We start from the raw sequence: 57,671 nt of genomic DNA, 5'->3' as shown, positions 1-57,671 counted from the left end.
CGCTTGCGCACCGGCCGGTACTCGACGACCTTCTCCGGCTCGGCCGCGGCCTCCGCCTCCTTCTTCTTGGCGGACAGCGGCTGACCGACCTTGCTGTTCTCCACATAGACGGCCAGGGCCTTGACGCCGAGCTTCCAGCCCTGGAGATAGATCTCCGCGACGTCGTCCGCGGTGCTGGTGCTGGGCATGTTGACCGTCTTGGAGATGGCGCCGCTGAGGAAGGGCTGCGCCGCGGCCATCATCCGCACGTGGCCCATCGGGGCGATGGACCGCTCCCCCATCGCGCAGTCGAAGACCTCGTAGTGCTCCTGCCGCAGCCCGGGGGCGTCGATGACGTTGCCGTGCTCGGCGATGTGGGCGACGATCGCCTCCACCTGCTCCGGCTGGTACCCCAGTCGCTTGAGGGCCTTGGGCACCGTGTTGTTGACGATCTGCATGGAGCCGCCGCCGACGAGCTTCTTGAACTTGACCAGGGCCAGGTCGGGTTCGATGCCGGTGGTGTCGCAGTCCATCATCAGGCCGATGGTGCCGGTGGGGGCGAGCACGGACGCCTGCGCGTTGCGGAAACCGTTCTTCTTGCCGAGGCGCAGAACGTCCTGCCAGGCCTCGGTGGCCGCGGCCCACACGGGGGTGTCCAGATCGTCCATACGCTTGGCCGCGTCGTTGGCCTCCGCGTGCTGGCGCATCACGCGGTTGTGGGCATCCGCGTTGCGGGCGTAGCCGTCGTAGGGCCCGACGACGGCCGCGAGCTCCGCCGAGCGCCGGTAGGAGGTGCCGGTCATCAGCGAGGTGACGGCCCCGGCCAGGGCCCGCCCGCCGTCGGAGTCGTAGGCGTGCCCGGTCGCCATCAGCAGCGCGCCGAGGTTGGCGTAGCCGATGCCCAGCTGGCGGAAGGCGCGGGTGGTCTCACCGATCTTCCGCGTGGGGAAGTCCGCGAAGGAGATGGAGATGTCCATCGCGGTGATGACCAGTTCCACGACCTTCGTGAACCGCTCGACGTCGAACGACTGGTGCCCCGCGCCGTCGTCGCTGAGGAACTTCATGAGGTTCAGCGAGGCGAGGTTGCAGGAGGAGTTGTCCAGGTGCATGTACTCGCTGCACGGGTTGGACGCGGAGATGCGGCCCGACTCGGGCGAGGTGTGCCAGTGGTTGATGACGTCGTCGTACTGGATGCCCGGGTCGGCGCAGGCGTGTGCGGCCTCCGCCATCTTCCGGAACAGCCCCCGCGCGTCGACCTGTTCGATGATCTCGCCCGTCAGCCGCGCCCGCAGGCCGAAGGAGGAGCCCGCCTCCACGGCGCGCATGAACTCGTCGTTCACCCGGACAGAGTTGTTGGCGTTCTGGTACTGGACGGAGGTGATGTCCTCGCCGCCGAGGTCCATGTCGAAGCCGGCGTCCCGCAGGGCGCGGATCTTCTGCTCCTCCTTGACCTTGGTCTCGATGAACGCCTCGACGTCGGGGTGGTCGACGTCCAGGACGACCATCTTGGCCGCGCGGCGGGTGGCGCCGCCGGACTTGATGGTGCCCGCCGAGGCGTCGGCGCCGCGCATGAAGGACACGGGGCCCGAGGCGTTGCCCCCGGAGGAGAGCAGCTCCTTGGAGGAACGGATGCGGGAGAGGTTCAGGCCGGCGCCGGAGCCGCCCTTGAAGATCATCCCCTCTTCCTTGTACCAGTCGAGGATCGACTCCATGGAGTCGTCGACGGCCAGGATGAAACAGGCGCTGACCTGCTGCGGCTGGGCGGTGCCGACGTTGAACCACACCGGCGAGTTGAAGCTGAAGATCTGGTGCAGCAGCGCGTGGGCCAGCTCGTGCTCGAAGATCTCGGCGTCCTGGGGCCCCGCGAAGTATCCGTGCTCCTCACCCGCGCGGCGGTAGGTCTTCACGACCCGGTCGATGAGCTGCTTCAGCCCCGTCTCCCGCTGCGGGGTGCCCAGGGCGCCGCGGAAGTACTTGCTGGTGACGATGTTGACCGCGTTCACCGACCAGAAGTCGGGGAACTCGACGCCTCGCTGCTCGAAGTTGACCGAGCCGTCGCGCCAGTTGGTCATGACGACGTCACGGCGCTCCCAGGTCACTTCGTCGTAGGGGTGCACGCCGGGCGTAGTGTGGATCCGCTCGATCCGCAGGCCCCGGCTCCCCTTGGCTCCCTTGCCCTCCTTGGCCCGGGAGCCCCGTGCCGGGCCGCTCGTCGTCTCAGTCATTCCGCCTCCCTGTCCAGGCATAACGCCATGTCGTGTCCCGGAATGCGCCGGTTCACGGATTCTGTTCTGATGGCCGGCGCGCGACGGTGCGCGACGGTTGGTCTGTGGGTGGCCCGGCCGGGGCCACGGGCCCCGCCGTCCGGCTCAGCCGGCCGCGGGTGGTCGCGCGGGCGCGGGCGCCGCGGGCAGTCCCGCGCGCAGCTCGGCGATGGCGTCCTCGAAGTCCTCGAGCGAGTCGAAGGCCCGGTAGACGGACGCGAAGCGCAGGTAGGCCACCAGGTCCAGCTCGCGGAGCGGCCCGAGTATGGCCAGGCCGACGTCGTGCGTGGACAGCTCGGCGCTGCCGGTGGCGCGGACCGCCTCCTCGACGCGCTGCCCCAGCTGGGCCAGGGCGTCCTCGGTCACCGGGCGGCCCTGGCAGGCCTTCCGGACGCCGGCGATCACCTTGTCCCGGCTGAACGGCTCGGTGACGCCGCTGCGCTTGATCACCATCAGCGAGGCGGTCTCCACCGTGGTGAAGCGCCGGGAGCAGCTCGGGCACTGGCGGCGCCGGCGGATCACCGTGCCGTCGTCCGCGGTGCGGCTGTCGACGACGCGGCTGTCGGGGTGCCGGCAGAAGGGGCAGTGCATGACCTCTCTCCCCTCTCGGCAACGGCGACCCGCGTCGGTGACGCAGCGTGGCGGCGCCGGGCATGGGAGCACAGCGCCTGGCCTTCCCCGGGCCGGTGAGCGGCCGGTGAAGACGGTGCCCAGCATAGGCGATTTCCGGGGGCCGCGATGGCCCGCGACACAATTTGTGGGGAGCCACCAGACGGGCACCCACTAGATGTAGGGCCGAAGGGCGCGTCGCCCCCAGGGGCGTGTCGTGCCGCGACAACCGGGGGGGCCGGGACGCGAGCGCGCGGCCACGTATGGCAGGCTGGGGCCACGGGGGGTAACCGTGCGGAGGCAGGGGCGGGCCACGGCGGTGCGCCATACACCCGGGTTCTTGATCACGTCAGGGGATCCGGCAGTTTTCACTCGAACGTGTGTTTGGCGCAACCTTTCGATAGCAACTACCGTTGTCTGGCCAGGAGTATCACCTCAGAAGGGGCCGACATGACCACCGCCGCAGACGACGCCATCACCGCCGAGCGCCGCCAGGACCGGATGGGCGCGCCGGCAGCGGCGCCGGGACGGGCGCTGCCCGGTCGTCCGCCGGGCATCCGCGCCGACAGCTCCGGCCTCACGGACCGGCAGCGGCGGGTCATCGAGGTGATCAGGGACTCCGTGCAGCGCCGCGGCTATCCGCCGTCCATGCGTGAGATCGGCCAGGCCGTGGGCCTGTCCAGCACTTCCTCGGTAGCGCACCAGCTGATGGCCCTGGAGCGCAAGGGCTTCCTCCGCCGCGACCCGCACCGCCCCCGCGCGTATGAGGTGCGCGGCGCCGAGACTCCCGCGCCCCCCGCGGCGGAGACCGTGGGCAAGCCCGCGGCCTCCTACGTCCCGCTGGTTGGCCGGATCGCGGCCGGCGGCCCCATCCTGGCGGAGGAGTCGGTCGAGGACGTCTTCCCCCTGCCCCGCCAGCTAGTCGGTGACGGCGAGCTCTTCGTCCTCAAGGTGGTCGGGGACTCGATGATCGAGGCGGCCATCTGCGACGGCGACTGGGTCACCGTCCGCCGCCAGCCCGTCGCGGAGAACGGCGACATCGTGGCGGCGATGCTCGACGGCGAGGCGACCGTGAAGCGCTTCAAGCGCGAGGACGGCCAGGTCTGGCTCCTCCCGCACAACGCCGCCTACCAGCCCATCCCCGGCGACGAGGCCACCATCCTGGGCAAAGTCGTCGCCGTCATGCGGCGCATTTGAGCCGCCGCACCCCCCGCGGCCCGGCCTCACGACGCGGTGGTGGAGCGTGCTGCCGCGTCGATCGCCGCCAGTGAGCGGCGAACCTGATTCCGGTCGGTGGTGTACCAGAAGTCCGGCATCGAGGCCCGGAGAAACGATCCATACCGGGCCCGGGCCAGCCGCGGGTCGAGGACCGCGACCACGCCCCGGTCCCCCGTGGACCGCACCAGCCGCCCCGCCCCCTGGGCCATCAGCAGCGCGGCGTGCGTGGCCGCCACCGCCATGAAGCCGTTCCCCCCGGCCTGCTCCACCGCCCGCTGCCGCGCGGTGACCAGCGGATCGTCCGGCCGCGGGAACGGGATGCGGTCCATCACGACCAACTGACAGCTCGGCCCGGGCACGTCCACCCCCTGCCACAGCGAGAGCGTCCCGAAGAGGCAGGTCCTGGCGTCCTCGGCGAATGTCCGGATCAGCTCGCCCAGGGTCTCCTCGCCCTGGAGCAGGATCGGCAGGTCCAACCGGTCCCGCAGCTCCTCCGCCGCCGCCTGCGCGCCGCGCATGGAGGAGAAGAGCCCCAGCGTCCGGCCGCCCGCAGCCTCCACCAGCTCGGCCAGCTCGTCCAGCATGTCCGCGCGCCCCGCCTCGCGGCCGGGCGGGGAGAGGTGCTGGGCGACGTAGAGGATGCCCTGCTTGCGGTAGTCGAAGGGCGATCCGACGTCCAGCCCCTGCCATGGCGGCAGGTCCTCGCCCTCCTCCCCCTCGGGGCCGAGGCCGAGCGAGGCGGCCACGCCGTTGAAGTCGCCGCCGAGCCTCAGGGTCGCCGAGGTGAGCACAACCGAGCGGTCCTGAAAAAGCTTCTCCCGCAGCAGCCCCGAGACCGACAGCGGCGCCACGCGCAGCGAGGCCCCGTACCGGTCGTGCCGCTCGAACCACACCACGTCGTACGCCGAGTTCCCGGTGATCCGCTCGGCCACCTCCTGCACGGTCTCCAGGGAGGCCAGGGCCTGCTTGCGCACCGCGTCCTCGTCCGCCACGGAAGCGTCCCGGACGGCGCCCAGCGCCGAGATCGCCGCCCGCGCCGCGTCCCGCAGCGCCGCCAGCGCGTGCCCCAGGTCGTCGGGCAGCTTCTCCAGCCGGCCGGGCAGGGCCAGCTCCATCAGCCGCTCGAACTCCTCGGACGCGGTCAGCAGCTGGTCCGCGACCTTCTCGTCGATGAGCTTGGAGGCACGCCGCACCGCCCGCTGCACGGCCCCGGGCGTCAACTCGCCGGTGGCCACGCCGGTGACCCGGGAGACCAGCTCGTGCGCCTCGTCCACGATCAGCACGTCGTGGCCCGGCAGCACCGGCGCGCCCTCGATGGCGTCGATGGCCAGCAGCGCGTGGTTGGTCACGATGACCTCGGCGAGCTTGGCGCGCTCCCGCGCGGCCTCCGCGAAGCACTCGGCGCCGTACGCGCACCGGGAGGCGCCCAGGCACTCCCGGGAGGAGACCGAGACCTGCCCCCAGGCCCGGTCGGAAACGCCCGGGGTCAGCTCGTCGCGGTCGCCGCTCTCCGTCTCCTCCGACCACTCCCGCAGCCGCAGCAGATCCTTCCCCAGCCGGCTGCTCGGCCCCTGCGAGGCCTGGACCGCCTCGAATTGGTCGAACAGGCCCTCCTCGTCGTCGCGCGGCACGCCCTCGTGCAGGCGGTGCAGGCACAGGTAGTTGGACCGGCCCTTGAGGGTGGCGAACTCCGGGCGGCGGCGCAGCAGCGGGTGCAGCGCCTCCACCGTCCGGGGCAGGTCCCGCTCGATCAGCTGCCGCTGGAGCGCGAGCGTGGCCGTGGCGACGATGACCCGCTCGCCCTGGGCGAGGGCGGGCACCAGGTACCCCAGCGACTTGCCGGTGCCGGTGCCCGCCTGGACCAGCAGGTGGGTGCCGTCGCCGATGGCCGCGGCCACGGCCCCGGCCATGGCCGCCTGTCCGGGCCGCTCCGAGCCGCCCACGGCGGCCACCGCGGCGTGCAGCAGGTCGGTGAGGGCGGGCGTGCCGCCGGAGTCAGTCCCGGTGTCAGTCATAGGGCTGTCACCTTACGCGGCCCCTGTGACAACGGGCGCCGGGTTCACGGCAGGTGCAGCGGGTTCGGGACAGTCCCCTCCACGGCGGCGTGGGGGCGTTCGGGGCGGTCGCGGTAGCCGTCCAGATGGAGGCGGTTGCGGTTCAGGCAGAGCCGCTCGATGCGGGGCGTGAGCAGGTCGAAGGCCTCGAACCGGGCCTTCAGCTCGGGGAAACGCCGCTGGTGGGCGAGGATTTCCGCCCGGACGAGTGACCAGAAATCGCTCTCGGGGACGCCCAGTTCCTCCTCGCACAGCGGGGCGAGGTAGCGGAAGACGCCGACGAACAGCCCGGAGTGGATGAACTGGGTGAGGAAGCCCGGCGGCTCGGTCAGCAGCACCTGCCGCACCTCCTCGGGCACGCCGTCGAACTCCGGCAGTGGCTGCGCGCTGAGGTTCACGTCGTCCACGAAGTCCTTGACGGCCAGCCGCACCGGCGTCTCCCGCTCGTCGAAGACGACCAGGGCGTTCTCCCCGTGCGGGGAGAAGACGGTGCCGTACCGGTAGAGGAAGTGCAGCAGCGGCGGCAGCAGGGCGCCGAACAGCCGCTCCAGCCAGGCCCGCGGCTCCAGCCCCGAGCGCCGGACCAGCTCGGCGGTCAGCGAGCGCCCCTCCGGGTCGGTGTAGAGCAGCGCGGCCAGCGTCCGGGCGCGCTCGCCGGGGTCGAGGTACGGCCCGATGGGCTCGCGCCAGATGCAGCCGAGCAGCTCGCGGTACTGGTAGGGAACGGTGGGCAGCCGGTCGTAGAGAGGGTGCTCCACGGTGACGGAGGCGGTCTCCCCCAGCAGGATCACCCGCGTCTCCTCGGCGAGGAAGGGGTCGGCCTCCCGCACCCCCTGCATCCAGCCGGTGACGGCCGGGGCCGCGAGGGTCCGCTCGGTGGGCAGGCCGCGCCAGACCAGGGTGTTGAGGACGGACAGCGGCAGCTTGACGCTGCGCGCGTGCGGGCGGCTGACGTTGAGGAACGTCCGGATGGACTGCTGGGGCAGCCGCAGGTCGCCGTCGGTGGGCAGGGGTATCAGCAGGCTCTCGGCGATCTGCGGGGCGTAGAGCGGGGCGATCGTCTCGTCCCACTGCCAGGGGTGCACCGGCAGCCAGAGGTAGTGCCCCGGGTCACGCCCGGCCTGAACGACGGTGCGGGCGAAGGCCTCCCGCGTGACCGGCGTCAGCTCCTCGGCGTACAGCCGCTCGGGTCCGGCCAGTCCGGGCACGCCGCGGTAGCGGGCGAGGTTGCGGTGCACGGCGAGCCAGGGCAACGGCCGGGGCGTGCGCGCCTCGGGGGCCCAACGGGCGGCGTCCGCGGCGGAGAAGCCCAGCCGCCCCTTGTTGGCGACCAGCCAGGGGTGTCCGGTCTGGTGGCCCTCCAGGTCGGCGTGGCCGAGGTCGGCCAGCCCGGCGGCGCTGAGGGCGTCGGCGGCCAAGGCGACGTCGGCGGCCAGGGTGGCCGTCAGCTCGCGGATGAGGTGCCCGGTGGTGTCGCCGCTCAGGCCGAGGAGGGTGTCGTGGGCCTGGGCGACGAACGCCAGCGGGTCGGCCGCCGGCTCCAGGGAGGCCGGGTCTATCCGCCAGTGGCCGTAGGCGCCGCGGCGGGCGCGGAAGCGGTAGCTCGAACCGCCGGGCACGGGCAGGACGTAGCGGCCGGAGTCCTCGGGGCCGTCGGGGCGGGGGGTCAGGATGCCCTCATAGGCGAACTCGCCCAGCAGCTTGGCGAACATCCGGCGCGCCGCCTCCCGCCAGGCGACCGCCCCGGCGGCGGGGCGGCGGGAATGCGGGGACCGGGGGGCTGGGGCGGCCGGCCGGGGCGTCGTGGTCATCGGGACCTCCTGGGTGCGGGACAGGGAGCGGACGGGACGAGCGGGGGGACGGCGGGGGCGGCGCGGGAACGCCGGGCGGGGCGAGGGGGAAACGGCCGGGGCGGGGCGCAGAGGGAACGTTCCGGCGCGGGCCCGGACGGAGGCGCGCGGCGGCCGGGCGCCACGCGGGACCGGGTGGTTCAGCGGTCGCGGACCATCAGGACGGCCCGCTTATCGGGCAGCACCGCCTCCCCCGCCTCCCGGAATCCGGCGGCCCGGAAGGCGGCCAGGGAGGGTCCGTTGCGCGCGTCGGGCTCGGCGACGACCCGCTCGCAGCGCGGCCGGTGGAGCAGGATCTGCTCGGAGACGGCGCGCAGCAGCGCGCTGCCGACGCCCCGCCCGCGGTCCTCGGCGCTGCCGATGAGCAGGTGGACGCCGGTGTCGTGGAGCCGCGAGGGGTAGTAGCGGGCGAGGGGGTCGAGGTCGGCGCGGTAGATCTCCCAGTAGCTCATCGGCAGGCCGTCGAGCAGGCCGAGGCAGGGCAGGCTGCGGCCGTCGCCGGCGAGCTGGGCGCGGACGTGGGCGGCCGTGCGCTCGGGCGGCCCGGCCAGCAGCCAGAAGTCGTCCACGGCCGGGTCGTTCATCCACCCGGCGATCAGCGAGAGGTCGCGGGGGAGGTGCACGGGGACGAGCTGGAGGACGCCCGCGGGGGTGGGGACCGGCCCCCAGTCGGGGAGGTGGTCCAGCAGGTCGGGCTGCCAGGGCGCGGCGGGCCGGGCGGGGGCGGGCGCGTAGCCGGGCGGGGCGCCCGTGAGGTCGGGCGGCAGGTGCAGGTCGGCGGTGTCCTCGCCGTCGTCGGTCGCGGGGCGGTGCGCTGGCACGGGCTGCTCCTGGTGGTGCGGAGGGCGCGGGGACGGGATCGGGCCGCGGCGGGCGGCCCGGCGGGGGCATTCGGCCGGGGGGCGGAACGGCCCGGGCGGGCGTAGCGGGTCCAACGGGCGCCGCGGGTCCGGCCGGGCGAGGGGCGCGGCGGTCAGGCCGTGGCCAGCGGGTTGGCGACGGTGACGTACACGGACTGGCCGTCCACCGGGCCGACCAGCTCGTCCAGGCCGTGGAGCCGGGTGAGGAGGTTGGCCTTGCAGCGCAGCGTGGGCGCGTCGAGGAGGCGGGGCACGAGCGAGGAGAGCGGGCCGTCGCCCGCCCGCCGGGCCTCGCCCGCGAGGAACCCGCGGAAGGCGGCCAGCAGCACGGCCTCGTCGGCCAGCCCCTCGCTGCCGAGAGCGCCGATCAGACCGAGGACGTTGTTGATGCCCAGGTAATAGGCGAAGCGCTCGTCGGCGACCTCGTCGGTGACGAAGGTGTCGGAACGGTCGCCCAGACCCGGCAGCCTGCGGCGCAGGGCGTCGCGGGCGGAGGCGCGGTAGTAGTAGCCCTGGTTGTCGCGGAAACGGCCGCCGGCGGGCCAGCCCTCGCGGTCGAGGAGGACCAGGGTGTTCTGCGCGTGGGCCTCCAGGGCGATCCCGGCGTGCGCGTCCAGCCAGAGCAACGGCCTCACCGCCGCGCGCAGGTACCGCAGCAGCCACTCGGCGGCGACGGCCGGGACGCCGCGCCCGGTGCGGGCGGCGAGGCCGGTGACCAGCCCGGCCAGGCGGGAGCGCAGCTCGGCGCGCGGGCGCCCGGGCCAGGGCCGGGGGGCGGTCAGGGCCGCCAGGCAGGCGACGTCCTGCTCCGGGCCGAAGGGGCTCTGCCGCAGCAGCGCGTCCAGGCCGGGCACGGGGCGCCCGTCGGGGGCGTTGACGGCCAGCCAGGCGGGGTCGCGCAGGATGTCGAAGTCGCCGCCGGGGCAGGCGGCGCGCCACTCGCGGTCCAGGCCGCTCTCCAGCAGCCGGTGGACCTCCACGCCCCGATGCAGCTCCTTGCGCAGGTGCTCGCGGCGGGAGTTGGTGATGCGCAGGCCCAGCGAGAGCTTGAGCATGGCGGGCGCGCCGGGGCGGTGGACGGTGCGCAGCGAGGAGGTGGGGTGCCAGGGCTCGCCGTGCTCGCCGAGGTCACGCAGCAGGCCGGCGTCCAGCAGGGCGGCGGCCTCGGGGCGGCGCAGCGCCTCGCGGGCCTGCCAGGGGTGCAGCGGCAGGGCCGCGGCGCCGGGGGGCAGGGGCAGGCCCGGCCCCGCGAGGCGGGCGGTGAGCGCGGCGGCGGGCACGGGGCCGGCCTCGCCGCGCTCGTACCAGGCGGAGTCGGCGGCCAGGACGGAGGGGGCGACGGCCAGCCAGTGCAGGCGGAAGGAGCCGCGCAGCTCGGGCGAGGAGCGCCGGGCCTCGCCGTCGGTCAGGCCCTCGCGGCTCTTGGGCGTGGGGTGCAGCGGGTGGCCCAGCAGGAGGGACTGCTCGGCCTCCAGGAACGCGTGGCCGTGGGCGGCGGGGCCGGGGTCGGACCGGCGGGCGGCGAGGAAGGCGGCGGTGCGGCGCGCGGAGTCGGCGACCCGGCCGGCCAGCTCGGTGCCGTACGCGGCCCCGTCGGCGGGGGTGCTCTCGCGGGCCAGGAGGGCGGCCACGGTGACGGCGTCCGCGGGCGGGGCGCCCTGGGGGGTCCCGGCGAGGGCGGGCGGGCCGAGGCGGTGCAGGCCGGTGGGCGACCAGTACCGGACGGGGACGTGGAGGGCGGTGCCGGAGGCCGGCAGCGGAACGAGCAGCAGGCCGTCGGCGGGGCGCGGCAGGCCCGTTTCCCTGACCCAGCAGCGCAGCAGGCTCTCGGTGGCGCAGGCGTCGGCCGCGCGGACGGGGTCGGAGTGCTCCAGGGGGTCGGGGGCCGGGGCCTCACCGAGCGGGGGGGCAGGGGGTCCGGGGAGCAGGCCGGGGCGGGGTGGCGCGTTCATCCGTAGTGCGGCGCGGGTGCGGCCGGGGCGGGCCGCGGCGCCTCCTCCTTGGGTCCAGCGGGGTCGGTCACCGGCAGGTCAACGCTGTGCGAGGGTCCAGCTCTGGGTTCATCCATACGTGGTAACGATCCAGGGGCCCGCGAATCACGGCCTGTGACAAGATCCTTTCCGCGTGCACGTGCGGAACCGGGGACCCGGGTACCGCCGTCCAGTTGGTCACCGGCATAGTTGGGGGGCGCTTCCCCCGGTCGGCGGAGTGCGCGCTCCATCAGAACGACACGCTCACCTCAGGGGGGATGCACCATGTCATCGATACGCACGCGGCGGCGGGGCCGGCGCCGGACGGCGATGGCCGTCACCGCGCTGGCCGCCACGCTCGCCCTCACGGCCACGGCCTGCGGAGGCGAGGACGGCGGAAGCGGGGGCAGCGGCGGGAACGGCTCGTCCGACTCCCCGCTGAGTCAGGAGCAGCTGCAGGGCATCATCGACGACCTGCCCTGGGTGCCCGCCGACTTCGACTTGGAGGCCTGGCTGAACGGCGGCTGGGAGAACTGGGAGGACGAGTCCTGGCTGCGGGAGATCGGCGAGTTCGTCAATCCGATCATCGAGGGTCTGTGGGACCCGGACCGCATGGGCGACGCCGAGGACCCCGACCCGTCCATCGATGAGGACCAGATCGAGGAGGACCCCGCGCCGCCGCCGGCCGACGACCCGGCGGCCGACCGCGGCGTCACCGACCCGGAGCCCGCGCCCGTCCAGGCCGAGGCCGTCGAGACCCCGTACACGGAGAACGGCGCCCCCATCGGCAAGGTCTTCTTCGACTCCCCCGAGGGCCCGATGGTCTGCTCGGGCACCGTGATCGCCGACCCGGCCAACCCCGGCCGTTCCAACCTGGTGGCCACGGCGGGGCACTGCGTGCACGCGGGCGCCGGCGGCGGCTGGTACCGGAACATCGCCTTCGTCCCGGCGTACAACAGCGATGGCCTCAGCGCCGAGGAGGTCGCCGCCGCGGCCCCCGAGCAGATCGCGCCGCTGGGCACCTACTGGGCCAACTACGTCTCCACCACGGAGTACTGGATCAACACCGGCACCGAGTCCGGCGGCGACGGCGCGCACGGCGACTTCGCGGTCCTGTCGGTGACGCCCGAGGACGGCGGGGAGCAGTCCCTGGAGGAGCGCGTCGGCGGCGCGGTCGAGGTCAACTTCGACGCCCCGGCCGTCTCCGGCCTGGGCCCGGTGACCCTCTACGGCTTCCCGGCGGCCGAGCCCTACAACGGCGAGCTGATGTACCGCTGCGTGGACAACCCGCGGCGCCTGTCGCTGGACGCCAGCATGCCCGTCATGTACTGGGCCGGCTGCACCATGACCGGCGGCGCCTCCGGCGGCCCGTGGCTGCGGACCAACGAGGCGGGCGAGGCGGAGCTGATCTCGGTCAACTCCATCGGCCCGCTGGAGAGCACCTGGCTGGCGGGGCCGCGCCTGGAGGACGAGGCGCGCGGCGTCCTGGAGTACGTCAGCGGTCAGGCGGCCGCCGCGGAATAGCCGCCCGGCACTGCCAGGACCGGACACCACAACGGCGAGGGCCCGCCGTCCGCGGGGAGCGGACGGCGGGCCCTCGCCGTGTCTTCGTCGAAGCGTGTCCTCGTCGAGCGGAGTCCGCGCCGGTGCGCCCGGCTCAGACCCGGGCGACGGCCAGCGGGCTGCGGGAGGTGCCGCTGCCGGGCACCGGCTCGGAGGGGTCCTCGCCCAGGCGCACGATGCGGTTGCCGCCGTCCACGTGCACCACGGTGGGGCGCAGGCGGCGGGCCTCGGCGTCCTCGACCTGGGCGTAGCTGATGAGGATGACGAGGTCGCCCGGCTTGACCAGGTGGGCCGCCGCGCCGTTGATCCCGATGACGCCGGAGCCGCGCTCGCCCTCGATGACGTAGGTCTCCAGCCGGTGCCCGTTGTCGATGTCGACTATGTGGACCAGCTCGCCGGGGAGCAGGTCGGCCGCCTCCATCAACTCCGCGTCCACGGTGACCGAGCCCACGTAGTGGAGGTCCGACTCGGTGACGGTGGCGCGGTGGATCTTGCTCTTGAACATGGTCCGCAGCATGAGCACGTTCTCCCTGGTGTCGCCGGTCGCGTTCCCGCCCTCCGGGATACGCGCCGCCCGCCAGCATACCCGCGGGGCCGGGCGGGCCGGCCGGCGGCGGACTGTGGTCTGCGGCATAGCAGCGGCGAAGGCCCCGCCCCGGGAAAAGGGGGGCGGGGCCTGGGATCCGCGGACCGGACCGGCGGGCCGGTCCGGAGGCGTCTCAGCGCCGGACGGCCGGGGCGTACGGCTCCAGCAGCGCGGCCAGCTCCTCGTGCACCCGGGCCTTGAGCACGGTGCCCTCGGCGGTGTGATCCTCGGCCAGGACCTCGCCCTCGGCGTGGACCCGGGAGACCAGCGCCCCCTGCGTGAACGGCACCAGGGCCTCGATCTCCACGGCGGGGCGGGGCAGTTCGGCGTCGATGAGGGCAAGCAGCTCGTCGATGCCCTGACCGGTGCGGGCGGAGACCACCAGCGCGCGGCGCTCGGCGCGCAGCAGCCGCTGGAGGGTCAGCTCGTCGGCGGCGTCGGCCTTGTTGATCACCACGAGCTCGGGGACCTTCGCCGCCCCCACGTCGCGGACGACCTCGCGGACCGCCGCGAGCTGCTCCTCGGGCGCCGGGTGCGAGCCGTCCACCACGTGCAGGATCAGGTCGGCCTCGCCGACCTCCTCCATCGTCGAGCGGAACGCCTCCACCAGGTGGTGCGGCAGGTGCCGCACGAAGCCCACGGTGTCCGCCAGCGTGTACACCCGGCCGCTGGGGGTGGCCGAGCGCCGGACCGTCGGGTCCAGAGTGGCGAACAGGGCGTTCTCCACCAGGACTCCCGCGCCGGTGAGCTGGTTCAGCAACGAGGACTTGCCGGCGTTGGTGTACCCGGCGATGGCCACCGAGGGCACCTTGTGCCGCTGGCGCTCCTGCCGCTTGAGGTCGCGGCCGGTCTTCATGTCCGCGATCTCCCGGCGCAGGCGTGCCATCTTCTCGCGGATGCGCCGCCGGTCTGTCTCGATCTTGGTCTCACCGGGGCCGCGGGTCGCCATCCCGCCGCCGCCGCTGGAACCGCCGCCGCCCATCTGCCGGGAGAGCGACTGACCCCAGCCGCGCAGCCGGGGCAGCATGTACTGCATCTGTGCCAGCGCGACCTGCGCCTTGCCCTCGCGGGACTTGGCGTGCTGGGCGAAGATGTCGAGGATCAGGGCGGTGCGGTCGACCACCTTGACCTTGACGACGTCCTCCAGGTGGATCAGCTGGCCGGGGCTCAGCTCACCGTCGCACACGACGGTGTCGGCGCCGGTCTCCAGCACCAGGTCGCGCAGCTCCTGGGCCTTGCCGGAGCCGATGTAGGTGGCCGGGTCGGGCCGGTCGCGGCGCTGGATCACGCCGTCGAGCACCAGGGCCCCGGCGGTCTCGGCCAGGGCGGCCAGCTCGGCCAGGGAATTTTCCGCGTCGCGCGCCGTGCCGGAGGTCCAGACGCCGACGAGCACCACGCGCTCCAGGCGGAGCTGCCGGTACTCGACCTCGGTGACGTCCTCCAGCTCGGTGGAGAGACCGGCGACGCGGCGGAGCGCGGCGCGGTCCGCGCGGTCGAGCTGCTCGCCGTCGATGTCGTCGAACTCGCCTCGGGCAACGTCCTCATCCATCAGGGCGTCGGCCCGGCGGTCCGCGATGCGGCGCAGGTGGTCCTGAGGAAGGGAAGGAAAGGTCAAGGGAATCCTTAGGGTCTAGGGAACAGGGCGGCGGTGCCGGGTCCAACGTCCCGGCGGGCCGGATCATTCCCGGCGCGGCCCGCCCGCTCCTCCCATGGTGGCACGCCGGATCGGGCGCGTCACCCCGATTTGCCCCCCATACCGGCCCCGGGAGAACCCCGGCCCCGCGGGACCAACGTCCCGGAGGCCATTCCGGGGAAACGCCCGGGGTCGCCCCGGTGCGGGCGCCGCCCGCTCCCCCGGGCCCGCCCCAGGCCCTCAGGACTGGAGCCGCACCGCCCGCGTCACGTCGTACACGCCCGGCACCCGGCGCATCGCCCGCATCAGCCGCGGCAACCCGGCGGAGTCGGGCAGGCGCAGCGTGTAGGTGTGCCGCACGCGGTGCTCGCGCGGCGGCTCCACCTCGGCGTGCAGCACGGCCGCACCGTGCTGGGCCAGGGCCTCGGTGAGGTCGGCCAGCAGCTCCGGCCGGCCCAGCGCCTCGGCCTGGAGGGTGACGCGGCAGCCGATGGAGCCGGAGCGCCAGCTTGCGGACAGCGCGGGGCGTCCGGCGGCGGCCATGCCCAGGGCGTCGGGACAGCTCTCGCGGTGCACCGCCACGGCGCCGCCGCGCACCGTGAAGCCGACGACCGGGTCCGGCGGCACGGGCGTGCAGCAGCGGGCCAGCCGCACGGGCGCGCTCTCCGCGCCCGCCACGCTGACGGCGGCCTCGCCGGGGGTGGGCGCCGGGGCGGCCGGCGCGTCGGGCGCGAAGGCAGCCGCCTGCCCGTGGCCGCTCTCCTCGCCCGGCTCGGCACCCCCGGCCCCCTCGCCCTCCAGCCAGGTGCGGATGGGAATCCGCGCCGCCGGAGTGGTGGCGTAGTCCAGCCACTCGGGGGACGGGCCCGAGCTGCCGTCGGGGGCGAGCAAAAGCTGCACGGTGTCGCCGTCGCGCAGGACCGCGCCCAGCGTGGCGAGCCGGCCGTTGACCCGCACGCCGATGCAGGCGTGCGCGGCCTGGCCGTGCCGGGCGTAGGCGGCGTCCACGCAGGTGGCGCCCACGGGGAGCTGGAGCGGGCCGTCCGCGGCGCCCTCGCCGAAGACCGTGATCTCGCGGTCCTTGGCCAGCTCGTCGCGGAGCGCGGTCCAGAAGGTGTCCGGGTCGGTCGCCTGCCGCTGCCAGTCCAGCAGCCGGGAGAGCCAGCCGGGGCGGGTGGGGTCGGCGCGCTCGGGCTCCTCGCCGCCGGGGGCAGCCTGCTCGCCCCCGTCCGCGCGGTGCGGGTCGCCGAGGGCGACCACGCCGGTCTCGGCCACCCGGTGCATGGTGTGTGTGCGGACCAGGACCTCCGCGAACTGGCCGGAGCCGGCGGCGAAGGCCGTGTGCAGAGACTGGTAGAGGTTGAACTTCGGGGCGGCGATGAAGTCCTTGAACTCCGAGACGACCGGCGTGAAGCAGGTGTGCAGCTCGCCCAGCACGGCGTAGCAGTCGGCGTCCTCCGTCACCAGGATCAGCAGGCGGCCGTAGTCGTAGGGGCCCAGCCCGCCGCGTTTGTGCCGCACGCGGTGCACGGAGAGCACGTGCCGGGGGCGGATGTGCACCTCGGCGGCGATCCCGGCGTCGCGCAGCACCTGGCGTACCGACTCCGCGACCTCGGCCAGGGGGTCGGCCTCGCGGCGGTGGGCGCGGATCAGCTCCTCGGCCCGCGCGTGCTCCTCGGGGTGCAGGACGGCGAAGACCAGGTCCTCCAGCTCCGTCTTCAACGTCTGAACGCCCAGGCGCTCCGCGAGCGGGATCAGCACGTCCCGGGTGACCCGGGCGATCCTGGCCTGCTTCTCGGGTCGCATCACGCCGAGGGTGCGCATGTTGTGCAGCCGGTCGGCCAGCTTGATGGACATCACCCGCACGTCGCTGCCGGTGGCGACCAGCATCTTGCGGAAGGTCTCGGGCTCGGCCGCCGCGCCGTAGTCCACCTTCTCCAGCTTGGTGACCCCGTCCACCAGGTGGCCGACCTCGTCGCCGAAGTCGCTGCGCACCTGGTCGAGGGTCACCTCGGTGTCCTCGACGGTGTCGTGCAGCAGGGAGGCGGTCAGGGTCGTGGTCTCGGCGCCCAGCTCCGCGAGGATCAGCGTGACGGCCAGCGGGTGCGTGATGTAGGGCTCGCCGCTCTTGCGGAACTGGCCGCGGTGCGCGGACTCGGCCAGCAGGTAGGCGCGGCGCAGGGCATCCAGGTCGGCGCCCGGGTGGTGCACCCGGTGGGCGCGGGCCAGGTGCTCGATGGCGTCCGGAAGCCGCCGGTCGCCCACCGCCGGGCGGAAGACGGCCGCCCGGCCGAGGTGGCGGAGCCGGAGCCGGTCCCTGCGGTGCCCCCGGCGTTCGCGGGTGTCACCGCTCGGTGTGGACGCCTCTGCGCTCATGGGGTGGCACCTCCCGCGGTCTGGTGACCGGACCGCAAACCCCGCAGCGGCGCCGGTGCTTGATGCTACCGAGCCCATCACGGCCAGTCGGCCGGAGGCCGCCCCTATCGTGGTGGATCACCCATCCGAGTGCGTTATGTTCTTTGAAACGTGGCCGAAATGCTGTTGTCAACCGGCCAGATGACGCGCCGTCTCCCAGAGCGCCGGGTCGATCGTCCCCTCGGCGAGGATGACGGCCGGACCGGTGAGGGTGACGGTGCCGTCGGCGCGCTCGGTGACGGTGAGGCGCCCGCCGGGAACGTCCACGGTGTACGTGGCCGCGCGCCCCTCGGCCGCCGGGTCGAGGCCGTCCCGGCGGGCCGCCGCGACCATCGCCGCGCAGGCCCCGGTGCCGCAGGAGCGGGTCTCCCCCGAGCCGCGCTCGTGCACCCGCAGCGCGAGGTGGCCCGGGCCGCGGTCGGTGACGAACTCGACGTTGGTGCCGTGCGGGTACGCCTCGGCGGGGGCGACGCCGGGCGGGTCGAGCAACGCCCCGGGCTCGGCCAGGTCGTCGACGAAGGCGACGGCGTGCGGATTGCCCATGTCCACGTGCCGGGCGGGCCAGCTGCGCCCGGCGGCGGTGACGGTGACCGACTCGCCGGGACCGGAGGGCAGGGCGGCCGAGCCCATGGCCACGGTCAGCCGCCCGTCCGGCTCGAAGGTCACCACGCGCAGCCCGGCCCGGGTGGCGACCGGCAGCTCGTCCTCCTTGGCCAGCCCGGCCCGGCGCAGGTACTGGGCGAAGACCCGCACGCCGTTCCCGCACATCTCGGCGATGCTGCCGTCGGCGTTGCGGTAGTCCATGAACCACTCGGCCGGGCCGGAGTCCGCGCGCACCACGCGCAGCACGCCGTCGGCGCCCAGGCCCGCACGCCGGTCGCACAGCAGGGCCACGTCGGCCGCCGTCAGCTCCAGCCGGCCGGCGGGGTCGGGGAGGATGACGAAGTCGTTCTCCGTGCCGTGCCCCTTCAGGAAGGGGAGGGCATGGCGGAGCGGAGGGGTGGTACGGGAGGAGCGCGGTGCGTCAGTGGTCACCCGCCGAGCGTAACGGATCGTGACGACAGTCGCGGCCCGGCGCGGAGCGGCCCGGCTCAGCGCAGGGCGGCGACGCGCCAGACGGCCAGCAGGCCGAGAACACCCACGCCCAGGCCGTAGAGGACCAGCAGCCGCCAGTCGGCGCGGCGGCCGGTGGCGCGGTCGGGGAGGCCCGGCCAGGTGTAGCCGGCGCGGCCGGCGGCCATCATGCCCCAGCCGGCGGCGCTGCACCCGATGAGCAGGCCCAGCATCGCGACCGCTGCGCCGGCCTCGTCGAAGGCGAAGGCCAGCGGGAAGGCGAACATCAGGGCGCCCAGCAGGCTCAGCAGCGCGATGGGCGCGAAGAGGGTCAGGCGCAGCCGCCGCGGGGGCCGCAGGTCGGCGTAGGACTCGTCGCGCCCGAAGTCGTCCAGGACCTCGACGGCCTCGCCGCCGCCGGGGTCCGCCTCGTCGTCGGGGAGCGGGACCGCGGGGATCTCGGGCAGCGCGGACGCCGCCGCGGGCACGCGGGGCGGCAGCTCCTCCGCCGTGCCGTTGCTCTCCCGAGGGCCGGCCTCCATCGCCACGTGCCCTCCCAACTCAACGGCTCCCGGCTGCTGTCTCCACCGCCGGCGGGCCGCGCGGGCCTGCGGCTCCGGCGCCTGCTCGGCGATGCGCTCGATGATGACACGCCACGGGCCCGGGCCCGCCCGCCTGGAGCGTCCCGATGCCATCACGTGATCAGGATGTGACCGCCCGTTCGAGCAAGCTCCACGCCTGCTCCTCAAGCCCCTCCTGCGCCTCGTGCGCCCCGCGCAGCCAGCGCACGCGCGGGTCGCGGCGGAACCAGCTCTCCTGCCGGCGGGCGAAGCGCCGCGTGGCGCGGACGGTCTCCTCGCGCGCCTCCTCCTCGGTGCACTTCCCGGCGAGCGCGGCCAGCACCTGCTGGTAGCCCAGCGCGCGGGAGGCGGTGCGGCCCTCGCGCAGCCCGGCCCCCGCCAGGGCGCCGACCTCGGCCACCAGCCCGGCCCGCCACATCCGGTCCACCCGCGCGGCGATCCGCCGGTCCAGCTCCGGGCGTTCCACCGCGATCCCGATCTGGGCGGTGCGGTAGACCTCGCCCTCGGCGCCGGGGCCGGGGAGGCTGGCGGTGAACGGGCGGCCGGTGATCTCGATGACCTCCAGGGCCCGCACGACCCGCCGGCCGTTGCTGGGCAGGATGGCGCGGGCCGCCTCCGGGTCGGCCGCGGCCAGCCGGTCGTGCAGCGCGCCACTGCCGTGCCGCTCCAGCTCGGCCTCCAGGCGGGCGCGGACGCCGGGGTCGGTGCCGGGGAACTCCAGCGCGTCGACGGCGGCGCGCACGTAGAGGCCCGAGCCGCCGACGAGGACGGGCGTGCGCCCGGCGGCCAGGAGGCGGTCGATCTCCCGGCGGGCCAGCCGCTGGTACTCGGCGACGCTCGCGGTGACCGTGACGTCCCAGACGTCGAGCAGGTGGTGCGGGACGCCCTGCCGCTCGGCCGGGGTGAGCTTGGCGGTGCCGACGTCCATGCCGCGGTAGAGCTGCATGGAGTCGGCGTTGATCACCTCGCCGCCCAGCCGCCGGGCCAGGGCCACGCCGAGGTCGGACTTGCCGGCCGCGGTGGGCCCGACGACGGCGACGACCTGCGGGGGGCCCGCCGGGGCGGGGGGGACGGTGTTCACGCGGGGAAGTCTCCCAGATCGGCGGCGGGCCGCGGGCCCTCGAACGAGCGACGTGACGCGGCGGGGGCGCGGTTCGTTTGGCGTTCCGAAGTCCCCGCAGAGTTCCCCGCCGTGGGGAAGGTCAGGAGGAGTGATGGGAATGTTGGCCTGGATCCGTCGCCGGACGAAGGACCAGCCGGACGGGCCGGAGCTGCCGCCGGGCGCGCCCGCGGAGGGCGAGGCGCCGGAGCCCGGGGAGTCGGTCGGGATCCCCAAGCAGACGGCGGCGGCCGAGGCGGCCGACAGCGAGACGGGCGAGGGCGCGGCCCGGCCGTAGCGCCGGGAGGCCCGGGGCGCCGCGCCCCGGGTCGGCGGGGGTCAGGCCCAGGTGGCGACGATGTACCCGACCCCGTAGGGGGCGGAATCGTGGAGCAGCCGCCCGGCGAGCCCCCCGCCCTCGGCGGCCCCGGCCAGCAGCTGCCAGGCGGGCCGCCCGGCGGCGTGCAGTTCGGCGGCGAGCGCCGGGTCGAGCGCCGCGAGCGCCGCGGTGTCCGCCGCGCCGAGCGCCCGCGCGGCGGCGGTGTCGAACTCCGCGGCGCGCTCGTCGAACGCCCCGGGCGCGGCGGGCGTGCGGCAGGCGCTGCCGTCGCCGAGCACCAACAGGGCCAGACGCTCCTCTCCGGCGGCCAGTTCGCGGCCGGCCGCGGCGCAGCGCGCGGGTTCCCAGTCCTCGCCGACCGCGACCGCCAGGACCGGGGCGGCCTGCCAGGCGGTGCGTTCCAGCAGCCAGGCGCCCACGGTCAGGGACGGCGGCAGATCCCCGCCGGGGCCGGCGGGCCCGGCGGCACCGGCGGTGCCCAGGGTGACCTCCAGGTCCACGCCGTAGCCGTGGAACGTCCCGCGGCTCCCGGCCGGGAAGGGACCGGCCGCCGGCTCCCGGGCCGGGCCGGCCACCACCAGGCGGCCGGGGCGCGCGGCGGCCAGCACGGCGAGGGCGTCGTAGCAGGCGGCCCGGAGGCCGTCCAGCTCGGCCGCGGCGCCGACGGCCACCTCAGGGACCAGCAGCGGGGGGCAGGGACACACGGCGGCGGCGACGAGCATGGCCGCAGCCTAGCCGCGGCCCGGCGCCGCCGCGCCACCCCGCGCCCGCCGGGCGCGCGACCCCGGCGCGGGCCGCTCCCGCACCCCGGCCCGGAACGTCCGCAGGCGCGTTCAGCAGACCGCGCAGCCCCCGGCCGGCTCCTGGCTCGGGCCGGGCGCGCCCACGCGGGGCATGCCCAGCAGCACCCCGCCGGAGGGCTCTGCCGGGGCGGCGGTGCGCCGCTCCCAGACGTCGCCGGCACGGGTGCGGCGCAGGCCCTTGACGGGCCCGGCGGCCAGCAGGTGGTGCGGCGCCGCGTAGCTGATCTCCACGGTCACCACGTCGCCCGGCCGCGGCGCGGGGCCCTCGGGCCGGTCGAAGTGGACGAGGCGGTTGTCCGGGGCGCGGCCGGAGAGGCGGCGGGTGGCGTCGTCCTTGCGGCCCTCGCCCTCGGCCACCAGCACCTCGACGGTGCGGCCGAGCTGGCGCTTGTTCTCCGCCCAGGAGATCTCCTCCTGGAGGGCGACCAGCCGCTCGTACCGGTCCTGGACGACCTCCTTGGGGACCTGCCCGTCCATCTCGGCCGCGGGCGTTCCCGGGCGCTTGGAGTACTGGAAGGTGAAGGCCTGCGCGAAGCGGGCCTCGCGCACGACGTGCAGCGTCTCCTGGAAGTCCTCCTCGGTCTCCCCGGGGAAGCCGACGATGATGTCGGTGCTGATCGCGGCATCCGGGATGGCGGCGCGCACCTTCTCGATGATCGCCAGGTACCGCTCCTGGCGGTAGGAGCGGCGCATGGCGCGCAGCACCCGGGAGGAGCCGGACTGCAGGGGCATGTGCAACTGCGGCATGACGTTCGGCGTCGTGGCCATCGCGTCGATGACGTCGTCGGTGAAGTCGCGCGGGTGGGGCGAGGTGAACCGGACCCGCTCCAGGCCCTCGATCCGGCCGCAGGCGCGCAGCAGCTTGGAGAACGCCTCGCGGTCGCCGATGTCGGAGCCGTAGGCGTTGACGTTCTGGCCGAGGAGGGTGATCTCGCTGACGCCCTCGGCGACCAGGGCCTCGGCCTCGGCGAGGATGTCGCCGGGCCTGCGGTCCTTCTCCTTGCCGCGCAGCGCGGGGACGATGCAGAAGGTGCAGGTGTTGTTGCAGCCCACCGAGATGGCGACCCAGGCGGCGTAGGCGCTCTCGCGGCGGGTGGGCAGGGTGGAGGGGAACGCCTCCAGCGCCTCCGCGATCTCCACCTGGGCCTCGCTGCGCACCCGGGCGCGCTCCAGGAGCACCGGCAGGCTGCCGACGTTGTGCGTGCCGAAGACCACGTCCACCCAGGGGGCGCGGCGCACGATGGCGTCGCGGTCCTTCTGGGCCAGGCAGCCGCCGACGGCGATCTGCATGCCGGGGCGGCTGGCCTTGGCGGGGGCGAGCTGGCCGAGGTTGCCGTAGAGGCGGTTGTCGGCGTTCTCGCGGACGGCGCAGGTGTTGAAGACGACGACGTCGGCGGTCTCGCCGCCGGGGGTGGCGCGGACGTATCCGGCGCGCTCCAGGAGCCCGGCCATGCGTTCGGAGTCGTGGACGTTCATCTGACAGCCGAAGGTCCGGACTTCGTAGGTGCGCGCGACATCGGGCATGCGAAAGCTCAATCCATGGATCGATCCGGGACCGGGCCAGCGCCGGTCGTGAAGGCCGGTCCCCAAGTCTACGGTCCGCTGATAGCTTGCTGCGGTGCTCGCGTTCCGTGGTAGGCGGCGGCCCGGCGCGCCCGCGCTGCTGGGTCTCCTGGTCGCGCTCGCGGTCCTGGCGGGCGCGCTGCTGTGGCGCCCGCTGGTGGAGGGGGAACGCGCCCCCTCGGGCTCGGTGGCGATGAGCACGGGCGTCTCCAGCGGGGTGTACGCGCGGTACGGGCAACTGCTGCGGGGGCAGCTGGCCGAGGACGCGCCGGGCCTGGAGATGTCGCTGCTCTCCAGCGCCGGGTCGGTGCAGAACATCGAGCGGCTGGTCGCGGGCGATGCCGACTTCGCGATCGCGAGCGCCGACGCGCTGGCGGCCCACCAGGCACGGGACCCGGTCGGGACGGCGCGGCTGCGGGCCTGCGCCCGGCTGTACGACGACTACCTCCAGTTGGTGGTGCCCGCCGACTCCCCGGTGCGCTCCACGGCCGACCTGGAGGGCCTGCGGGTGGGCGTGGGGCAGGAGCAGTCGGGGGTGATCCGGGCGGCACGGGAGCTGCTGGCCGCGGCGGGTCTGGACATGGACGGGGACGTGAGGGCGGTCCGCGAGGGCATCGACAACATGCCGCGGATGCTGGAGGCCGGGCGCCTGGACGCCTTCTTCTGGTCGGGCGGGCTGCCCACCTCGGCGGTGACGCGGCTGGCGATGCGCAAGGACATCCGCCTGGTGCCGCTGGACGACCTGCTGCCGGCGCTCGCGGAGCGCGGGCCCGAGGCCGGGTACTACCGGGCGGCGGCGATCCCGCCCGACGCCTATCCGGACATCACCGGCGGCCAGACGGTCAACACCATCGCCACGGCGAACCTGCTGGTGACCACGGAGGACACCGATCCGGACGTCGCCGAACAGATCACGCGCTCGGTGATCAACGGCCGGGACCGGATCGGCCGCGAGGTGCACGCGGCGCAGCGCGTCGACCTGCGCACCGCGATCTACACCCAGCCCCTGCCTTTGCACCCCGGCGCGCGGCGCTACTACCGTTCGGTGAAGTCCTGAACGCTCCGGTGCGGAACGGTGGCGTAGCGGGCCCTCCGCCTACCGCTGCGTCAGGTCCTGGCCGCCGGGCCGGCCCGCGGGGACGGGCGGGGGCTCGGGCCGGTGGCGCGGCAGGGTGACGGTCACCCGCAGGCCGTGCGGGTCGTTGTGGGCGTAGGAGGCCGAGGCGCCTCCGGCGGCCAGCAGCGCGGCGACGATGGACAGCCCCAGGCCCGAGCCCGAGACGTTCTGGTGGCGGCCGCTGCGCCAGAACCGGTCGCCGATGCGGGCGAGTTCGGCGTCGGTCAGCCCGGGGCCGGTGTCGGTGACGGAGACCTGCAGCTCCTCGCCCGCGGCCGTGACGGCCACGCACACCTCGCCGCCGGCGGGCGTGAACTTGAGGGCGTTGTCGACCAGGGCGTCCAGCGCGCTGGAGAGCCCGATCGGGTCGGCCCAGCCGGTGGCGGCGGTCAGGCCCTCGCGCCGCAGGGAGACGCCGCGGCCGTCGGCGACCGGCTGCCAGGCGGCGATCCGCTCGGCGGCCAGCGCGGCGACGTCGGTGGTGCGCAGGTCGGCGGGGCTGCCCTCGGCCAGGGCGAGGTCGAGCAGGCCGTCCAGCACCCGGGCCAGGCGCTTGCCCTCGGCGCGGACGGAGGCGAACTCCTCGTTGTCCTCGGGGTTCTCCTCGGGCAGTTCGAGGCCGAGCAGGTCGATGCGCAGCAGCAGCGCGGCCAGGGGGTTGCGCAGTTGGTGGGAGGCGTCGGCGACGAAGGCCCGCTGCTGTTCGAGGACGTCCTCGACGTGGTCGGCCATCTCGTTGAACGACCGGGCCAGGCGCCGCAGCTCCGGCGGGCCGCCGGAGGAGGCAACGCGGGCGGTGAGGCGGCCGGTGGCGATCTCGTGGGTGGCGCGGTCCAGGACGCGGACCGGGCGCAGCACCCAGCCGGTGAGGCGGAACGCCAGCGCGACGGCGAGCAGCACGGCGGCGGCCTCGGCGGCGGCGATCCACAGCCAGCCGCGGAGCACGCGGGAGCGCAGCGGGCCGGTCGGGGAGTCGATCACGACCACGGCGATGACGTCCCCGTCGCGGATGACGGGCGAGGCGACGAGCAGGCGGCGGTCGGAGTCCCAGGGCCAGACCTGCGGCGGACCCTGGCTGCGGCGCCCGGCCAGGGCCTCGGCGAACTCGGTGCCCTCGGGGCCGTCCGGGGGGCGCCAGTCGGCGGGGGCGGCTGCCATCGGACGGCCGTCGCGCCGGAAGACGCCGACGCGGATGCCGTAGACCTCCTGGTAGGAGCGCAGCTCGGCGGCGAGGGTGGCCAGCGGGCTGCTGGAGCCGGCCGAGGGGGGGTCGCTGTCCGCGGCGTACTGGGCGAGGGAGGCGAAGCGGGCGGTGTCGTCGATGCGGTCGACGACCACCCGCTGCTGCTCGCTGCGGGCCTGGCTGGCGGCCAGGGGGACGCCGAGGGCCAGGAGCAGGCCGGTCAGCAGCACGATCAGCAGCGGCAGCAGGCGCGAGCGCATGGCGGAGGCGGTCCGGGGGCGGGGTCAGGCCGCGGGGAGCGCCAGGCGGTAGCCGACGCCGCGGACGGTCTCGACGAGCTCGGGGCGGCGCAGCTTGGCGCGGAGCGAGGCGACGTGCACCTCCAGCGTGCGGCCGGTGCCCTCCCAGCTGGTGCGCCAGACGTCGCTGATGATCTGCTCGCGGCGGAAGACCACGCCCGGGCGCTGGGCCAGCAGCGCAAGCAGGTCGAACTCCTTGCGGGTGAGGGCGACGTGGCGCCCGTCCACCTCGACGCGGCGGGTCGCCAGCTCGACGGTGATGGGGCCCAGCGACAGCACGGAGCCGGAGCCTCCGGGAGCGGGGGGCTCGCCCGCGGCGGCCGGGGCCTCGTCGGGGCCGGTGCGGCGGCTGACGGCGTGGATGCGGGCCAGCAGCTCGCCGGTGTCGTAGGGCTTGACGATGTAGTCGTCCGCGCCGAGGTTCAGGCCGTGGATGCGGGAGCGCACGTCGGCCCGGGCGGTGACCATGATCACCGGGGTCCGGGTGAGGCGGCGGATGCGCCCGCACACCTCGAAGCCGTCCAGGTCGGGGAGGCCGAGGTCGAGGAGCACGACGCCGAAGGAACGGTCCCGCAGCACGCCCAGGGCCTCCTCGCCGCTGCGCGCCCGCACCACCTCGAAGCCGTGCCGTCCGAGCACGGCGACGAGGGCCGCGCCCACGTGCTCGTCGTCCTCGACCAGGAGCACTCTCATACCGGCCCTCCTTCCCGCCGCGTCCGGCCGGTATCCAGCATGCGGGACGCCGCCGCGGGGCGGGCGCCCCGGCACGTCCACGCGGATATCCACGCCGACGCCGGGGGCGGCGTCAAGGTCCGCCGCGCGGGCTGAACCCTTCCGTTATCCCCCGGGGGCCGCCCGTCACGGTCAGCTACGCTCCGCGCACGCCGGGCGAGGGGATCGTTATGCTCAATTTCCCCTCAGATCTGCTGACGGTGTGCGCGACCGTGGCTAAGGTCCGTGCAACCGACGAGGACGGAGCAGGCAACGATGAGCGATGTGTCGCTGAGCAAGGACTCCCCGGGGGAGGCGGCGCCGGCGGAGGATCTCGTCGTCCTGGCAGGCGTGAACAAGCACTTCGGCGCCCTGCACGTGCTCCAGGACATCAACCTCACGATCAAGCGCGGCGAGGTGGTGGTGGTGATCGGCCCTTCGGGGTCCGGGAAATCCACCCTCTGCCGGACGATCAACCGCCTGGAGACCATCGACGAGGGCGTCATCACCATCGACGGCAGCCCGCTGCCCGCGGAGGGCCGCGAGCTGGCCCGGCTGCGGGCCGACGTCGGGATGGTCTTCCAGTCCTTCAACCTCTTCGCGCACCGCACCGTGCTCCAGAACGTCACCCTCGGCCCGGTCAAGGTCCGCCGGGTCGCCAGGGCCGAGGCGGAGGAGCGGGCCCGCGAGCTGCTGGACCGGGTCGGCGTGGGCAACCAGGCCGACAAGTACCCGGCCCAGCTCTCCGGCGGGCAGCAGCAGCGCGTGGCCATCGCCCGCGCGCTGGCCATGCAGCCGAAGGTGATGCTCTTCGACGAGCCGACCTCCGCGCTGGACCCCGAGATGATCAACGAGGTGCTGGAGGTCATGCAGCAGCTCGCCCGCGAGGGGATGACCATGGTCGTGGTCACCCACGAGATGGGCTTCGCCCGCTCCGCGGCGAACCGCGTGGTCTTCATGGCCGACGGCCGGATCCTCGAGGAGGCCGAGCCGCACCAGTTCTTCGACAACCCGCGCAGCGACCGCGCCAAGGACTTCCTCTCCAAGATCCTCCAGCACTGAGTCCCCCCACGCCCCGGGCCCGGCGCCCGGAGACCGACCTCGCTCCTCCACCTTCGACGAAGGAACGCACCATGAGACTCCGCAAGGCAACGACCCTGGCCGCCCCCGTCCTCGTCCTCGCCCTGGCCGCCACGGCCTGCGGCGGCGGCGGCGACGGTGACGGTGACGGCGGCATCACCATCGGCATCAAGTACGACCAGCCGGGCGTCGGCCTGCGCGACGCCGACGGCGAGTTCAGCGGCTTCGATGTCGACGTGGCCACCTACATCGCCGGCGAACTCGGCTACGAGCCCGAGGAGATCACCTGGCAGGAGGCGCCCAGCGCCGACCGCGAGAACATGCTGCGCCGCGGCGACGTGGACATGATCGTGGCCAGCTACTCCATCACCGCCGAGCGCGCCGATCAGGTCGCCTTCGCCGGCCCCTACTTCCTCGCCCACCAGGACCTGCTGATCCGCACCGACGCCGAGGCGCCCACCGAGGAGGGCATCGGCGACCTGACGCTGTGTTCCGTCGGCGGCTCCACCTCCGCCCAGCGGATGGAGGAGGAGTACGGCGCCAACCTCCAGAACTTCCAGACCTACTCGGAGTGCCTGGACGGTATCGTCGGCGGCTCCCTGGACGCCCTGACCACGGACGACGCCATCCTGGCCGGGTACGCGGCCCAGGACGAGTACGCGGGCGAACTGGCCCTGGCCGGGCTGAACCTGAGCGACGAGTTCTACGGCGTCGGCCTGCCGCTCGACTCCGACCGCGTGGACGCCGTCAACGAGGCCATCACGCAGATGGTGGACGACGGCTCCTGGGACCGGTTCGTGGAGGAGAACTTCGGCCCCTCGGGCTACGAGCCCGAGGCCGCCCCCGCGATCGGCAGCGGCCCGACGGCCGAGTGAGCCGGCCCGGACCCCCGCGGCGCGCCGTGCGACCCGGCGGCGCGCCGCCCCTCCCCTCTTGAGCCCTCGGGGCCCCGGGCGCCACCCGCCCGGGCCCCGGGCCGAGCCCTCCGACCGGGACGTGTGATTCCGTGTTCGACTTCTCCTTCCTCGACCTCGACGAGTACGACCTCTTCGGGGCGTTCTGGATGACGGTGCAGCTCACCGTCGCCTCCGCGATCGGCTCGCTGATCTGGGGAACGCTGCTGGCCGCGATGCGGGTCAGCCCGGTCCCGGTGATGCGGGCGTTCGGCGCCGTGTACGTCAACATCGTGCGGAACATCCCGCTGACCATCGTGATCGTGGCCTGCGCCCAGGTGCTGGCGTTCCGGCTGGAGATCACCCTGGGCGCCGGGGACGACATCGACACGCGGAACTTCCGGCTGGCCGTGCTCGGCCTGGTGGCCTACACCTCCACCTTCGTCTGCGAGGCCCTGCGCTCCGGCATCAACACGGTGCCCGTCGGACAGGCCGAGGCCGCCCGGGCCCTGGGGCTGAGCTTCTCCCAGGTGCTGCGGCTGATCGTGCTGCCCCAGGCGTACCGCGCCGTGGTGGCGCCGCTGGCCAACGTCCTGATCGCCCTCACCAAGAACACCACGGTGGCCATCGCCATCGGCGTCGTGGAGGCGGCGTTCCTGATGAACGTGATGATCGAGAACGAGGCCAGGCCGCTGGAGATCGGCGTCATCTTCGCCGCCGGCTTTGTCCTCCTGACGCTGCCCACGGGCCTGCTCCTCGGCCGGCTCGCCCGGCGGCTGGCGGTGAAGCGATGAGCGACGCACGCGCGGCTGCCGGGCCGCGGACGGCGACGATGCCCGCAGAGTGCCGCGCGGGCGGAGAAGCGAACGAGGGGGCACGATGAGCGACCTGAACGTTCTCTACGACGCGCCCGGCCCGCGCGCGCGGGTGCGCAACTCCCTCTACACCGCCCTCTTCCTCGCCGCCCTGGTCGCGGCCGGCTTCTGGATCCACGGCCGGCTGTCGGACCGGGGGGAGCTGGAGTGGCGGCTGTGGGAGCCGATCTTCACCGACTCCCGGCTGTGGACGAACTTCGTGCTCCCCGGCCTCCAGGACACGCTGATCGCGGCGGGCCTGTCGATGGTCATCGCGCTGCCGCTGGGGGCGCTGCTGGGCATCGGGCGGCTCTCCGACCACCGCTGGATCCGCGTCCCGGTGGGCGCGGTGGTGGAGTTCTTCCGCGCCATCCCCGTCCTGCTGCTGATGCTCTTCGCCAACGAGGCGTACTTCCAGTGGTCCAACGTGACCTCGGACCTGCGCCCGCTGTACGCCGTGGTGACGGGCCTGGTGATGTACAACGCCTCGGTGCTGGCCGAGGTGGTGCGCGCCGGCGTGCTGGCCCTGCCGCGGGGCCAGTCGGACGCGGCGCGGGCGATCGGCATGCGCAAGGGCCAGATCATGGTCAGCGTGCTGCTGCCGCAGGCGGTCACCGCGATGCTGCCGGCGATCGTCAGCCAGCTGGTGGTCATCGTGAAGGACACCGCGCTGGGCGGCCAGCTCGTGCAGTACACCGAACTGCGCAGCACCATCGGCGACATCGACAACAACTTCACCAGCCTCCTCGCCGCCTTCACCCTGATCACGGTCATCTACGTGGTGCTCAACTTCCTGCTGACCAGCTTCGCGGGCTGGCTGGAGCGGCGCATCCGCCGCGGCCGGCGGACCACGGGGGCGGTGCTGACCACCGACATGACCGACGAGCTGGCGGCGGCCGGAGACGTCCCCGGGCCCGGCGCCGCGGGCGGGACGGCGGAGGCGCCGCGCAAGGGCCGGGGTTAGCCGGTCAGGGCCGACTTGACGCCCGTACCCGCGCTGGGTTCCATACGACGTGTGCTGCCCGTGATCATTGCCGGCGCGGGCCCCGTGGGGCTCGCGCTGGCGCTTGCCCTGGCCGGGCACGACGTCCCCTCCGTGGTCCTGGACGACGCGGAGTCCGCGCCCCCCGCGCGCCTGGCCCGCGCCTGTGTGCTCCCGGCCGATCTCGGGCACTGGGCGCGGCTGTTGGGGGACGTGGCGCCGGAGTGGACGGCCTGGCGCACGGTCCACCGGGGGCGGACGGTCCTGCGGCACGAGTTCGCCCCGGGGGCCGGGCCGAGGCAGGTGCCGCAGCACGTGCTGGAGCGGGCGCTGCGGGAGGCGGCGGGCCGGCAGTCGCTGATCCGCTTCGCCCCGGGGCACCGGCTGACGCGTCTGGAGCAGGACGAGGCCGGCGTGGCGGCGTACTCGGCTCCGCGCGCGCCCGGCGGGCGGCGGGGCCTGGAACGGCAGTGGCGCGGCAGCCACTTGGTCGGCTGCGACGGGCCGCGCTCCACCGTCCGCAAGCTGCTGAACATCGCCTTCCCCGGCCGCACCGGCGTCGAGCGGTTCGCCGTGGCGGCGCTGCGCGCCGAGCTGCCGGCGCCCGGGGAGGCCGAACTGCACCGCGGGCTGCCGGGCGGGGAGGTGATCCGCCGTCCGCTGGACGAGGACCGGTGGCGGCTGGACTGGCCGCTGACCGCGGACGGCGGGCTGGTCACGCCCGACGCCCTGCTGGACCGGGTGCACGCCGCGCTCGCCGCCTGGCACGGCGGGGACATCCCTCCGTACGAGCTCCTGGACACCGGCGTCCACATCTGCCACCAGCGGCTGGCCCACAGCTGGCGGGCGGGGCGGGTCTTCCTCGCGGGGGACGCCGCCCACCTGCTGGGCGCCCTGGGCACGCAGCAGGTCGCGGAGGGCCTGCGGGACGTGGACAACCTCGCCTGGAAGCTGGCCGTCGCCTGCCACCAGGGCAACGCCGAGGCGCTGCTGGACAGTTACCAGGCCGAGCGGCGCCCCGCGGCCGGCCGCCGGCTGCGCGCGGTGGACCAGGCCCTGCCGCTGGTGCGCGGGGGCGGACTTTCGGCCCGCGTCCGGGGCCGCAGCGGCGGGCGCCTGGCGCTGCTGTCCGACAGCCACCTGGGGCGCGGCGCCCTGGGCGGCCCGGCGCGGTACGGGGTCACGCCGATAGCGTGCGCGGTCCGGGGGACGACGGCCACGGCAACGCCCGCAGGCGCGCCCGCCGAGGACGTTCCGGTGTACACGCTGGAGGGGGAGCGGGCGCGGCTGCGGGAGCGGCTGGGCGGGCCGGTGCTGCTGGTGCTGACCGCGCCGGGGGCGCGGGTGTGGGAGGCGCGGCACTGGCTGGGCGCCGGGCTGATGCCGGAACTGGCGGCCACGGCGGCGTCCCTGCCCCTGCCCGCGGAGCTGCTGGTCACCGAGGAGTACCCCGGGGCGGGGGCGCACACGCTGCTGGTGGTCAGGCCGGACGGCTACCTGGGCGCGGCCCTCCCGGGCACCGCCCGGGAGGCGCTGCTGGCCTGCGTGAACGCCCTCCGGGGCCAGGCCGCCCACCACGGCCGCCCGGAGCCGGCCGCGGACCGCTGAGCGCACGAGCGTCGCGGCACGCCGAGCCCGGTCGGCCAGGCCCGCCACGGGCCGCGCGGCAGCGCCGCCCCGGCGGTCGGGGGCGCATCGGCAGTCGGCCGGGATCGTGGCCGTTCACGCACAGGCCCGGCACAGCGGCGCTCCGGCCACGCGCGCCGGGAGGCAGCCGGCAGCCGACCACCCGGGGCTGCCGCCGTCCGCGCGACGGACGCGCACGGCAGCCCACGGCCCCGGGCGCACCGCCGTCCGGCCCGCGCCGGATCACATCCGTCCGGGATGCGGCCTCCGGGTCTCACAGGCCCTGCGGGCCGTCCCGTTCCTCCGCGGCCAGCTCGGAGCGGACGACGCGCAGGGCCAGCTCTTCCCCGTACCCGCGGCGGGCGAGGAGGGAGGCCAGGCGGCGCAGGCGCTTGGGGGCCGGGAGGCCGGCGGTCGCCGGGAGCCTGCGCCGCACCAGGACGCGGGCCGTGGCCTCCTCCTGGTCCCGGTCGAGCCGGCCGACGGCCCGGTCGATGACGGTGGAGTCCACGCCGCGGGTGCGCAGCTCCCGGGCCAGGGCCCGGCCCGCCAGGCCCCGCCCGTGGTGCCGGGACTCCACCCACGCCTCGGCGAACGCCGCGTCGTCGATCAGGCCGGCCTCCTCGAAGCGGTCGAGCACCGCCGAGACCGCTTCGGGCGGGATCTCGCGCTCCCGCAGCGCCCGCTCCAGCTCGCCCCGCGTGCGGGGGCTGCCGGTGAGCAGGCGCAGGCCGATGGCCCTGGCGCGTTCCACCGGGTCGCGCGGTGTGCGCGGCGGCCCCGCCCCGGCCCTCGACGGGAGGGGGCCGCCGCTGTCCTCGGGTGCCGGTCCGGCCGGCCATTCGCTGCGCCGGGTCACCGTCAGCTCTTGGCCGCGGCGGCGGCGGGCTTGGCCGCCCGGGACGCCTTGGCCGGAGCGGCGGCGACGGGGGCCTCGGCGGCGGGCTCGGGAATGCCGGCCGCGTCCTTGCCCGGCTCGCCCTCGGGCGCCTCGGTCCTGGGGCCGATGCCCAGCTTCTCCTTGATCCTCTTCTCGATCTCGTTGGCCAGGTCGGGGTTGTCCCGCAGGAAGGTGCGGGCGTTCTCCTTGCCCTGGCCGAGCTGATCGCCCTCGTACGTGTACCAGGCGCCGGACTTGCGGATGAAGCCGTGCTCCACGCCCATGTCGATCAGCCCGCCCTCGCGGCTGATGCCGATGCCGTAGAGGATGTCGAACTCGGCCTGCTTGAAGGGAGGGGCGACCTTGTTCTTCACGACCTTGACGCGGGTGCGGTTGCCCACCGCGTCGGTGCCGTCCTTGAGGGTCTCGATGCGCCGGATGTCCAGCCGCACGGAGGCGTAGAACTTCAGCGCCCGGCCGCCCGTGGTGGTCTCCGGGGAGCCGAACATCACGCCGACCTTCTCCCGGAGCTGGTTGATGAAGATGGCGGTGGTCCTGGACTGGTGGAGCGCGCCTGTGATCTTCCGCAGGGCCTGACTCATCAGCCGCGCCTGGAGGCCGACGTGGGAATCGCCCATCTCGCCCTCGATCTCGGCCCGGGGCACCAGCGCGGCCACAGAGTCGATGACGATGAGGTCGAGGGCGCCGGAGCGGATGAGCATGTCCGTGATCTCCAGCGCCTGCTCGCCGTTGTCCGGCTGGGAGAGGATCAGCTGGTCCACGTCCACGCCGAGCTTCTTGGCGTACTCGGGGTCGAGGGCGTGCTCGGCGTCCACGAACGCGACCGTGCCGCCCGCGCGCTGAGCGTTCGCCACGGCGTGGAGGGTCAGCGTCGTCTTGCCCGAGGACTCCGGCCCGTAGACCTCCACCACCCGCCCGCGCGGCAACCCGCCCACGCCGAGGGCGACATCGAGGGCCGTGGAGCCCGTGGGGATGACCTCGACCGGCTCGTTGGGCCGTTCCCCCAGGCGCATGACGGCGCCTTTGCCGAACTGCCGCTCAATCTGCGCGAGTGCGGCGTCGAGCGCCTTCTCGCGGTCCGTACCTGCCATGGGTGCCACCCGGTCCGTCTGATTCGATCGCTTCACACCACGGACGCTAGCGCCCGCCACTGACAATCGCCGATTACCCACATCCATGAGAACGGCTGTTCGAATTTCGTGTCAAGCGATTCCCGGGCCGGCATGTCCGTGGGGAGTCGCCCCCGCGGGGTCGTCAGTGCAGGTGCGGGGGAACGTCCTGCGCCGCGCAGACCGCGCGCCAGACGTCCTTGGCGTCCCACCCGGCGTCCAGCGCCTCGATGACGGTGCGCCCGCCCAGCTCGGACATCACGTGGTCCCGGGCGAAGGAGTCGGCGTAGCCGGCCCCGAAGTGCTCGGTCATCCGCGCCCAGAAGTCCGTCAGCCGCATGCCCCCAGTATCCCCCTCCGCCCCGGCCCGCTCGCGGCGGCGGACGGTCACAGAGCCCGCAACGCCGCTGTGCAGGCCACCGCCACCGCGATCACCACCAGGAACGGCGCGCGCAGCAGCAGCGCGACGCCCGCCGCGCCCAGCCCGGCCGCCCGCGCGTCCAGCGCGATCACCTCGCCCTCCCCGAGCGTCTGCAGGGCGGTGAGCGCGGCCAGCAGGGCCACCGGCAGCAGCGCCGCGAGGCGGCGGACGGCCGGGCGTTCCAGGGCGGTGGCCGGGACGGACAGGCCGAGGAGCTTCACCAGGTAGCAGCCGAGCGCGGTGGCGGCGACCGCGAGCCAGACGCTCACGCGGCGGCCCTCCGCGCGCGCCCGGCCAGCAGCACGGCGGGGGCCGCGAGCGCCGCGGCCAGCACCGGCACACCGGCGGGCAGCAGCGGCAGGCAGGCCAGGGCGACCGCCACCGCGAGCGCGGCGGTGGCGCGTTCGGCCGCGCCGCGCAGCATCGGCGCCAGCAGGGCGAGGAAGACGGCGGGGCCCGCGGCGTCCAGGCCCCAGGCGTCCGGGTCGCCGATCGCACCCGCGCCGATGGCACCCAGCAGGGTGGTGAGGTTCCAGCAGACGTAGAGGCTCAGGCCGGTGACCGCGAAGCCCAGGCGGGCGCGGCGCCGGTCGGGCTGCGCCAGGGCCACGGCCGAAGTCTCGTCGATGACCCAGTGGGCCGCCGCCGGGCGCACCCGGCGGGGCAGGGCCAGCAGGCCGGAGAGGCGCAGTCCGTAGAAGCAGTTGCGCAGGCCGAGGAAGAGGGCCCCGGCCGAGGCGGGCAGCGGGCCGCTCCCGGCCGCGAGGGCGCCGACCAGCGCGAACTGCGAGGCGCCGGTGAAGACCAGCAGGCTGAGGGCGCAGGCCTGAAGGATGCTCAGGCCGCCGGAGACGGCGGTCACGCCGAAGGCGAAGCCGGAGAGGCCGACCGCGACGCCCACGCCGAGGGCGTTCCGCACGGTCCGCCGGGTGCCCGCGCGCTCCTCGGAGCCGGAGTCGGGAAGGGGGCCGGAGTCGGGGAAGGGGTCGGCTCCGGGGGCGCCGACCGGTTCTGTCGTTCCATGGGTCACGGGCGCACGCTAGGCGGCGGCCGACGACCGGTCTTGTACGTTCTTGCGCGCGGAGTGGCTATCTTCGCACCCGGCGGACGCCGCGCTCCCGCTGGTAGGCGCCGGGGGTGACGCCGACGATGCGCGTGAAGTGCCGGTGCAGGTGCGGCTGATCGGTGAACCCGACCGCGACCGCCGCCTCGGCGGGGCCGATTCCGGCGTCGAGCAGGTCGAGGGCGCGGCGCACCCGCGCGTCGGTCAGCCAGGCGTGGGGCGGCAGCCCGTACCGCTCGCGGAAGGCGCGCAGCAGGGCGAAGGGGCTGACCCCCAGCCCGGTGGCGAGGGCTTCGAGGGTGGGCGGGTCGGCGAGCCGTTCGGACAGCGTCTCCCGCGCGCGTTCGGCCAGGCGCGCGCCCGCGCTGCGGATCTCGCGCCGGGGGCGCGCCCCGCCCGCCCGGCGCAGGAGCCGGGCCACGGTCAGCCGCAGCAGGCTGTCCGCGGCCAGGGCGTTGCCCTCGTCGGTCGCGCGCAGCACCCGGCCGATCATCCGCACCGCCTCCGGGTCGTCCACCACCGGCGCGCGGAACCCGGCCGCGCCCCGCAGCCCCAGCGTCTCGGCCGCGATGGCGTCCACCAGGCCCGGATCGGGGTAGAGCGCGCCGTAGGTCCAGCCCTCGGGCACCCCGGCGTGGCCGGTGTGCGGGGTGTCGGGGTTGATCAGCGCCAGCCCGCCCGCCCCGGCCCGCTCCACGCTCCCGCCGTGGTCGAAGACCTCGACCCCCGACGTGATCCCGGCGATCACGAAGGTGCGGTGGGTGTGCCTGATGAACGCCCGCCGCACGTACCGGGCCCGCAGCAGGTCGACGCCGGGCAGCGACGGATGGCGCCAGTGACGCGCGTGCTCCCGCTCCTCCATGGGAGCCATTGTGCGCCCGCGCGCCGGCCGCCGGGCCGGGTGGCCACCCGCTGTCAGTGGCGGGGTGCACGATGGGCGCATGGACGGACATCCGGCGCTGGCCGCCTTCTCCCCCGCGACCCGGGCGTGGTTCTCGCGTGCCTTCCACGCGCCCACGCCCGCGCAGGAGGGCGCGTGGAAGGCCATCGCCGAGGAGTCCGACGCCCTGGTCGTGGCGCCGACCGGCTCGGGCAAGACGCTGGCGGCCTTCCTCGCCTCCCTGGACGCCCTCGCCTCCACCCCGCCCCCGGCCGAGCCGCACCTGCGCTGCCGCGTGCTCTACGTCTCCCCCCTGAAGGCCCTGGCCGTGGACGTGGAGCGCAACCTCCGCAGCCCGCTCACCGGCATCCGCCAGGAGGCGGTGCGCCTCGGCCTCCCCGAGCCCGAGATCCGCGTCGGCATCCGCACCGGCGACACCCCGGCGGCCGACCGGCGCACGCAGGCCAGGCGCCCGCCGGACATCCTCATCACCACGCCCGAGTCCCTCTTCCTCATGCTCACCTCGGCCGCCCGGGAGGCCCTGGCCGGGGTGCGGACGGTGATCCTCGACGAGGTCCACGCCGTCGCGGGCACCAAGCGCGGGGCGCACCTGGCGCTGTCCCTGGAGCGGCTGGACGCGCTGCTGCCGCGTCCGGCCCGCCGCATCGGGCTCTCGGCCACCGTCCGGCCGGTGGACGAGGTGGCCCGCTTCCTCTCCCCGCAGCGCAAGGCGCGGATCGTCCAGCCGCCCTCGGGCAAGAAGTTCGAGCTCTCGGTCGTGGTGCCGGTGGAGGACATGGGCGAGCTGGGCGGCTCCCCGGTGGCCGACGGTGCGGGCGGCGGCGACGTGCCCTCCATCTGGCCCTCCGTCGAGGAGCGGATCGTGGACCTGGTGCAGGCCCACCGCTCCACCATCGTCTTCGCCAACTCCCGCCGCCTGGCCGAGCGCCTGTGCAACCGGATCAACGAGATCGCCCACGAGCGAGCCACCGGTCAGCCGCTGCCCGAGGAGCACGCCCCCGCCGCGCTGATGGGCGGCTCGGGTGCGGCCCGGGGCGCGAGCCCGGTGCTGGCCCGCGCGCACCACGGCTCGGTGTCCAAGGAGCAGCGGGCGCTGATCGAGGAGGACCTCAAGGCGGGCCGGCTGCCCGCCGTGGTGGCGACCTCCAGCCTGGAGCTGGGCATCGACATGGGCGCGGTGGACCTGGTGGTGCAGGTGGAGTCGCCGCCCTCGGTCGCCTCCGGGCTCCAGCGGGTGGGCCGCGCGGGGCACCAGGTGGGCGCGGTGTCCTCGGGCGTGGTCTTCCCCAAGTACCGCGGCGACCTGGTGCAATCGGCGGTGGTCACCGAGCGGATGCGGGAGGGGGCCATCGAGTCCCTGCGCGTCCCGGCCAATCCCCTGGACGTTCTCGCCCAGCAGCTGGTGGCCATGACCGCCCTGGACACCTGGGACGTGGACGAGCTGCTGACCGTGGTGCGACGGGCCGCCCCGTTCGCGGCCCTGCCGGAGTCGGCCTTCCACGCGGTCCTGGACATGCTGGCCGGGCGGTATCCCTCGGACGCCTTCGCCGAGCTGCGGCCCCGGGTGGTGTGGGACCGGGTCGCCCACACCGTCACCGGGCGGCCCGGGGCGCAGCGCCTGGCCGTCACCTCCGGGGGCACCATCCCCGACCGCGGCCTGTTCGGCGTTTTCCTGGCCGGGGCCGACCCGCGCCGGGGCGGGGGCCGGGTGGGCGAGCTGGACGAGGAGATGGTCTACGAGTCCCGCGTGGGCGACGTCTTCACCCTGGGCACCACCTCCTGGCGCATCGAGGACATCACCCGGGACCGGGTGCTGGTGACGCCCGCCCCCGGGGTGCCCGGGCGGCTGCCGTTCTGGAAGGGGGACCAGCTGGGCCGGCCGCTGGAGCTGGGGCGCGCGCTGGGCGCCTTCCTGCGGGAGGTCGGCGGCCTGGAGCCGGGTCCGGCCCGCGAGCGGCTGGCCGCCGCCGGCCTCGACTCCTGGGCGGTGGACAACGTCCTGGCCTACCTCGGCGAGCAGCGCGAGGCCTGCGGCCACGTCCCGGACGACCGCACCATCGTCGTGGAGCGGTTCCGCGACGAGCTGGGCGACTGGCGGGTGGTGGTCCACTCCCCCTTCGGCGCACAGGTCCACGCCCCCTGGGCCCTGGCCCTGGGCGCCCGGCTCACCGAGCGCTTCGGCATGGACGCGCAGGTGCTGCACGCCGACGACGGCATCGTGCTGCGCCTGCCCGACGCGGACCTGTTCGGCGCGGCGGACGGCGAGGACCCGCTGGGCGCGGGGCCCGCCCCGGGCGCGCTGCCCGACGCGGCGTACGACGACGGCCTGGCCCCCGTGGGCGCCGAGGACGTGCTCTTCGACAAGGGTGAGGTCGAGCAGCTCGTCACCGACCAGGTCGGCGGCTCGGCCCTGTTCGCCTCCCGCTTCCGGGAGTGCGCCGCGCGGGCCCTGCTCCTGCCCCGGCGCACGCCCGGCCGGCGCACCCCGCTGTGGCAGCAGCGCCAGCGCGCCCACCAACTGCTGTCCGTGACAGCCGAGTTCGGGTCGTTCCCGATCGTGCTGGAGGCGGTCAGGGAGTGCCTGCAGGACGTCTTCGACGTGCCCGGCCTCACCGAGCTGATGGCCGACATCGAGGCCCGCCAGGTCCGGCTGGTCGAGGTCACCACCCGCGAGCCCTCCCCCTTCGCCCGCTCTCTCCTCTTCGGGTACGTCGCGCAGTACCTCTACGAGGGGGACTCGCCGCTGGCCGAGCGGCGCGCCGCCGCGCTCTCCCTGGACTCAAGGCTGCTGGCCGAGCTGCTGGGCCGGGCCGAGCTGCGCGAGCTGCTGGACCCGGGCGTTCTCGTGGAGCTGGAGCGTGAGCTGGCCTGGCTGACCGAGGAGCGCCGGCTGAGGGACGCCGAGGGCGTCGCCGATCTGCTGCGGGTCCTGGGCCCGGTCACCGACGAGGAGCTGACCGCCCGCGGCGCCCTCCCAGCCTGGGCCGAGGAGCTGGTGGCGGCCCGCCGCGCGCTGCGCGTGCGGATCGCCGGGGCCGAGCACTGGGCGGCCATCGAGGACGCCGGGCGGCTGCGCGACGCGCTGGGCGCCGCGCTCCCCGTGGGCGTGCCCGAGGCGTTCACCGAGCCCGTGCCCGACCCGCTGGGGGACCTCCTCGCCCGCTACGCCCGCACCCACGGCCCGTTCACCTCGGCGCAGGCCGCCGCCCGCTTCGGCCTGGGCACGGCTGTTGCGGACGGCGTGCTGCACCGGCTGGCGGCCGACGGGCGACTGGTGCAGGGCGAATTCAGGCCCGGCGGCGCGGGGCACGAGTGGTGCGACCCGGCGGTCCTGCGCCGGCTGCGGCGCCGCTCCCTGGCCGCGCTGCGCCACGAGGTGGAGCCCGTCCCGCCCGCGGCGCTGGCCGCGTTCCTCCCCGCCTGGCAGCACGTCGGGGCCCTGGCCGGCCGCGGCGGGCTGCGCGGGATCGACGGACTGGCCCGCGTGGTGGAGCAGTTGCAAGGCGCGCCCGTGCCCGCCTCCGCCCTGGAGCGGCTGGTGCTGCCCGGCCGCGTCGCCGGCTATGTCCCGTCCCTCCTGGACGAGTTGACCGCCTCGGGCGAGGTGGTGTGGGCGGGCGCGGGCGCGTTGCCCGGCAAGGACGGCTGGATCGCGCTCTACCCCGCCGACGCCGCCCCGCTGCTGCTGCCGCCCCCGCAGCCGCTGGAGCTCTCGCCGCTGCACCGGACGGTGCTGGAGGCGCTCTCCGGCGGGTACGGCCTGTTCTTCCGCCAGATCGCCGAGCAGGTCGCCGCCGCCGGGCAGGAGGCGGGCGAGGCCGAGCTGGCCGAGGCCGTGTGGGACCTGGCCTGGTCCGGGCGCCTGACCAACGACACCCTGGGCCCGCTGCGGGCCCTCCTCGGCTCCGGCCGCACCGCAGGGTCCACCGCCCACCGGGGGCGCCGCCCCACGCCCCGCGGCCGGTTCGGCGCGCTGCCGGGCCTGCGCGCCGGGGCGCGGGCGCCGGGCGGCCCCGGCCGCGCCGGGCCCCCCACGGTGGCAGGGCGCTGGTCGCTGCTCCCGGCCCGCGAGGAGGAGCCCACGCTGCGGGCGCACGCCCTGGCGCGCACCCTGCTGGACCGGCACGGCGTGGTGACCCGCGGCGCGGTCGCGGCCGAGGGCGTTCCCGGCGGCTTCTCGGCCGCGTACCGGGTGCTGTCGGCCTTCGAGGAGAGCGGGCAGGCCCGCCGCGGGTACGTCGTGGAGGGGCTGGGCGCGGCCCAGTTCGCGATGGACGGGGCGGTGGACCGGCTGCGCGCGGCCGGCACGGCCGCGGAGCGGGGCGAGACCCCGGCCGGGCCGCGGGCCGTGGTGCTGGCGGCGGCCGATCCGGCCAGCGCCTACGGCGCGGCCCTGCCCTGGCCGGAGCCGCCGCAGGGGGCGGGCCACAAGCCGGGCCGCAAGGCCGGCGCCCTGGTGGTGCTGGTGGATGGCGCACTGACGCTCTACCTGGAGCGGGGCGGGCGCACGCTGCTGGCCTGGGCCGGCGGGAGCGGCGAGGAGAGCGGGCAGGGCGGGGACCACGGAGGCGACGCCCCGCGGGAGCGGCTGCGGGCCGCGGCCGAGGCCCTCGCCCGGACGGCCGCGGCGGGCTCGCTGGGCACCCTCACGCTGGAGCGGGTCAACGGCACCCCGGTGCTGTCCTCGCCGTTCTGGACCGGCCTGCTGGAGACCTCCGGCTTCCACGCCACCCCCCGCGGGCTACGCCTGCGCCCCGGCCGCTGAGCGCGGGTCCGGGGGAGGGGCGGAAGCGGGGTTCAGGCGGCGACGACGTCCACGGCCTCGCTGGGGGCCTTGATCGTGACGTGGTCGTCGGGACGGTGAGTGACCGAGGGCACACGCACGGGGTTGAGCATCGGGCGGTCGGCCAGGCCGCGCCCGGCGGGCAGCGACACGGTGTCGCTGGCGGCGGACTGGGCCAGCTCGGCGAGCGCCAGCTCGTCGCTGACCTCGCGCAGCAGCTCCGACATCCGCAGGTCGAGGGCGTCGCAAATGGCGGCCAGCAGTTCGGAGGAAGCTTCCTTCTGCCCCCGCTCCACCTCGGAGAGGTAGCCGAGGGAGACCCGTGCGGAGGAGGACACTTCGCGCAGCGTGCGGCCCTGACGTTGGCGCTGCCGACGCAGCACGTCACCCAGCAGGCGACGGAGCAGGATCATCGGTGGCTCCCTCCTCGGACCGTTGGCCTCGCTTGCTTCATGCCCCACCGTACCGCCTCGGACTCCCACCGGGCGGGGAGCGATGTCTTGTTCACTCAGGGCTGCAAACATCCATCCTCTCCGTTCTGTTCCGTATCCTGCGCCGCTGCGGCAGATGACACCTCCCCCACACCGGGGAGGATCAGCTGGTCGCGGAGCAGGCCCAGCACGGCGTGGACGCTGCCGGCCCGGATGGCTGCCCGGTCACCTCGCAGATTCAGCCGCTGAGCCACGACTCCCCCGGTTCCGGGCGCCGAAACCGCTACGTACACCGTGCCGACCGGCTTTCCGTCCTGCGGCTCGGGCCCGGCGACGCCCGTCGTGGCCACGCCCCAGTCGGCCCGCAGCAGGCGGCGCACGCCCGTGGCCATCTGCCGGGCCACCTCGGCGTCCACCGCTCCCCGCCGCGCGAGGAGGCCGCCGTCCACGCCCAGCACGTCGCGTTTGGCCTCGGTGGCGTAGGCGGTGACGGAGCCGAGGAAGACGCGGGAGGCCCCGGGCGGGCCGGTCAGGGCCGCGGCCACCAGGCCGCCGGTCAGGGACTCGGCGGCGGCCAGCGTCTCCCCCCGGCCCGTCAGCAGCGCCATCACCTGCTCCGCCGCGGCCGGGTCCTCGCGACGCCCGCTACCGGCCACCGGCACCCGCCCCGTCGGCCCGGGCGGCGCGACGCAGCACGACGGCCTGCCGGATGTAGTCCAGGCCGGTCACCACCGTGAGCGCGACGGCCGCCGCCATCACCCACCAGCGCAACGTGGCCAGGGGACCGCTGAGCGTGAGAATGTACATCCCGACGGCGACGCCTTGGGCGAGGGTCTTGAGCTTCCCGCCCCGGCTGGCGGGAATCACACCGAGCCGGATCACCCAGAAGCGCAGCGCCGTGATCCCCAGCTCGCGGGCCAGGATGACGACCGTCACCCACCAGGGGAGGTCGGAGAGCGCCGAGAGGCAGACCAGGGCGGCGCCCATGATCGCCTTGTCCGCGATGGGGTCGGCGATCTTGCCGAAGTCGGTGACCAGGTTCCGCCGCCGGGCCAGCTCCCCGTCCAGCAGGTCGGTGATCATGGCCACGGTGAACGCGGCCCAGGCCGCCGCCCGCCAGCCGGCGTCGTGCCCGTCCCCGGCGAACATCAGCAGGACGAACCCGGGCACCAGCAGCAGGCGCACCATCGTGAGGACGTTGGCGATGTTCCACAGGCTCGGCGCGGCCTGCCGGCGCCCCGCGAGCTGTCCCTTCCCGGCGGCGGAGGCCGGCACGTCCGTCATCTCGCGGCCCCGGAGGGGCTGCCCACCGCCGGCACGGCGGCGACCAGGTCGACGCCCCGGGCCGCCACCACCTCGGCGGCGGCGAACTCCCCGGGCCGCAGCGGGCCGCCCGCCTCCGGCCCGCCCAGCAGCACGACGTGCCCGTCGGTCTCGGGGGCCTGGTGCTGGCCGCGGCCCACGCCCAGGATCCGGGCCCCGGGCACGGCGCCGGCCGCGGCCTGAAGGGCCCACTCGGCGTCCTCCGCGGCCTCCTCGGCGTCCCCGGCGGTCTCGACCAGGACCCGCACCGGCTCCCCGAGGCGCTCCTCGGCCCGCTGCGCGATCAGCTCGTCCGCCAGGGCGGAGACCCGCTCCAGCCGCTCGGCGATCTCCTCCTCGGGCAGCTTGCCGTCGTACCCGGCGGCCTCGGTGCCCTCCTCGTCCGAGTACCCGAAGACGCCGATGGCGTCCAGGCGGGCCTCGGTCAGGAAACGCTCCAGCTCGGCGAGGTCCGCCTCGCTCTCGCCGGGGAAGCCGACGATGAAGTTGGAACGGACGCCGGCCCGCGGGGCGCGCTCCCTGATGGTGGCCAGCAGCCCCAGAAAGCGGTCGGCGTCCCCGAACCGCCGCATGGCGCGCAGCACTCCGGGCGCGGCGTGCTGGAAGGAGAGGTCGAAGTAGGGGGCGACCTTCTCGGTGCCGGTGAGCACGTCGATGAGGCCGGGCCGCATCTCGGCGGGCTGAAGGTAGCTGACGCGAATCCGGTCCAGGCCGTCCACGGCGGCCAGTTCGGGCAGCAGCGTCTCCAGCAGGCGGATGTCGCCCAGGTCCTTGCCGTAGGAGGTGTTGTTCTCCGAGACGAGCATGATCTCCTTCACGCCCTGCCCGGCGAGCCAGCGGGCCTCGTTCAGCACGTCGGCCGGACGGCGGGAGATGAACGAGCCGCGGAAGGCCGGGATGGCGCAGAAGCTGCACCGCCGGTCGCAGCCGGAGGCCAGCTTCACCGAGGCGACGGGGCCGCCGCCCAGGCGGCGCCGCAGCGGGGCGCGCGGCCCGGAGGCCGGGGCCAGGCCCTCGGGCAGGTCGGCCAGGACGGACGGGCCGTCCCCGTGCGCACCATCGCCCGGGTGGGCGGCGTCCCCGGCGGCCTCGCCGTGCCCGGGGAGGGCGACGTCCGCGCCCGCCCGCTGGCGTTCGGCGGGGCTGATCGGCAGCAGCCTGCGCCGGTCGCGCGGTATGTGCGGGGCGTGGACGCCGCCGGACAGGATGGTGCCCAGCCGGGCGGAGATGTCCGCGTAGTCGTCGAAGCCGAGGACCGCGTCCGCCTCGGGCAGCGCGTCGGCCAGCTCCTTGCCGTACCGCTCGGCCATGCAGCCGACGGCGACCACCGCGCGGGTGCGGGCGCCCTCGCCGGCCTCGCCGCTCTTGAGGCGGTGGGCCTCCAGCAGCGCGTCGACCGAGTCCTTCTTGGCGGCGTCCACGAACCCGCAGGTGTTGACCACCGCGACCTCGGCCTCGGCGGCGTCCGCGACGAGGTCCCAGCCGTCCGCGGCCAGCCGCCCCGCGAGCTCTTCTGAATCCACCTCATTGCGGGCGCAGCCGAGGGTGACCAGGGCGACGGTGCGGCGTTCGGACATGACCTCAGCCTACTTCGTCCCGTGCCGCCCGCCCGCCCCGGAGGGGTCCGCTCAGCCCTCGCTCGGGTCGCCCGGCGTGTAGCTCAGGCGCTCGACCTGACCCATTTCGAAGACATCCTCGATGGGACGCCCGTTGACGTGAAGCCGCACGGCGCCGGCGTTCCCCAGCACCAGGTCGATCTGCTCCTCGTCGGTGAAGGTCTCCGAGTCGCCCTCCTGAAGGACGCCCTCGAAGAGGGTCCCGCCGTTGCTGTCCCGGGCGGAGATCCAGCTCGAGCCGCCCTCGGCGGTGGCCCGCACCGTCACCCGGTCGGCGGGCACGGCGGCCACCGCGCTCTCGGAGGGCTCGGGCTCGGGCGTGGGCTCCTCCCGGGCCTCCTCCTCGGGGTCGGCGGTGGGCGGCCCGGCCTCGCTGCGCTCGGCCACGGTGCCCGGGTCCTCGGAGTCGCCACCGCTGAAGAAGGTGAAGCCGACGAAGCCGATCACGGCGACGATGGCGGCGACCATGGCCGCCGTCCAGTTGGGCCGACGCGGCTCCGGCCGGATCCGCTCGGCCTCGAACAGCGGCCCGGAGGAGAGCGGAGGCGGCGGCGCGCCCTGCTGGGCGTTGAACAGCTCGATCAGCTCGTCGGCGTCCGCCCCGACGGCCTTGGCCAGCGAGCGGATGTGCCCGCGCGCGTAGACGTCGCCGCCACAGCGCGAGAAATCGTCCTGTTCGATCGCGTGAACGATCGGAATGCGCACACGTGTGGACGAACTGACCTCGTCCACGGTCAGCTTTGCCTCGATGCGCGCCTGCTGGAGGATGCGACCGACGGAAGGCCGGTCCTTGGCCGAAGAGTTGCCGTTGGACACGGGGGCGCCTTTCGAGCGTGAAGCCACGTGCTGTGCTTATCAGTCTAGGGGGGCTGCGAAAGGAACGGGCAACCGGGCCGAGGGCGTGTGTACGCCAAGCGGATGGCCGCCGCCCGGGTGGCCCGCGCGGGGACTACGGAGGAGTCTCCCCCCGGATCACCGCCAGCACGCCATCGAGTTCGTCGGGTTTGACCAGCACGTCGCGGGCCTTGGATCCCTCGCTCGGCCCCACCACGCCGCGCGACTCCATCAGGTCCATCAGCCGCCCCGCCTTGGCGAAGCCCACCCGCAGCTTCCGCTGGAGCATCGAGGTGGAGCCGAACTGAGTGGATACCACCAGCTCCGCCGCCTGGCACAGCAGGTCCAGGTCGTCCCCGATCTCCTCGTCGATCTCCTTCTTCTGGCCCGAGGAGACGGTGACGTCCTGCCGGAAGACCGGCGTCATCTGCGCCTTGCAGTGCGCGACGACGGCCGCGACCTCCTCCTCGGTGACGAAGGCCCCCTGCATGCGCACCGGCTTGTTCGCGCCCATCGGCAGGAACAGGCCGTCGCCCTTGCCGATCAGCTTCTCGGCGCCGGCCTGGTCGAGGATGACGCGGCTGTCGGCGAGCGAGGAGGTGGCGAATGCCAGGCGGGAGGGGACGTTCGCCTTGATCAGCCCGGTGACCACGTCCACGCTCGGCCGCTGGGTGGCCAGCACCAGGTGGATTCCGGCGGCCCGGGCCAGCTGCGTGATGCGGACGATGGCGTCCTCCACGTCGCGCGGCGCGACCATCATCAGGTCCGCCAACTCGTCCACGATCACCAGCAGATACGGGTAGGGCGTCAGCTCCCGCTCGCTGCCGGGGGGCGGGGTCGCCTTGCCCGAGCGCACCGCCGCGTTGAAGTCGTCGATGTGCCGGTACCCGTACGCCGCCAGGTCGTCGTAGCGCAGGTCCATCTCGCGCACCACCCACTGCAGGGCCTCGGCGGCCCGCTTGGGGTTGGTGATGATCGGGGTGATCAGGTGCGGGATGCCCTCGTAGGCGGTCAGCTCCACCCGCTTGGGGTCCACCAGCACCAGCCGCACGTCCTCGGGCGTGGCGCGCATCATCACCGAGGTGATGAGGCAGTTGACGCAGGAGGACTTGCCGGAGCCGGTGGCGCCGGCCACCAGCATGTGCGGCATCCGCGCGAGGTTGGCCATCACATAGCCGCCCTCGACGTCCTTGCCGAGGCCGACGAGCAGCGGGTGGTCCTCGCCGGCCGCGTCGGCGGTGCGCAGCACGTCCCCGAGGTTGACCATCTCCCGGTCGCTGTTGGGGATTTCGATGCCGACGGCCGACTTGCCGGGGATGGGGCTGATGATCCGCACGTCCGGGCTGGCCACCGCGTAGGCGATGTTCTTCGTCAGCGCGGTGATCTTCTCCACCTTGACGGCGGGGCCCAGCTCGACCTCGTAGCGGGTGACGGTCGGGCCGCGGGTGAAGCCGGTGACGCGGGCGTCCACCTTGAACTCGTGGAAGACGGTGGTCAGCGACTCCACGACCGCGTCGTTGGCCGGGCTGCGGGAGCGGCCGGGCCCGCCGCGCACCATCAGGTCCAGACGCGGCAGGGAGTAGGTGATGTCCCCGGAGAGCTGGAGCTGTTCGGCGCGCGGCGGCAGCGGCTCCGACGGCTCGGGAACGTTCTTGGTCAGGTCCGGAACGCTTCTGGTCAGGTCCGGAACGGCCGCCCCGGCCGCCCCGGCCGCGCTTTCCCCGCCTGCGTTCTCGGCCCCCGGGCGCCCGGCGGTGGGCTCCGCGTCCTCCCGGGCCGGGCCGCGCCGCCTCCCCGCGCCGCCGCTGAGCCCGGCCACCACCGGGGAGGGCTCGACGCCGTGCAGGACCGCCCCGTCCAGGGCGGCGGCGGCCGCCGCGGCGACGTCCACCGGGTCGGGGCCGGCCTCCCGGTCGCGCGCCGGGGCGCGCCGGGTCCGGCCGCCGCCGCGCGGGGGCCTGCGGCGGTCCTCCAGGGCGGCGCGCTCGGCCGCGGAGGCGCCCGCTGGGTCGCCGCCGTCGCCGCGGCCCGGACGGTGCTCCGCCTCGAACTCGCGGTCGTGGAGGTCGTAGCGCTCGGGCAGGAACCGGGTCTCCGTGCCCGGGCCGCTCCCCGCGAGGAGGCCGAGCCGGATGGCGCCCTGGCGCAGCCGCCGCGGGATGGTGTTGACGGGTGTGGCCGTGACCACCAGCAGCCCGAAGACCGTCAGCAGCGCGAGGAGCGCCACGGCCAGCGGCTCGCCCACCGCGATGATCAGCGGCCGGGAGGCGGCCCAGCCCAGGTGGCCGCCGGTGTCCCGCAGGGCCTGGACGCCGTCGCTGCGGGTGGGCGCCCCGGTGGCGACGTGCACCAGGCCGAGCACGCCCACCAGCAGGGCGCTGAGCCCGATGACAATCCGTCCGTTGGCCTCCTGCTTGTCCGGGTGCCGGATCAGGCGCACGGCCAGGAAGCCCAGGACAAAGGGAAAGAGCAGGTCGAGGCGGCCCAGCGCCCCGGTGACGAGGATGGTCACCAACTCGCCCACCGGGCCCTGGAGGTTGGACCAGGTGCCGGCCGCGACGACGAGGGTCAGGCCCAGCAGCAGGAGCGCGAGGCCGTCCTTGCGGTGCGCCGGGTCGAGCCCCTTCGCGCCCCGCCCTATGCCGCGCAGCAGCGCTCCCACGGGGTGGGCGATGCCCATCCACAGGCCGCGCAGCAGGCGGAAGACGGGCCCGGGCCCCGAACGCCCCTTGCCCGCGGGGGCACTCTTCGCGGCGGGCTTGCGCGCGGCGGGCCGTCCGGCCGCCGCCTTCTTCGCGGGCGCCTTCCTGGCGGGCGCGGCCTTCTTCGCCGCTCCCCCGCCGCCGCGCCCGGCGCGCGCGGGACCCTTGCCGGACGTTCCTGAGGCCATGGGGCGAGGTTACCCGGGTGGCGGGCGGGGGGCACGGGGCCGGGGCGTGTCCCGGGCCGCCGTCCCGCCCGGCGGGGGCCGCCCGGGGACGCCCGCGCGGGGGGCCCGGCCGGGCGGGCCTCAGCCCGGCTGGGACTCCACCGACCGGGGCTCGCTGGCTCCCGGCTGGAGGGCGTCAAGTGCCCGGCGCAGCCCGGAGAGCTTCCGTTCCAGGTGCGCCGCGGTGGAGACGGCCGCGGAGGCGCCGCCGGACTCGGTCAGCTCCTTGGTGAGGACCTCGGCCTGCTCCTCGACGGCCGCCAGCCGGGCGGACAGCTCCGGCAGCAGCCCGCCGGCGCCGCGTTCGGCATCGGCGGGCGGGTGGCCGCCGTCCAGCTCGCGGCGCAGCAGCAGGGCCTGCTCGCGCAGCTGGAGGTTCTTCATGTGCAGGTCGACGAAGACGGAGACCTTGGCGCGCAGCACCCACGGGTCGAAGGGCTTGGAGATGTAGTCGACCGCGCCGGCCGCGTACCCGCGGAAGGTGTGGTGCGGGCCGTGGTTGATGGCGGTGAGGAAGATGATGGGGATGTCCCGGGTCCGCTCGCGCCGCTTGATGTGGGCGGCGGTCTCGAAGCCGTCCATGCCCGGCATCTGGACGTCCAGCAGGATCACCGCGAAGTCTTCCGTGAGCAGCGCCTTGAGCGCTTCCTCCCCTGACGATGCCCGGACCAGCGTCTGATCGAGCGCCGAGAGAATCGCCTCAAGCGCCAGCAGATTCTCGGGTCGGTCATCGACCAGGAGGATCTTGGCCTTCTGCACCATGGCCCGTCCTCCTTGCCCCTGCGACGCACGGAGCGCCGCCCCTGTGGACGGCACCCTCACGCCGCCCGGTCCTGTGCCGGACATGTTGACACTCTCCCCGGCACCATTGCCAGCGAGCCCGACGAGTCCGCGCGACTGCGCGGAGTGACCCCCGCCGGGCCCTCGCTCCGTTGCGAGAGACCGAAGACTTTCCGGTCGGATCCACGCGCCACCTGGATTCCTCCCGCCGGTGCGCCTGCGGCCAGCAGCACGGAAACCCGGTGATCAAGGCATCGCGCTGCGTCACGATATCACGCACCCCCGACACCGGCGAGTCCGGCAACCGCCGCCAGAACGCATGACCGAAACCGACCGGGTCCGGCTCGCGCACAACGCCGTGCGCACCCCGCAAACGCCCACGGTGCCCGGAAAGTTCCCTCTCGCCGGGCATCGCGAGACAGATCACTTCCGGCCGCTCTCCATCCACTGCGTCATCACGGTCAGCAAGTGATCGGTGTCGACCGGCTTTGTCACATGTGCGGAGGCACCCGACTCGATGCTCTTCTCCCGGTCGCCCTTCATCGCCTTCGCGGTGAGCGCGATGATCGGCAGCCCCGAGAACTGCGGCATCCGCCGGATCGCCGAGGTCGTCGAATACCCGTCCATCTCCGGCATCATGATGTCCATCAGGACCAGCGCCACGTCGTCGTTGGACTCCAGCACCTCGATGCCCTCGCGGCCGTTCTCCGCGTACAGCACCCGCAGACCGTGCTGCTCCAGCACGCTGGTGAGGGCAAAGACGTTGCGCACGTCGTCGTCCACGATGAGGACTTTGCGGCCCCGTAGCTGCCGGCTCACCCGCTGCCGCACCGCGTCGTCCGGCGCCGCCTTCGGCTCGGGCACCAGCGGGGCCTCCGCCTCCTGGCCCGCGCCGTGGCCGTTGTCCACGAAACGCTCCCGGTGGCGGCGGGTCAGCGTCTCCGCGGCCCGCTCGGCAGCCCGCGAGGCCGCCCGGTTCCGGGCGCGGGCCGCCTCCCGCTCCGCCTCCGCGCCTCCCGCGGGCCCCTGGGGCTCCCGGCCGGCCGCGCCGCCGGACTCCTCGCCCGCGAGGCCCCCGCCGAGGTCCGCGCCCAGGGCCTCCGCGTCCGGCCCGTCGCCGCCCTCGCCCGGGGCGTCCGGGCCCGCGGCCTCCTCGCCGCGGCCCGCCGGCAGCGCGGGCCGCTCCGCGCCCGCGCCCACGGCCACGCCGCCGCCCTCGTCGGCCTCCGCCTCGTCCATGACCTCCAGGCTCAGCGTGCTGCCGCCCGCGAGCTGGGCGTACCCCGGCGGCGGAAGCTCGGTCGGCTGCAGCGGCAGGAACAGGGTGAACGTCGAGCCGCGGCCCGGCTCGCTCTCCGCGTGGATCTCCCCGCCCAGCAGCCGCGCGATCTCCCGGCTGATCGACAGGCCCAGGCCCGTGCCGCCGTACTTGCGGCTGGTGGTGCCGTCCGCCTGCTTGAACGCCTCGAAGATCACCCGCATCTTGCTCGCCGCGATACCGATCCCCGTGTCGGAGACCGCGAACGCCACCAGCGGCGCGTCCGCCGACTCCACCGCCCCGCTCTCCAGCATCTGCTCGCGGATGTCGTCGGGCACCTCGGGCCCGGCCGGGCCGATCACCAGCTCCACCGACCCGGTCTCGGTGAACTTCACCGCGTTCGACAGGAGGTTGCGCAGCACCTGCAGCAGCCGCTGCTCGTCGGTGTGCAGCGTCGCAGGCAGCTCGGGCGAGACCCGCACCGAGAACTCCAGGTTCTTCTCCGCCGTCACCGGCCGGAAGGACGCCTCGACGTAGTCGACCAGCTGCACCAGCGCGATCCGCGCCGGGCTGACGTCCATCTTGCCCGCCTCGACCTTCGACAGGTCCAGAATGTCGTTGATCAACTGCAGCAGGTCCGAGCCCGCGCCGTGGATCGTCTCGGCGAACTCCACCTGCTTCGGGGAGAGGTTGCCATCCGCGTTGTCCGCCAGCAGCTTGGCCAGGATCAGCAGCGAGTTCAGCGGGGTGCGCAGCTCGTGCGACATGTTCGCCAGGAACTCCGACTTGTACCGCATCGAGACCGCCAACTGCTCGGCCCGCTCCTGGAGGCCCTTGCGCGCCTCCTCGATCTCCCGGCTCTTCTCCTCGATCTTGCGGTTCGTGGCGGCCAGCAGGACCGCGTTCTCCTTCAGCTCGGCGTTCGACTCCTGGAGGGCGTGGCTCTGCCGCTCCAGCTCGCCCTTCTGCTGCTGCAACTGCTCCGCCAGCTGCTGCGACTGCGTCAGCAGCATCTCCGTGCGGGTGTTGACGCTGATCGTGTTGACGCTGGTGGCGATCATGTCGGCCATCTGCCGCAGGAAGTCCACCTGGATCTCGGAGAACTTCGTGAACGAGGCCAGCTCCAGCACGCCCAGCACCCGGCCCTCGAAGACCACCGGCAGGATGATCACCGTCACCGGCGCTGCCTCGCCCAGCCCCGAGGAGATCTTCAGGTACCCCTCGGGCGTCGGCCCGAACAGCAGAACCCGCCGCTCCCCCGCGGCCGTCCCCACCAGCGATTCCCCGAAGCGGAAGGACATCGCCTGCTGGCCCGGTGCGTACCCGTACGAGGCGATCATCCGCAGCTCGTACTCGCCGTCCTCGCCCGGCGGGACCTCCGGGTTCTCCTCGCCCGCCTCGCCCACCGGCACCGAGAGGTAGAACGCCCCGTGCTGGGCCGTGACCGCCGGGCACAGCTCGCTCATGATCAGCTTGGCCACGTCCGTCAGGTCCCGGCGGCCCTGCATCCTCGCGGACACCTGCGTCAGCGTCGTCTTCAGCCAGTCCTGCTCCCGGTTGGCCGAGGTGGCCTCCCGCAGGCGCCGGATCATGACGTTGACGCTCTCCTGCACGACCAGGATCTCCCCGGCCGCGTCCGTGTCGATGTGCACGTTGTGATCCCCGCGGGTCACGAACGTCGCGACCCGGGCGATGCCCCGCACCTGGCGGGTGAGGTTCCCCGCCATCTCGTTCACCGAGTCCGTCAGGTCCTTCCAGGTGCCGGCCACGCCCGGCACCCGTGCCTGACCGCCCAGCTGCCCCTCGGTGCCCACCTCCGTGGCGACCTTGGTGACCTGCTCCGCGAACAGCGAGAGCTGGTCGACCATCGTGTTGAGGGTCTCCTTCAGCATCTGGATCTCGCCGCGGGCGTCGATGTCGATCTTCTTCGTCAGGTCGCCCTTGGCGATGGCCGTGGTGACCTCGGTGATGCTGCGCACCTGGAGCGTGAGGTTGGAGGCCATCGAGTTGACCGACTCGGTCAGGGCCTTCCACGTCCCCGAGACCCCCGGCACGTCGGCCTGCCCGCCCAGGCGGCCCTCCGTGCCGACCTCGCGCGCCACCCGCGTCACCTCGGCGGCGAAGGAGGACAGCGTCGTCACCATCCGGTTCACCGTGTCCGCCAGCAGCGCGACCTCGCCGCTGGCCTCGACCGTGACCTTCCGCGACAGCTCGCCGTTCGCCACCGCCGTGGCCACCTGGGAGATCGCCCGCACCTGCGTCGTCAGGTTCCGCGCCATCAGGTTGACGCTGTCCGTGAGGTCCTTCCACGTCCCGGAGACGCCCCGCACCTCCGCCTGACCGCCGAGCTGGCCCTCGGTGCCCACCTCCCGCGCGACGCGGGTGACCTCGGCCGCGAACGAGGAGAGCTGGTCCACCATCGTGTTGACGGTCGTCACCAGTTCCAGGATCTCGCCCCGGGCGTTGACCGTGATCTTCTTGGTGAGGTCGCCCCGGGCGACCGCGGTGGTCACCTCCGAGATGTTCCGCACCTGCAGCGTGAGGTTGTTGGCCATGCCGTTGACGGACTGGGTCAGGTCCTTCCAGGTCCCGGCGACCCCCTCGACCTCCGCCTGGCCGCCCAGGCGGCCCTCGGTGCCCACCTCCAGCGCGACCCGCGTCACCTGCTCCGCGAAGGAGGAGAGCTGGTCCACCATCGTGTTCAGCGTGTCCTTCAGCTCCAGGAACTCCCCGCGCGCGTCCACCGTGATCTTCTGGGACAGGTCACCTCGCGCCACCGCCATGGCAACGCCCGCGATGTTCCGCACCTGATCGGTCAGGTTCGCCGCCATGCCGTTCACCGAGTCGGTCAGGTCCCGCCAGACCCCGGCCACGTCCGAGACCTGCGCCTGGCCGCCCAGCTTGCCCTCGGTGCCCACCTCGCGGGCCACCCGCGTCACCTGCTCGGCGAACGAGGAGAGCTGGTCGACCATGGTGTTCACGGTGTTCTTCAGCTGCAGGATCTCGCCCTGCGCGTCCACCGTGATCTTCTGCGAGAGGTCGCCGCGCGCCACGGCCGTCGTCACCTGCGCGATGTTGCGGACCTGGTTCGTCAGGTTGGACGCCATCCGGTTCACCGAGTCGGTCAGCGCCTTCCACGTGCCGCTGACGCCCTCCACCTCGGCCTGGCCGCCCAGACGCCCCTCCGTGCCCACCTCGGTCGCCACCCGCGTCACCTGGTCCGCGAAGGAGGACAGCTGGTCCACCATCTTGTTGACCGTGTTCTTCAGGTTGAGCATCTCGCCCGAGACCTCGACCGTGACCTTCTGGGAGAGGTCGCCATTGGCCACGGCCGTCGTCACCGAGGCGATATTCCGCACCTGTCCGGTCAGATTCCGGAAGGCCGTATTCACCGAATCGGTCAGATCCTTCCAGGCCCCGGCCACCCCGGTGACCGACGCCTGGCCGCCCAGCACGCCCTCGTCGCCGATCTCCCGCGCGACGCGCGTGACCTCCGACTGGAAGGAGGAGAGCTGGTCCACGGTCCGGTTCACCGTGTTCTTCAGCTCCAGCATGTCGCCGGAGACGTCCACCGTCACCTTCTGCGACAGGTCGCCGTTCGCCACCGCCGCCGAGACCTGCGCGATGTCGCGCACCTGGTCCGAGAGGTTGCGGAAGGCCGTGTTGACCGAGTCGGTCAGCTCCTTCCACACCCCCGCGACGCCCTGCACCCGCGCCTGGCCGCCCAGCTTGCCGTCGGTGCCGATCTCGGTCGCCGTCCGCGTCACCTGGTCCGCGAACGACGACAGGATCTCCGTCATCCCGTTGATCGTGTCCGCGAGACGGGCCACCTCGCCGCTGGCCGAGACCGTGATCTTCTGCGAAAGGTCACCATTGGCAACGGCCGTGGTGACCTGCGCGATCTCCCGCACCTGCTTGGTGAGGTTCCCCGCCATCAGGTTGACCGAGTCCGTCAGGTCCTTCCACACGCCGGCCACGCCCTGGACCTGCGCCTGGCCCCCCAGCACGCCGTCCGTCCCGACCTCGCGGGCCACCCGCGTCACCTCGGCCTGGAAGGACGAGAGCTGGTCGACCATCGTGTTGACCGTGTCCTTCAGGTCCAGCATCTCCCCGGCCACGTGCACCGTGACCTTCCGGGACAGGTCCCCGTCCGCCACCGCCTTGGTCACCACGGAGATGTCCCTCACCTGGGCGGTGAGCCGGGAGGCCATCGTGTTGACCGAGTCGGTCAGGTCCTTCCAGGAGCCCGCCATTCCCCTGACCTTGGCCTGGCCTCCCAGCTTCCCCTCGGTGCCGACCTCGCTCGCCACCCGGGTCACCTCGTCGGTGAACTCCGAGAGCTGGTCCACCAGCCCGTTCACCGTGCGCGCCACCCGCAGGAACTCGCCCCGCAACGGCCGGCCCGTCCCGTTCGACGCCACCGCCCGCAGGTCCATCCGCTGCCGCAGGTCGCCCTCGGCCACCGCCGAGAGCACCCGGCCCACCTCGGACACCGGCCGCACCAGGTCGTCCACCAGCTCGTTGGCGTCGTCGATGGCCTTCGCCCAGGCCCCCTCGCACAGCCCCGTCTCGATCCGCTCGGTCAGCTTGCCCTCGCGGCCCACGACCCGGCGCACCCGCGCCAGCTGACCGGTGACATGGAGATTGCGGTCCGCGACCTCGTTGTAGACCGCGGCGATCTCCGCCATCGGCCCGTCGCCGGAAACCGTCAACCGCTTGCGGAGATTGCCGTCACGCAGGGATTCCAGGGCGGTAAGGAGCCGGTTCAGCGCGGCGGCGTCCACCTCGACGGTGCCGCTGCCGCGCGGCTTCCGTGCCCGCGCGACCGTACCGGCTCGCGCCACTGCTCCGTCAGACACCACTGTGCCCCTCCCGCGGGATCGACCATTCAGCCCGGGCGTTCACATCGAGCTTCTCCAGTGTTTCACTCCCCACCGACGGGGCGATAACAGTTCGGCAGCATCGCACACCACTGTTTCCCGGTCCGGGGGAAATCATCGATGCACGGCCCGCCGGGACGGCCGACGTAAGTACCCTGGCATCCGGCCGCTCCTTCGGGCAGGGGCGGCCGTGACGAGACGACCTTTGGGGGACGACGTGATCACCGCGCGAGCTGCGGCCACCTTCGAGCCGGTAGGACGCTCGGTCGCCACCGCGCGGGGCTTCGTCAGGGACACCCTCCAGGGCTGGGGCCTGGCCGACCTCATCGAGGACGCCGTCGTGCTCACCAGCGAGCTGGTCACCAACGCCGTCGTCCACGCCGGCACCTCCGCCGAGGTCCGCTGCCTGCGCGACCCCCAGGGCGTTCGCGTCGAGGTCGTCGACCGCCACCCCGAGCGCATGCTGCCCATGGGAGAGGTCTCCCGCAGCCGCCCCGACCTCACCAGCGAGGGTGGCCGCGGCCTCATGCTCTGCGCCGCGCTCGCCGCCCGCTGGGGCGTCGACTACACCACCACCGACAAGTGCGTCTGGTTCCGCCTCGACCAGCAGGCCCTCCCCGTCGGCACCCGCGCCGCCGGCCCCGTCCTCCCCGACGAGGCCCTTCCCGTCACCGACCCCCGCGTCCGCGTCGCCGTCGTCCAGGTCGACCGCACCGACACCGTCACCCTGTGGAACGACGACGCCCGCGAGCTGTTCGGCTACGCCGCCGAGCAGGTCGTCGGCAAGCCGCTGGCCGACCTCGCCGCCTGGCCCCAGACCCCCGGCACCGGCACCGGCATCGCCGAGGCCCTCTCCCTCTCCCGCTGGGAGGGCTCCTACGGCCTGCGCGACTCCGAGGGGCGTACCGTCCCCGTCTACGCCTGCCACCTCAGAGTCCGCGACGCCCGGGGCGAACCCTCCACGGTCTGCCTCATCGTCCACGACCGCGAGCGCGCCATCCTCCAGAGCCCCGTCCGCCTCCCCGGCCCCGGCGCCGCCCCCGACGGGCTGGAGCGCACCGGCGACCCGCTGGAGGCGCTGATCGGCACCCCGCCGCCGGACGACCTCGACGGCCTCCTCCAGCGCACCGTCGAGCGAGCCCGCGACATGCTCGACGGCGACGCCGCCTTCCTGCTGCTGGCCACCGACGACGAGACCGAGCTGGAGGTCCGCGCCACCACCGGCCTGCCCTCCGCCCGCCAGCGCTTCGCCCGCGTCCCCGTCGAGACCGGCAGCGGCCGGTACGGCTCCGCCCGCATGCCCTCCGTCCACGACGACCTGGCCCTCGCGCCCGGCGCCGTCCCCCTCCTCTCCGGCACCGGCATGCACGCCGTCGTCACCGTCCCGCTCAAGGTCGAGGGCCGGCTCACCGGCTCCCTCGGCGTCGCCTCCGAGACCCCCGGCCGGTACAGCAACGAGGAGGCCCTGCGCCTCCAGTTCGCCGCCGACCGCATCGCCCTGGCCGTCGAGTCCGCCCGCCTGACCGAGCTGGAACGCCTGCGCCGCGGCTCGCTCGCCTTCCTCGTCGAGGCTTCCGAGCTGCTGGCCGGCACCCTCGACCGGAACCAGACCCTCGCGCTGATGGCCCAGATGACCGTCCCCACGGTCGCCACCTGGTGCGCCGTCTACACCATCCCCGAGCCCGGCTCCGACCCCGTCCTCTCCTACGTGCTCCACGAGGACGAGGACCGCATCGACGGCATCAAGGCCCTGCTGGAGCGCCTCGACCCGCCGGACCCCGACATCAGCCTGGGCGTGCGCCCCTGGACCGCCCCCGCCGACGCCGCGCACGACACCGCGCTGCGCGCCTCCCTGCGCCACCTCGCGCTCGGCGGACGCCCCTCCCCCGGAGCCGCGGACACCCCCGGCCGCAGCACGGCCGCGGCCGTGGGCGGGGAAACGGTCGTCCTCCCGCTCATCGCCCGCAACCGCGTCATCGGCCTCCTCGCTTTGGGCAAGCCCACGGACGAACGCTTCCGCCAGGACATCCTGGAGCTGGCCGAAGACCTCTCCCGCCGGGCCGCCCTCGCCCTGGACAACGCCCGCCTCTACAGCGAGCGCACCGCCATCAGCCAGTCCCTCCAGCGCAGCCTGCTGCCGCCGGAGCTCCCGGACGTGGAGGGCGTGGACGTCGAGGTCATCTACCGCGCGGCCGGCGAGGGGAACGAGGTCGGCGGGGATTTCTACGACGTCTTCCCCATCCGCGAGGGCGCCTACGGCTTCGCCATCGGCGACGTCTGCGGCACCGGCCCGCTGGCCGCGGCCGTCACCGGCCTGGCGCGGCACGCGCTGCGGCTGCTGGCCCGCGAGGGCCTGGGCGGACCCGCGGTGCTTGAGCGGCTCAACGCCGCGATCCTGGAAGAGGGTTCACGCGCCCGCTTCCTGACCCTGCTCTACGGGGAGCTGTGGCCGCAGCCGGACGGCGGCGCGCTGCTGAAGATGGTGTGCGCCGGGCACCCGCTGCCGCTGCGCCTGTCCCCGGACGGCTCGGTGGAGCCGGCCGCGAGCCCGCAGCCGCTGCTGGGGGTCATCGAGGACCTGGAGCTGTACGAGCAGACCGCGCTCCTGCACCCCGGGGACGTCCTCCTCTGCGTCACGGACGGGGTGACGGAGCGCCGGGAGGGCGTCCGGATGCTCGGGGACGACGGCCTGGCCGAAGTCCTCAGCACCTGCACGGGACTTACGGCGGGCGCCGTGGCAACGCGGGTCCTGCGCGCCGTGGAACGCTTCGCCTCCGACGCCCCCTCCGACGACATGGCCATCCTGACGCTCCGCATCCCGGAGGCGGAGAAGAGGCGCTGAGAGGCTGGGACAAAGAAAAGGCTCCCGCCGAGGCGGAAGCCTTTTTAGATCTCATGAGACAGAGCCCCAAAACGGAATCGAACCGTTGACCTTCTCCTTACCATGGAGACGCTCTGCCGACTGAGCTATTGGGGCAAAATTCCGGCGGTGTCCTACTCTCCCACACGGTCCCCCATGCAGTACCATCGGCGCTGGAAAGCTTAGCTTCCGGGTTCGGAATGTAACCGGGCGTTTCCTCTCCGCCATGACCACCGGAACACTCTGAGAGAATGGTCCCCGGGTCATCAATTCACAGTGGACGCGAGCATCTGCGGACAAGCCCTCGGCCTATTAGTACCGGTCGACTCCACCCCTCACAAGGCTTCCATCTCCGGCCTATCAACCCCGTCGTCTCCAGGGAGCCTTACCCCATCAA

41 protein-coding genes, 1 tRNA gene and 2 rRNA genes (1 of these 44 running past the window's edge) are annotated in these 57,671 nt (G+C 74.4%); 11 read left to right on the top strand and 33 right to left on the bottom strand.

All coding sequences use genetic code 11. The features are described from left to right. Both RM780_RS01440 and nrdR read right to left on the bottom strand, forming a co-directional pair. Positions 1-2,204 carry the 5' portion of a vitamin B12-dependent ribonucleotide reductase gene (locus tag RM780_RS01440; protein ID WP_311628543.1) on the bottom strand. It extends 685 nt beyond the left edge of the window, so the window shows 2,204 of its 2,889 coding nt (coding positions 1-2,204); its start codon is at positions 2,202-2,204; the stop codon falls past the left edge of the window. A 144-nt stretch (positions 2,205-2,348) separates the two neighbouring features. Continuing rightward, the gene (gene nrdR / locus RM780_RS01435; RefSeq protein WP_311628542.1) at positions 2,349-2,834 is read right to left on the bottom strand and encodes a transcriptional regulator NrdR; all 486 of its coding nucleotides are present in this window, start codon (positions 2,832-2,834) and stop codon (positions 2,349-2,351) included. Positions 2,835-3,353: 519 nt separating this feature from the next. On the opposite strand from nrdR, the gene lexA reads away from it, so the two are divergent. Beyond that, positions 3,354-4,049: a transcriptional repressor LexA gene (gene lexA / locus RM780_RS01430; RefSeq protein WP_394812865.1), complete on the top strand. Its 696-nt coding sequence runs from the start codon at positions 3,354-3,356 to the stop codon at positions 4,047-4,049. Positions 4,050-4,075: 26 nt separating this feature from the next. Here the strand turns inward: lexA and RM780_RS01425 are convergent, their stop codons facing one another. The 4 genes from RM780_RS01425 to RM780_RS01410 all read right to left on the bottom strand — a co-directional run bounded on the left by RM780_RS01425 (position 4,076) and on the right by RM780_RS01410 (position 10,786). Further along, positions 4,076-6,085 (bottom strand): ATP-dependent DNA helicase, encoded by a 2,010-nt coding sequence (locus RM780_RS01425; protein ID WP_311628540.1) that lies wholly within the window; start codon positions 6,083-6,085, stop codon positions 4,076-4,078. 44 nt (positions 6,086-6,129) lie between these two features. Continuing rightward, entirely contained in the window at positions 6,130-7,935 is a 1,806-nt protein-coding gene (locus tag RM780_RS01420; protein WP_394812857.1) for an IucA/IucC family protein, read from the bottom strand. Between the two features lie 179 nt (positions 7,936-8,114). Continuing rightward, the gene (locus RM780_RS01415; protein WP_311628539.1) at positions 8,115-8,795 is read right to left on the bottom strand and encodes a GNAT family N-acetyltransferase; all 681 of its coding nucleotides are present in this window, start codon (positions 8,793-8,795) and stop codon (positions 8,115-8,117) included. 152 nt (positions 8,796-8,947) lie between these two features. Beyond that, positions 8,948-10,786, bottom strand: a complete 1,839-nt coding sequence (locus RM780_RS01410) for an IucA/IucC family protein (RefSeq protein ID WP_311628538.1) — start codon at positions 10,784-10,786, stop codon at positions 8,948-8,950. A 303-nt stretch (positions 10,787-11,089) separates the two neighbouring features. On the opposite strand from RM780_RS01410, the gene RM780_RS01405 reads away from it, so the two are divergent. Beyond that, positions 11,090-12,328, top strand: coding sequence for a trypsin-like serine peptidase (locus RM780_RS01405; protein WP_311628537.1), 1,239 nt, complete (start codon positions 11,090-11,092; stop codon positions 12,326-12,328). Positions 12,329-12,461: 133 nt separating this feature from the next. On the opposite strand, the gene panD is transcribed toward RM780_RS01405, so the two are convergent. The 6 genes from panD to miaA form a co-directional block, all read right to left on the bottom strand. Next, positions 12,462-12,884 carry an aspartate 1-decarboxylase gene (panD, locus tag RM780_RS01400; protein WP_311628536.1) on the bottom strand — a complete coding sequence of 141 codons (423 nt, stop codon included), beginning with the start codon at positions 12,882-12,884 and terminating at the stop codon, positions 12,462-12,464. A gap of 202 nt (positions 12,885-13,086) precedes the next feature. Continuing rightward, positions 13,087-14,568: a GTPase HflX gene (gene hflX / locus RM780_RS01395; RefSeq protein ID WP_311628535.1), complete on the bottom strand. Its 1,482-nt coding sequence runs from the start codon at positions 14,566-14,568 to the stop codon at positions 13,087-13,089. A gap of 258 nt (positions 14,569-14,826) precedes the next feature. Continuing rightward, on the bottom strand, positions 14,827-16,962 hold the full coding sequence (locus RM780_RS01390) for a RelA/SpoT family protein (protein ID WP_311628534.1): 2,136 nt from the start codon (positions 16,960-16,962) through the stop codon (positions 14,827-14,829). 168 nt (positions 16,963-17,130) lie between these two features. Further along, entirely contained in the window at positions 17,131-18,036 is a 906-nt protein-coding gene (gene dapF / locus RM780_RS01385) for a diaminopimelate epimerase (RefSeq protein WP_311628533.1), read from the bottom strand. A gap of 56 nt (positions 18,037-18,092) precedes the next feature. After that, positions 18,093-18,596, bottom strand: a complete 504-nt coding sequence (locus RM780_RS01380; protein ID WP_311628694.1) for a hypothetical protein — start codon at positions 18,594-18,596, stop codon at positions 18,093-18,095. Positions 18,597-18,756: 160 nt separating this feature from the next. Beyond that, positions 18,757-19,716: a tRNA (adenosine(37)-N6)-dimethylallyltransferase MiaA gene (miaA, locus tag RM780_RS01375; RefSeq protein WP_311628532.1), complete on the bottom strand. Its 960-nt coding sequence runs from the start codon at positions 19,714-19,716 to the stop codon at positions 18,757-18,759. Positions 19,717-19,855: 139 nt separating this feature from the next. Here miaA and RM780_RS01370 point away from each other — a divergent pair, with 139 nt between their 5' ends. After that, complete coding sequence (locus RM780_RS01370; protein ID WP_311628531.1) at positions 19,856-20,032, top strand: hypothetical protein; 177 nt, start codon at positions 19,856-19,858, stop codon at positions 20,030-20,032. Between the two features lie 41 nt (positions 20,033-20,073). Here RM780_RS01370 and RM780_RS01365 read toward each other — a convergent pair whose 3' ends face one another. Continuing rightward, positions 20,074-20,796, bottom strand: coding sequence for a class III extradiol ring-cleavage dioxygenase family protein (locus RM780_RS01365; protein ID WP_311628530.1), 723 nt, complete (start codon positions 20,794-20,796; stop codon positions 20,074-20,076). A gap of 111 nt (positions 20,797-20,907) precedes the next feature. Beyond that, positions 20,908-22,401, bottom strand: coding sequence for a tRNA (N6-isopentenyl adenosine(37)-C2)-methylthiotransferase MiaB (gene miaB, locus RM780_RS01360; RefSeq protein WP_311628529.1), 1,494 nt, complete (start codon positions 22,399-22,401; stop codon positions 20,908-20,910). A gap of 94 nt (positions 22,402-22,495) precedes the next feature. On the opposite strand from miaB, the gene RM780_RS01355 reads away from it, so the two are divergent. After that, positions 22,496-23,497: a TAXI family TRAP transporter solute-binding subunit gene (locus RM780_RS01355; protein WP_311628528.1), complete on the top strand. Its 1,002-nt coding sequence runs from the start codon at positions 22,496-22,498 to the stop codon at positions 23,495-23,497. 39 nt (positions 23,498-23,536) lie between these two features. Here the strand turns inward: RM780_RS01355 and RM780_RS01350 are convergent, their stop codons facing one another. Together RM780_RS01350 and RM780_RS01345 are read right to left on the bottom strand one after the other, a co-directional pair. Then, positions 23,537-25,000: a sensor histidine kinase gene (locus RM780_RS01350; protein ID WP_311628527.1), complete on the bottom strand. Its 1,464-nt coding sequence runs from the start codon at positions 24,998-25,000 to the stop codon at positions 23,537-23,539. A gap of 24 nt (positions 25,001-25,024) precedes the next feature. Then, complete coding sequence (locus RM780_RS01345; RefSeq protein WP_311628526.1) at positions 25,025-25,732, bottom strand: response regulator transcription factor; 708 nt, start codon at positions 25,730-25,732, stop codon at positions 25,025-25,027. A 294-nt stretch (positions 25,733-26,026) separates the two neighbouring features. Here RM780_RS01345 and RM780_RS01340 point away from each other — a divergent pair, with 294 nt between their 5' ends. The 5 genes from RM780_RS01340 to RM780_RS01320 all read left to right on the top strand — a co-directional run bounded on the left by RM780_RS01340 (position 26,027) and on the right by RM780_RS01320 (position 31,167). Next, complete coding sequence (locus RM780_RS01340) at positions 26,027-26,812, top strand: amino acid ABC transporter ATP-binding protein (RefSeq protein ID WP_311628525.1); 786 nt, start codon at positions 26,027-26,029, stop codon at positions 26,810-26,812. A gap of 71 nt (positions 26,813-26,883) precedes the next feature. Next, a complete protein-coding gene (locus RM780_RS01335; protein WP_311628524.1) occupies positions 26,884-27,705 on the top strand; it encodes a glutamate ABC transporter substrate-binding protein in 822 nt (273 codons plus the stop codon). A gap of 131 nt (positions 27,706-27,836) precedes the next feature. After that, positions 27,837-28,517: an amino acid ABC transporter permease gene (locus RM780_RS01330; RefSeq protein ID WP_311628523.1), complete on the top strand. Its 681-nt coding sequence runs from the start codon at positions 27,837-27,839 to the stop codon at positions 28,515-28,517. An 85-nt stretch (positions 28,518-28,602) separates the two neighbouring features. Further along, positions 28,603-29,541 (top strand): amino acid ABC transporter permease, encoded by a 939-nt coding sequence (locus RM780_RS01325; RefSeq protein WP_311628522.1) that lies wholly within the window; start codon positions 28,603-28,605, stop codon positions 29,539-29,541. Positions 29,542-29,592: 51 nt separating this feature from the next. Next, entirely contained in the window at positions 29,593-31,167 is a 1,575-nt protein-coding gene (locus RM780_RS01320) for an FAD-dependent monooxygenase (RefSeq protein ID WP_311628521.1), read from the top strand. Positions 31,168-31,459: 292 nt separating this feature from the next. On the opposite strand, the gene RM780_RS01315 is transcribed toward RM780_RS01320, so the two are convergent. The 6 genes from RM780_RS01315 to RM780_RS01290 all read right to left on the bottom strand — a co-directional run bounded on the left by RM780_RS01315 (position 31,460) and on the right by RM780_RS01290 (position 35,550). After that, positions 31,460-31,939: a regulatory protein RecX gene (locus tag RM780_RS01315; protein ID WP_394812856.1), complete on the bottom strand. Its 480-nt coding sequence runs from the start codon at positions 31,937-31,939 to the stop codon at positions 31,460-31,462. Positions 31,940-32,046: 107 nt separating this feature from the next. Further along, positions 32,047-33,177 (bottom strand): recombinase RecA, encoded by a 1,131-nt coding sequence (gene recA, locus RM780_RS01310; RefSeq protein WP_311628520.1) that lies wholly within the window; start codon positions 33,175-33,177, stop codon positions 32,047-32,049. A gap of 163 nt (positions 33,178-33,340) precedes the next feature. Next, positions 33,341-33,535 (bottom strand): DUF3046 domain-containing protein, encoded by a 195-nt coding sequence (locus tag RM780_RS01305; RefSeq protein ID WP_311628519.1) that lies wholly within the window; start codon positions 33,533-33,535, stop codon positions 33,341-33,343. Positions 33,536-33,582: 47 nt separating this feature from the next. Next, positions 33,583-33,885, bottom strand: coding sequence for an AzlD domain-containing protein (locus RM780_RS01300; protein WP_311628518.1), 303 nt, complete (start codon positions 33,883-33,885; stop codon positions 33,583-33,585). Next, positions 33,882-34,535, bottom strand: a complete 654-nt coding sequence (locus RM780_RS01295; protein ID WP_394812864.1) for an AzlC family ABC transporter permease — start codon at positions 34,533-34,535, stop codon at positions 33,882-33,884. Before RM780_RS01295 ends, RM780_RS01300 begins: the two co-directional genes overlap by 4 nt. A 169-nt stretch (positions 34,536-34,704) precedes the next feature. Then, entirely contained in the window at positions 34,705-35,550 is an 846-nt protein-coding gene (locus RM780_RS01290; protein WP_311628516.1) for an AraC family transcriptional regulator, read from the bottom strand. 70 nt (positions 35,551-35,620) lie between these two features. On the opposite strand from RM780_RS01290, the gene RM780_RS01285 reads away from it, so the two are divergent. After that, entirely contained in the window at positions 35,621-40,345 is a 4,725-nt protein-coding gene (locus tag RM780_RS01285) for an ATP-dependent helicase (protein ID WP_311628515.1), read from the top strand. A 32-nt stretch (positions 40,346-40,377) separates the two neighbouring features. Here RM780_RS01285 and RM780_RS01280 read toward each other — a convergent pair whose 3' ends face one another. The 8 genes from RM780_RS01280 to RM780_RS01245 all read right to left on the bottom strand — a co-directional run bounded on the left by RM780_RS01280 (position 40,378) and on the right by RM780_RS01245 (position 54,393). Next, positions 40,378-40,776, bottom strand: a complete 399-nt coding sequence (locus RM780_RS01280) for a helix-turn-helix domain-containing protein (protein ID WP_311628514.1) — start codon at positions 40,774-40,776, stop codon at positions 40,378-40,380. Between the two features lie 95 nt (positions 40,777-40,871). Further along, complete coding sequence (locus tag RM780_RS01275) at positions 40,872-41,402, bottom strand: CinA family protein (RefSeq protein ID WP_394812855.1); 531 nt, start codon at positions 41,400-41,402, stop codon at positions 40,872-40,874. 37 nt (positions 41,403-41,439) lie between these two features. After that, complete coding sequence (pgsA, locus tag RM780_RS01270) at positions 41,440-42,078, bottom strand: CDP-diacylglycerol--glycerol-3-phosphate 3-phosphatidyltransferase (protein WP_311628512.1); 639 nt, start codon at positions 42,076-42,078, stop codon at positions 41,440-41,442. Then, positions 42,075-43,694, bottom strand: coding sequence for a MiaB/RimO family radical SAM methylthiotransferase (locus RM780_RS01265; RefSeq protein ID WP_311628511.1), 1,620 nt, complete (start codon positions 43,692-43,694; stop codon positions 42,075-42,077). Before RM780_RS01265 ends, pgsA begins: the two co-directional genes overlap by 4 nt. A 51-nt stretch (positions 43,695-43,745) precedes the next feature. Next, positions 43,746-44,549, bottom strand: a complete 804-nt coding sequence (locus tag RM780_RS01260) for a helix-turn-helix domain-containing protein (RefSeq protein ID WP_311628510.1) — start codon at positions 44,547-44,549, stop codon at positions 43,746-43,748. Positions 44,550-44,682: 133 nt separating this feature from the next. Continuing rightward, positions 44,683-47,457 carry a DNA translocase FtsK gene (locus RM780_RS01255; RefSeq protein ID WP_311628509.1) on the bottom strand — a complete coding sequence of 925 codons (2,775 nt, stop codon included), beginning with the start codon at positions 47,455-47,457 and terminating at the stop codon, positions 44,683-44,685. A gap of 120 nt (positions 47,458-47,577) precedes the next feature. Continuing rightward, positions 47,578-48,258 (bottom strand): response regulator, encoded by a 681-nt coding sequence (locus tag RM780_RS01250; RefSeq protein ID WP_311628508.1) that lies wholly within the window; start codon positions 48,256-48,258, stop codon positions 47,578-47,580. Positions 48,259-48,699: 441 nt separating this feature from the next. Next, entirely contained in the window at positions 48,700-54,393 is a 5,694-nt protein-coding gene (locus tag RM780_RS01245; RefSeq protein WP_311628507.1) for a HAMP domain-containing protein, read from the bottom strand. A 238-nt stretch (positions 54,394-54,631) separates the two neighbouring features. On the opposite strand from RM780_RS01245, the gene RM780_RS01240 reads away from it, so the two are divergent. Continuing rightward, positions 54,632-57,256, top strand: coding sequence for a SpoIIE family protein phosphatase (locus tag RM780_RS01240; protein WP_311628692.1), 2,625 nt, complete (start codon positions 54,632-54,634; stop codon positions 57,254-57,256). A gap of 62 nt (positions 57,257-57,318) precedes the next feature. Here the strand turns inward: RM780_RS01240 and RM780_RS01235 are convergent. From RM780_RS01235 to RM780_RS01225, 3 genes are all read right to left on the bottom strand, one after another. Then, positions 57,319-57,391, bottom strand: a tRNA-Thr gene (locus tag RM780_RS01235). 4 nt (positions 57,392-57,395) lie between these two features. Beyond that, positions 57,396-57,512: ribosomal RNA gene (rrf, locus tag RM780_RS01230) — 5S ribosomal RNA — on the bottom strand. A 54-nt stretch (positions 57,513-57,566) separates the two neighbouring features. Further along, positions 57,567-57,671 (bottom strand): 23S ribosomal RNA (locus RM780_RS01225); the annotation flags it as partial.

It is taken from the genome of Streptomyces boetiae, assembly GCF_031845405.1.
Classification (GTDB): Bacteria; Actinomycetota; Actinomycetes; order Streptomycetales; family Streptomycetaceae; genus Streptomyces; species Streptomyces boetiae.
This window is presented reverse-complemented; position numbering and strand designations above follow the sequence as displayed.

Coding starts and splice junctions, on each gene's coding strand:
- nrdR (WP_311628542.1), bottom strand. CDS start 2,834: ATGCACTGCCCCTTCTGCCGGCACCCCGACAGCCGCGTCGTCGACAGC.
- lexA (WP_394812865.1), top strand. CDS start 3,354: ATGGGCGCGCCGGCAGCGGCGCCGGGACGGGCGCTGCCCGGTCGTCCG.
- RM780_RS01425 (WP_311628540.1), bottom strand. CDS start 6,085: ATGACTGACACCGGGACTGACTCCGGCGGCACGCCCGCCCTCACCGAC.
- RM780_RS01420 (WP_394812857.1), bottom strand. CDS start 7,935: ATGACCACGACGCCCCGGCCGGCCGCCCCAGCCCCCCGGTCCCCGCAT.
- RM780_RS01410 (WP_311628538.1), bottom strand. CDS start 10,786: ATGAACGCGCCACCCCGCCCCGGCCTGCTCCCCGGACCCCCTGCCCCC.
- RM780_RS01405 (WP_311628537.1), top strand. CDS start 11,090: ATGTCATCGATACGCACGCGGCGGCGGGGCCGGCGCCGGACGGCGATG.
- panD (WP_311628536.1), bottom strand. CDS start 12,884: ATGCTGCGGACCATGTTCAAGAGCAAGATCCACCGCGCCACCGTCACC.
- RM780_RS01390 (WP_311628534.1), bottom strand. CDS start 16,962: ATGAGCGCAGAGGCGTCCACACCGAGCGGTGACACCCGCGAACGCCGG.
- RM780_RS01380 (WP_311628694.1), bottom strand. CDS start 18,596: ATGGAGGCCGGCCCTCGGGAGAGCAACGGCACGGCGGAGGAGCTGCCG.
- RM780_RS01370 (WP_311628531.1), top strand. CDS start 19,856: ATGTTGGCCTGGATCCGTCGCCGGACGAAGGACCAGCCGGACGGGCCG.
- RM780_RS01365 (WP_311628530.1), bottom strand. CDS start 20,796: ATGCTCGTCGCCGCCGCCGTGTGTCCCTGCCCCCCGCTGCTGGTCCCT.
- miaB (WP_311628529.1), bottom strand. CDS start 22,401: ATGCCCGATGTCGCGCGCACCTACGAAGTCCGGACCTTCGGCTGTCAG.
- RM780_RS01350 (WP_311628527.1), bottom strand. CDS start 25,000: ATGCGCTCGCGCCTGCTGCCGCTGCTGATCGTGCTGCTGACCGGCCTG.
- RM780_RS01345 (WP_311628526.1), bottom strand. CDS start 25,732: ATGAGAGTGCTCCTGGTCGAGGACGACGAGCACGTGGGCGCGGCCCTC.
- RM780_RS01340 (WP_311628525.1), top strand. CDS start 26,027: ATGAGCGATGTGTCGCTGAGCAAGGACTCCCCGGGGGAGGCGGCGCCG.
- RM780_RS01335 (WP_311628524.1), top strand. CDS start 26,884: ATGAGACTCCGCAAGGCAACGACCCTGGCCGCCCCCGTCCTCGTCCTC.
- RM780_RS01325 (WP_311628522.1), top strand. CDS start 28,603: ATGAGCGACCTGAACGTTCTCTACGACGCGCCCGGCCCGCGCGCGCGG.
- recA (WP_311628520.1), bottom strand. CDS start 33,177: ATGGCAGGTACGGACCGCGAGAAGGCGCTCGACGCCGCACTCGCGCAG.
- RM780_RS01305 (WP_311628519.1), bottom strand. CDS start 33,535: ATGCGGCTGACGGACTTCTGGGCGCGGATGACCGAGCACTTCGGGGCC.
- RM780_RS01290 (WP_311628516.1), bottom strand. CDS start 35,550: ATGGCTCCCATGGAGGAGCGGGAGCACGCGCGTCACTGGCGCCATCCG.
- RM780_RS01285 (WP_311628515.1), top strand. CDS start 35,621: ATGGACGGACATCCGGCGCTGGCCGCCTTCTCCCCCGCGACCCGGGCG.
- RM780_RS01280 (WP_311628514.1), bottom strand. CDS start 40,776: ATGATCCTGCTCCGTCGCCTGCTGGGTGACGTGCTGCGTCGGCAGCGC.
- RM780_RS01275 (WP_394812855.1), bottom strand. CDS start 41,402: ATGGCGCTGCTGACGGGCCGGGGGGAGACGCTGGCCGCCGCCGAGTCC.
- pgsA (WP_311628512.1), bottom strand. CDS start 42,078: ATGACGGACGTGCCGGCCTCCGCCGCCGGGAAGGGACAGCTCGCGGGG.
- RM780_RS01265 (WP_311628511.1), bottom strand. CDS start 43,694: ATGTCCGAACGCCGCACCGTCGCCCTGGTCACCCTCGGCTGCGCCCGC.
- RM780_RS01255 (WP_311628509.1), bottom strand. CDS start 47,457: ATGGCCTCAGGAACGTCCGGCAAGGGTCCCGCGCGCGCCGGGCGCGGC.
- RM780_RS01250 (WP_311628508.1), bottom strand. CDS start 48,258: ATGGTGCAGAAGGCCAAGATCCTCCTGGTCGATGACCGACCCGAGAAT.